The organism is Sphingosinicella xenopeptidilytica (assembly GCF_042676985.1).
Lineage (GTDB): Bacteria > Pseudomonadota > Alphaproteobacteria > Sphingomonadales > Sphingomonadaceae > Sphingosinicella > Sphingosinicella xenopeptidilytica.
The window spans coordinates 333,991-391,661 of sequence record NZ_JBHTIK010000005.1 but is presented as its reverse complement, the minus strand read 5'-3'; the positions used below and the strand labels follow the sequence as shown (position 1 = coordinate 391,661).

The 57,671-nt window shown below is 66.2% G+C and carries 40 protein-coding genes and 1 other RNA gene (2 of these 41 only partly in view); 22 read left to right on the top strand and 19 right to left on the bottom strand.

The window, feature by feature from the left end; all coding sequences use genetic code 11:
- Positions 1-3,100, bottom strand: partial view of a PAS-domain containing protein gene (locus ACFQ00_RS09825; protein WP_381489681.1) — the 5' portion only. 242 nt of this gene lie to the left of the window's left edge; 3,100 of the gene's 3,342 nt are visible here — the first part of the coding sequence; its start codon is at positions 3,098-3,100; its stop codon lies off the left edge, out of view.
- Positions 3,101-3,176: 76 nt separating this feature from the next.
- Here ACFQ00_RS09825 and ACFQ00_RS09820 point away from each other — a divergent pair, with 76 nt between their 5' ends.
- Complete coding sequence (locus tag ACFQ00_RS09820) at positions 3,177-3,608, top strand: DUF488 domain-containing protein (RefSeq protein ID WP_381489678.1); 432 nt, start codon at positions 3,177-3,179, stop codon at positions 3,606-3,608.
- Between the two features lie 18 nt (positions 3,609-3,626).
- Here ACFQ00_RS09820 and ACFQ00_RS09815 read toward each other — a convergent pair whose 3' ends face one another.
- A complete protein-coding gene (locus ACFQ00_RS09815; protein WP_381489675.1) occupies positions 3,627-4,691 on the bottom strand; it encodes a tyrosine-type recombinase/integrase in 1,065 nt (354 codons plus the stop codon).
- Between the two features lie 69 nt (positions 4,692-4,760).
- Between ACFQ00_RS09815 and ACFQ00_RS09810 the strand changes: the two genes are divergently transcribed.
- The 8 genes from ACFQ00_RS09810 to ACFQ00_RS09775 all read left to right on the top strand — a co-directional run bounded on the left by ACFQ00_RS09810 (position 4,761) and on the right by ACFQ00_RS09775 (position 28,698).
- Positions 4,761-6,059 (top strand): EAL domain-containing protein, encoded by a 1,299-nt coding sequence (locus tag ACFQ00_RS09810; protein ID WP_381489672.1) that lies wholly within the window; start codon positions 4,761-4,763, stop codon positions 6,057-6,059.
- A 143-nt stretch (positions 6,060-6,202) separates the two neighbouring features.
- Entirely contained in the window at positions 6,203-6,985 is a 783-nt protein-coding gene (locus tag ACFQ00_RS09805; protein ID WP_381489669.1) for a SapC family protein, read from the top strand.
- Positions 6,978-8,684: a ShlB/FhaC/HecB family hemolysin secretion/activation protein gene (locus tag ACFQ00_RS09800; RefSeq protein ID WP_381489667.1), complete on the top strand. Its 1,707-nt coding sequence runs from the start codon at positions 6,978-6,980 to the stop codon at positions 8,682-8,684. The genes ACFQ00_RS09805 and ACFQ00_RS09800 overlap by 8 nt, the downstream gene beginning before the upstream one ends.
- Before the next feature lie 20 nt (positions 8,685-8,704).
- Positions 8,705-9,205 carry an invasion associated locus B family protein gene (locus ACFQ00_RS09795; protein WP_381489664.1) on the top strand — a complete coding sequence of 167 codons (501 nt, stop codon included), beginning with the start codon at positions 8,705-8,707 and terminating at the stop codon, positions 9,203-9,205.
- Between the two features lie 29 nt (positions 9,206-9,234).
- Positions 9,235-24,186 (top strand): YDG domain-containing protein, encoded by a 14,952-nt coding sequence (locus ACFQ00_RS09790; RefSeq protein ID WP_381489662.1) that lies wholly within the window; start codon positions 9,235-9,237, stop codon positions 24,184-24,186.
- Positions 24,187-24,263: 77 nt separating this feature from the next.
- Positions 24,264-26,033 carry an arylsulfatase gene (locus ACFQ00_RS09785; RefSeq protein WP_381489659.1) on the top strand — a complete coding sequence of 590 codons (1,770 nt, stop codon included), beginning with the start codon at positions 24,264-24,266 and terminating at the stop codon, positions 26,031-26,033.
- Entirely contained in the window at positions 26,030-27,052 is a 1,023-nt protein-coding gene (locus ACFQ00_RS09780; protein WP_381489656.1) for a glutathione S-transferase N-terminal domain-containing protein, read from the top strand. Before ACFQ00_RS09785 ends, ACFQ00_RS09780 begins: the two co-directional genes overlap by 4 nt.
- Positions 27,049-28,698 carry a sulfatase gene (locus ACFQ00_RS09775; RefSeq protein WP_381489653.1) on the top strand — a complete coding sequence of 550 codons (1,650 nt, stop codon included), beginning with the start codon at positions 27,049-27,051 and terminating at the stop codon, positions 28,696-28,698. Before ACFQ00_RS09780 ends, ACFQ00_RS09775 begins: the two co-directional genes overlap by 4 nt.
- Here ACFQ00_RS09775 and ACFQ00_RS09770 read toward each other — a convergent pair.
- From ACFQ00_RS09770 to ACFQ00_RS09760, 3 genes are read right to left on the bottom strand one after another with little or no spacing between them, the layout of a single operon-like run.
- Positions 28,683-29,564 carry an SUMF1/EgtB/PvdO family nonheme iron enzyme gene (locus tag ACFQ00_RS09770; RefSeq protein ID WP_381489650.1) on the bottom strand — a complete coding sequence of 294 codons (882 nt, stop codon included), beginning with the start codon at positions 29,562-29,564 and terminating at the stop codon, positions 28,683-28,685. The genes ACFQ00_RS09775 and ACFQ00_RS09770 overlap by 16 nt on opposite strands.
- Positions 29,561-30,175, bottom strand: a complete 615-nt coding sequence (locus ACFQ00_RS09765) for a TetR/AcrR family transcriptional regulator (protein ID WP_381489647.1) — start codon at positions 30,173-30,175, stop codon at positions 29,561-29,563. The genes ACFQ00_RS09770 and ACFQ00_RS09765 overlap by 4 nt, the downstream gene beginning before the upstream one ends.
- Positions 30,172-30,798, bottom strand: coding sequence for a class I SAM-dependent methyltransferase (locus tag ACFQ00_RS09760; protein ID WP_381489644.1), 627 nt, complete (start codon positions 30,796-30,798; stop codon positions 30,172-30,174). The genes ACFQ00_RS09765 and ACFQ00_RS09760 overlap by 4 nt, the downstream gene beginning before the upstream one ends.
- 151 nt (positions 30,799-30,949) lie before the next feature.
- Here ACFQ00_RS09760 and nhaA point away from each other — a divergent pair, with 151 nt between their 5' ends.
- Positions 30,950-32,137, top strand: a complete 1,188-nt coding sequence (nhaA, locus tag ACFQ00_RS09755) for a Na+/H+ antiporter NhaA (RefSeq protein WP_381489641.1) — start codon at positions 30,950-30,952, stop codon at positions 32,135-32,137.
- Here nhaA and tesB read toward each other — a convergent pair.
- The 4 genes from tesB to ACFQ00_RS09735 all read right to left on the bottom strand — a co-directional run bounded on the left by tesB (position 32,134) and on the right by ACFQ00_RS09735 (position 36,494).
- The gene (gene tesB, locus ACFQ00_RS09750; protein WP_381489636.1) at positions 32,134-33,000 is read right to left on the bottom strand and encodes an acyl-CoA thioesterase II; all 867 of its coding nucleotides are present in this window, start codon (positions 32,998-33,000) and stop codon (positions 32,134-32,136) included. The two genes, nhaA and tesB, sit on opposite strands and share 4 nt — an antisense overlap.
- Positions 33,000-33,422 carry a methylmalonyl-CoA epimerase gene (gene mce / locus ACFQ00_RS09745; protein ID WP_381489633.1) on the bottom strand — a complete coding sequence of 141 codons (423 nt, stop codon included), beginning with the start codon at positions 33,420-33,422 and terminating at the stop codon, positions 33,000-33,002. Before mce ends, tesB begins: the two co-directional genes overlap by 1 nt.
- Before the next feature lie 74 nt (positions 33,423-33,496).
- Positions 33,497-35,584 carry a TonB-dependent receptor gene (locus tag ACFQ00_RS09740; RefSeq protein WP_381489629.1) on the bottom strand — a complete coding sequence of 696 codons (2,088 nt, stop codon included), beginning with the start codon at positions 35,582-35,584 and terminating at the stop codon, positions 33,497-33,499.
- 64 nt (positions 35,585-35,648) lie between these two features.
- Complete coding sequence (locus tag ACFQ00_RS09735; protein ID WP_381489626.1) at positions 35,649-36,494, bottom strand: HpcH/HpaI aldolase/citrate lyase family protein; 846 nt, start codon at positions 36,492-36,494, stop codon at positions 35,649-35,651.
- A 77-nt stretch (positions 36,495-36,571) separates the two neighbouring features.
- Here ACFQ00_RS09735 and ACFQ00_RS09730 point away from each other — a divergent pair, with 77 nt between their 5' ends.
- On the top strand, positions 36,572-37,549 hold the full coding sequence (locus ACFQ00_RS09730) for an SPFH domain-containing protein (RefSeq protein WP_381489623.1): 978 nt from the start codon (positions 36,572-36,574) through the stop codon (positions 37,547-37,549).
- A 10-nt stretch (positions 37,550-37,559) separates the two neighbouring features.
- Positions 37,560-38,006 carry an NfeD family protein gene (locus ACFQ00_RS09725; protein ID WP_381489620.1) on the top strand — a complete coding sequence of 149 codons (447 nt, stop codon included), beginning with the start codon at positions 37,560-37,562 and terminating at the stop codon, positions 38,004-38,006.
- Here ACFQ00_RS09725 and ACFQ00_RS09720 read toward each other — a convergent pair.
- A complete protein-coding gene (locus tag ACFQ00_RS09720; protein WP_381489617.1) occupies positions 38,003-38,614 on the bottom strand; it encodes a TetR/AcrR family transcriptional regulator in 612 nt (203 codons plus the stop codon). The two genes, ACFQ00_RS09725 and ACFQ00_RS09720, sit on opposite strands and share 4 nt — an antisense overlap.
- Before the next feature lie 90 nt (positions 38,615-38,704).
- Between ACFQ00_RS09720 and ACFQ00_RS09715 the strand changes: the two genes are divergently transcribed.
- Positions 38,705-39,181, top strand: coding sequence for a hypothetical protein (locus tag ACFQ00_RS09715; RefSeq protein ID WP_381489614.1), 477 nt, complete (start codon positions 38,705-38,707; stop codon positions 39,179-39,181).
- 109 nt (positions 39,182-39,290) lie between these two features.
- On the opposite strand, the gene rnpB is transcribed toward ACFQ00_RS09715, so the two are convergent.
- Positions 39,291-39,667: RNase P RNA component class A (rnpB, locus tag ACFQ00_RS09710), an RNA gene on the bottom strand.
- Between the two features lie 94 nt (positions 39,668-39,761).
- Between rnpB and ACFQ00_RS09705 the strand changes: the two genes are divergently transcribed.
- Genes ACFQ00_RS09705 through ACFQ00_RS09690 form a run of 4 tightly spaced genes read left to right on the top strand, consistent with a single transcriptional unit; the run spans position 39,762 to position 41,509 of the window.
- Positions 39,762-40,088, top strand: coding sequence for an ArsR/SmtB family transcription factor (locus ACFQ00_RS09705; protein WP_381489611.1), 327 nt, complete (start codon positions 39,762-39,764; stop codon positions 40,086-40,088).
- 25 nt (positions 40,089-40,113) lie between these two features.
- Positions 40,114-40,521: a VOC family protein gene (locus ACFQ00_RS09700; RefSeq protein ID WP_381489609.1), complete on the top strand. Its 408-nt coding sequence runs from the start codon at positions 40,114-40,116 to the stop codon at positions 40,519-40,521.
- Positions 40,518-41,042, top strand: coding sequence for an SRPBCC family protein (locus ACFQ00_RS09695; RefSeq protein WP_381489606.1), 525 nt, complete (start codon positions 40,518-40,520; stop codon positions 41,040-41,042). Before ACFQ00_RS09700 ends, ACFQ00_RS09695 begins: the two co-directional genes overlap by 4 nt.
- A gap of 17 nt (positions 41,043-41,059) precedes the next feature.
- Positions 41,060-41,509 carry an SRPBCC family protein gene (locus ACFQ00_RS09690; RefSeq protein ID WP_381489604.1) on the top strand — a complete coding sequence of 150 codons (450 nt, stop codon included), beginning with the start codon at positions 41,060-41,062 and terminating at the stop codon, positions 41,507-41,509.
- A 3-nt stretch (positions 41,510-41,512) separates the two neighbouring features.
- Here the strand turns inward: ACFQ00_RS09690 and ACFQ00_RS09685 are convergent, their stop codons facing one another.
- Positions 41,513-42,208, bottom strand: coding sequence for a winged helix-turn-helix transcriptional regulator (locus ACFQ00_RS09685; protein WP_381489601.1), 696 nt, complete (start codon positions 42,206-42,208; stop codon positions 41,513-41,515).
- A gap of 150 nt (positions 42,209-42,358) precedes the next feature.
- On the opposite strand from ACFQ00_RS09685, the gene ACFQ00_RS09680 reads away from it, so the two are divergent.
- The gene (locus ACFQ00_RS09680; RefSeq protein WP_381489598.1) at positions 42,359-43,501 is read left to right on the top strand and encodes an acyl-CoA dehydrogenase family protein; all 1,143 of its coding nucleotides are present in this window, start codon (positions 42,359-42,361) and stop codon (positions 43,499-43,501) included.
- Here the strand turns inward: ACFQ00_RS09680 and ACFQ00_RS09675 are convergent.
- The 3 genes from ACFQ00_RS09675 to ACFQ00_RS09665 all read right to left on the bottom strand — a co-directional run bounded on the left by ACFQ00_RS09675 (position 43,461) and on the right by ACFQ00_RS09665 (position 47,427).
- Positions 43,461-44,825 (bottom strand): PepSY-associated TM helix domain-containing protein, encoded by a 1,365-nt coding sequence (locus ACFQ00_RS09675; protein ID WP_381489595.1) that lies wholly within the window; start codon positions 44,823-44,825, stop codon positions 43,461-43,463. The two genes, ACFQ00_RS09680 and ACFQ00_RS09675, sit on opposite strands and share 41 nt — an antisense overlap.
- A gap of 17 nt (positions 44,826-44,842) precedes the next feature.
- Entirely contained in the window at positions 44,843-46,885 is a 2,043-nt protein-coding gene (locus ACFQ00_RS09670) for a TonB-dependent receptor (RefSeq protein ID WP_381489592.1), read from the bottom strand.
- 146 nt (positions 46,886-47,031) lie between these two features.
- Positions 47,032-47,427 (bottom strand): hypothetical protein, encoded by a 396-nt coding sequence (locus ACFQ00_RS09665; RefSeq protein ID WP_381489589.1) that lies wholly within the window; start codon positions 47,425-47,427, stop codon positions 47,032-47,034.
- A gap of 188 nt (positions 47,428-47,615) precedes the next feature.
- Here ACFQ00_RS09665 and ACFQ00_RS09660 point away from each other — a divergent pair, with 188 nt between their 5' ends.
- A complete protein-coding gene (locus tag ACFQ00_RS09660; protein WP_374597745.1) occupies positions 47,616-47,729 on the top strand; it encodes an entericidin A/B family lipoprotein in 114 nt (37 codons plus the stop codon).
- Between the two features lie 8 nt (positions 47,730-47,737).
- On the opposite strand, the gene ACFQ00_RS09655 is transcribed toward ACFQ00_RS09660, so the two are convergent.
- On the bottom strand, positions 47,738-48,190 hold the full coding sequence (locus ACFQ00_RS09655) for an Lrp/AsnC family transcriptional regulator (RefSeq protein WP_381489586.1): 453 nt from the start codon (positions 48,188-48,190) through the stop codon (positions 47,738-47,740).
- A gap of 135 nt (positions 48,191-48,325) precedes the next feature.
- On the opposite strand from ACFQ00_RS09655, the gene ACFQ00_RS09650 reads away from it, so the two are divergent.
- From ACFQ00_RS09650 to ACFQ00_RS09640, 3 genes are read left to right on the top strand one after another with little or no spacing between them, the layout of a single operon-like run.
- Complete coding sequence (locus ACFQ00_RS09650) at positions 48,326-49,513, top strand: amino acid aminotransferase (protein WP_381489582.1); 1,188 nt, start codon at positions 48,326-48,328, stop codon at positions 49,511-49,513.
- Between the two features lie 14 nt (positions 49,514-49,527).
- Positions 49,528-51,609, top strand: a complete 2,082-nt coding sequence (locus ACFQ00_RS09645; RefSeq protein WP_381489578.1) for an alpha-ketoacid dehydrogenase subunit alpha/beta — start codon at positions 49,528-49,530, stop codon at positions 51,607-51,609.
- 11 nt (positions 51,610-51,620) lie between these two features.
- Positions 51,621-52,826 carry a dihydrolipoamide acetyltransferase family protein gene (locus tag ACFQ00_RS09640; RefSeq protein WP_381489575.1) on the top strand — a complete coding sequence of 402 codons (1,206 nt, stop codon included), beginning with the start codon at positions 51,621-51,623 and terminating at the stop codon, positions 52,824-52,826.
- Positions 52,827-52,832: 6 nt separating this feature from the next.
- Here ACFQ00_RS09640 and ACFQ00_RS09635 read toward each other — a convergent pair whose 3' ends face one another.
- The 3 genes in view from ACFQ00_RS09635 to ACFQ00_RS09625 are tightly spaced (at most 47 nt apart) and all read right to left on the bottom strand, a layout consistent with a single transcriptional unit that may run on beyond the window.
- Positions 52,833-54,323 (bottom strand): ATP-binding protein, encoded by a 1,491-nt coding sequence (locus tag ACFQ00_RS09635; protein WP_381489572.1) that lies wholly within the window; start codon positions 54,321-54,323, stop codon positions 52,833-52,835.
- 47 nt (positions 54,324-54,370) lie between these two features.
- On the bottom strand, positions 54,371-55,768 hold the full coding sequence (locus ACFQ00_RS09630; RefSeq protein WP_381489569.1) for an efflux transporter outer membrane subunit: 1,398 nt from the start codon (positions 55,766-55,768) through the stop codon (positions 54,371-54,373).
- Positions 55,761-57,671, bottom strand: partial view of a multidrug efflux RND transporter permease subunit gene (locus ACFQ00_RS09625; protein ID WP_381489567.1) — the 3' portion only. It continues 1,254 nt past the right edge of the window; only the last 1,911 of its 3,165 coding nucleotides appear in the window; the start codon falls outside the window, past its right edge; it ends in the stop codon at positions 55,761-55,763. Before ACFQ00_RS09625 ends, ACFQ00_RS09630 begins: the two co-directional genes overlap by 8 nt.

Genomic DNA, 57,671 nt, shown 5'->3' with positions numbered 1-57,671 from the left:
CCTCCTGAGCAAGCGCAGCCGCCGGATCGTTCGCAGTCGTCACGCGGTGCCCCCGGCTGGTGCCGAGTACGGTCATCGCCTCGCAGACGGCAAGATCGTCATCGACGACGAGCAGGTGCAGCGGCGTTGCTTCCATTACGGACACCACCTTGCCATCGTGATGCGCTGGCGGCTCCGCTTCGGCGCGATCGAAGGTCACGCTGAAGCGGCTGCCCTTGCCTTGCACGGATGCGAGCGCGACGGTGGCACCGAGGCGGCGGGCCGCGCGGTCGACGATGGCGAGGCCGAGGCCGACGCCCGCCTCGCCGCCGGTGCCGAGGCGTTCGAATTCGCGGAAGATCACATCCTGCTTGTCTTCGGGGATGCCGGCGCCGGTATCGACGACATCGATGCGGACGCGCCCGCCCCTCAGCCGCGCGCCGACGACGATGCCGCCGCGTGCTGTGTAGCGGACAGCGTTTGAGAGGAGGTTCTGAACGATCGAGCGGAGCAGGGTGCGGTCTGTTTCGAGGGTCGCATCGATACCACTGATACGGAGCGTCAGTCCTTTTTCGGCGGCCATTGGCTGGAATGTCGCCGCCACCTCGTGGAGCAGGGGTTTCAGTTGGAAGACGGTGATCGTCGGTTCGAAACCGCCTGCGTCCAGCTTGGAGATATCGAGCAGTGTGCGCAGGAGTTGCTCGGCGGCGTCGATCGACTGGTCGATGCGATCGACGAGCACGTGGCTGCTGCCGCTCACCTCGCGGTCGAGCGCCGCCGCGAAGAGGCGGGCGGCGTGGAGCGGTTGCAGGAGATCGTGGCTCGCGGCAGCGAGGAAGCGTGTTTTCTCGCGCGTGGCGCGCGCGAGCGCGACATTGGCTTCGGAAAGCTCGGCGGTGCGCTGCACGACGCGGATTTCGAGTTCGGCCCGCGACTGCTCGAGCGCCGCGCGCGCCTCCGCCTCCGCAGTCGTATCGGTGAAGCACATCACGTAGCCGCCGCGCGGCATCGGGCCGCCGACGGTCTTGATGACGCGACCATCCGGCCGGACGCGCTCGAAACTGTGGCGGTGCCCCCGCCGCATGTGATCGAGGCGGCGCTGCACGTGATCGTCGACCTCACCGGGCCCGCATTCGCCGCGCAGCGCATTGTGGCGGATGAGATCGGCGACCGGCGCGCCGACGCGCACCATGCCCGGCGGATAATCGAAGAGATCGAGGTAGCGGCTGTTCCACGCGACGAGATTGAGATCGCTATCGACCACGCTGACGCCCGGATCGATGTGCTCGAGCGTGGCCGCGAGCAGATCCTTCGAAAACTGCAGGCTGCCACTGCTCTCGTCGAGCATCAGCGCGACGTCGCTCGCCGTGAATGTCGCCCCCGAGAGCGCGGACCCGACAAGCGAACGCGCGGACGGAGCGCCGACGACGCCGGCAATCATGCGCTCGGCCAGCTGCGCGGCCCCGCGCCCGACGGGAACACCTGCGGGCGCATCGCCGAATGCCGCTGCGGTGCGCTCACTGCCCACGAAGCGCTCGACGAGACGGGCGAGCCCCGCGAGATCGGATACGCGCGCGACGCCATCCCCGAAATCGAACGACACGCGCGCCGAGCGAATGCGCCGCGCCGCCACGATCGCATGGACGGCGATGTTGAGCCCGAGACTCCAAAGCGTGCCGTGGACGAGCGGGCTGAGCCCATCGATGCCGAGCAGCGCGGTGGGATCGGCAAGGGTGCCGGCGAGGGGTGCGATCCCGTCCACCCCGACGACAGCGGGGATGAAAAGCGTATAGGCCCAGAGCAGGAGGCCGGTCGAAAGGCCCGCCTTCGCCGCGGTCGCGTCGCGCCCCGCGCGGCTGACGGCGAGCACGAGGCTTGGCGCGAACTGCGCCATCGCCGCGAACGCGATCAGCCCGATCGCGGCGAGCCGCTCCCCCGCCGGAATGATCTGCGTGTAGGCGAGCGCACCCGCCATCACCGAGACGATGACGACGCGCCGGATCGTGAGCATCACACGGCCGAGATTCACCTCGTTCGCCCAGCGCGGGCTGCGCAGCAGAAGCGGCGCGATGAGATCGTTTGAAACCATCGTGGAGAGCGCGACGGATTCGACGATCGCCATGCCCGTCGCCGCCGAGAAGCCGCCGATGAACACGAGGATGGCGAGCGCATCCGCTCCCGCCGCGAGCGGCATTTCAAGCACGAGCAGATCGGCGCTGGCATCCCTGGGAACGAGCGCGGTGCCGGCGAGCGCGATCGGGATGACGACAAGCGACGTGATGGCGAGATAGGCGACGAACGGCAGGCGCGAGCGGCCGACATCCTGAACTGAGGCCGCCTCGATCACCCCGATGTAGAACTGGCGGGGCAGGCAGACGATCGCTGTCATCGACAGCAGCGTGATAACGAAGAAGTCGATGCCGATGCTTGCGGGCGCGAACGTCTCGCCGAGGGCTGCAATCCCCGCCTCGCGCACCGGAGCATCAAGACCCATGAAGATCACCGCCGCGAACACGCCCGCCGCAACGAGCGCGGTGAGCTTCACCAGCGATTCCACGCCGACCGCGAAGAGCACGCCGTCGTTGCGCCCTGCCGCCTCGTAGCGCCGCGTGCCGAACAGCATCGCGAACAGCGCCAGCATCGCGGCCGTTAGACCCATGACAAGGCCCGGATTGCTGCTGCCGGTGAACTCGGCGAAGCTGGTGCCGACCGAACGAAGCTGCAGCGCGAGATACGGGATCGTGCCGAGCAGTGCGAGCAGCGTGACGAGCGCCGCGACCGTACGGCTCTTGCCGAAGCGCGAGCCGATGAAATCGGCGATGGACGTGGCGCCTTCCCGCTGCACCGTTGCCACGAGCCGTTCGAGGAAACGCCAGCCGAACAGATAGACGAGGATCGGCCCCAGATAGATCGGCAGATACAGCCAGCCGTCCGCCACCGCGCTGCCGACCGCGCCGTAGAACGTCCAGCTCGTGCAATAGACCGCGAGCGCCAGCGTATAGGCCGGAATCCGATAGCGCGGCTTCAGCCAGCGGCCGCGCCGGTTTTCCGCCCAGTAGGCGAGCACGAAAAGCGCGGACACGTAGACCGCCGCGATCGCGAACAGAACCAGCCCGTCCATATGGGCGAAGCCTCCCCGGAATTGAACGGAATTTGAGAGGATTCACAGGGCAATGCAAGCAATGCTATGAAGCGCCATGCGCATCTTCACCATCGGCTACGAAGGAACGACGCAGGAGGCCTTTATCGCGACACTGCGCGAGGCCGGCGTCTCCGTGGTTGCCGATGTCCGCGCCGTGCCGCTATCGCGCCGTCTGGGCTTTTCGAAGAACGTGCTCGCCGCCAGTCTTCGCGAGGCCGGGATCGATTATGTCGGGCTGAAAGCGCTCGGCACGCCGCCCGCAGGCCGGGAGGCCGCGCGGAAAGGCAATCACGCCGGGCTCGCCGCCGTCTACGAAGGCCAGCTCCGCGAACCCGAGGCCATTGTTCAGGCAGAACAGCTGATCGAACTTGCCGCAGAGAAGCCGACCGCGCTGCTCTGCTTCGAGCGCGACCCGGCGTGCTGCCACCGCACGCTCCTTATCGATGCCGTCATGCCCGATGCGGACGTAACGCATCTGTTCGCCTGATGCGAGACGCTGAATTCCCTATTCGGACCCGACCCGCCGCCCGGAAAGTCGATCTGCGACAATTGTACGATTGCACAATTTCCGGTCGGACGGCACAGGGTCCGCAACCAGGCCGAATGGCCGCAAAACCGCCATCCGCGACAATAACGAGCGGAGACGGAAAACCCCATGGGACGCGAGGTAAGTCGATGAAAAACAGTGAAAATTCGTGTTACAAAATAACCAATATCGTAACAGATGGCAATAAATTAAACGCGCCGCGGATCTGAGCGTCCACGGCGGTCTCGCCGCGGCACGCACCCGAACCCCTCCCGAACGCTTTCCTGCTGATACATTTTCCGCCGAATTTGCGGATTCAAGCCTTTCATCGGACTCGATTTTATTTTCGCGCGGCGCGCGTCCGCCACCGGACGTCGCCGCAGCCCCGCCTCGCCCTTCAAGCCACATGCGCGCTGCGATCTGTCGCTCCTCCGGCCCGGAGGCGCTGGCGTAGATCGCCGTGGTCTTCATGTCGGCATGACCGAGCCAGCGCTGCACCAGATTGAGCGGAACCCCCGACTGGATGGCGCGGACGCCGAAGCCGTGGCGTAGTCCACGCGGCGTTGCATAGTCTCCGGTAAGTCCCGCCTCGACCATCACTTCGCAAACACGGCGATACGCAGTCATACGTGACCATGTCCAAAGATCAGAATCCGAATTTGATTTAACCTTGTTCCACTTTTTCACGGACGACAGGAACTCTTCCGAAAGAGGAACCTCCCGATAGATAGATTTACCCCGCTTCTTCAGGCATTTTATGATCAACGTTCCAGCCTGAAAATCTATGCTATCACTGTTAACGGCCAAAGCTTCCGATATTCGACACCCCGTTTCCGCCATCAACCAACAAAAAATATAAACATCTTTACTCTTTTGTTTCGCAAATCTAACAAAATCCATAGTTTCAGATTCCGTAAGATACTTTCTTTTTCCATTAGTATTATACATATTCCAGGACATTTTCGCTTTACCATTACATTGTTTTTTTGAATTTTCTTCTTCTGATATGGAATATTCATCCCCAATACTCAGGCGTCCAGCCACCTCTGATACCGTTTTGGTTATTTCGTCTCAAATCGAGGCGAAAAGAATTTGGCGGAATGTATGGCGGACATGGCGGCAAGGTTCACGACAATCGCGGCGGAAGCCGCGCACCCGGACGACTCCGTGGCCAGCGTATTCCACTGCGCCCCGATCCTCATCGTGCTCAGAATCGACAATATCCGGTCGATCGCGAAAGCCTACGGCGAAGCCGCCGCACTGGCGGCACAACAGCATCTTGAAGCGGCCGTGGCCGGGCTCGCGACGACGCATATCGCCGATCGCGCGCTCGGCCGACTCGATGCGGCGCTCGTGGTGCCCGGCAGCCCGGAACACTTCACCCAGCAGTTGCGTAGCGTACTTGCCCGTTCGCCGATCCGGCATCTGGACATCTCCATTTTCCTGACCGTGTCCAGTGCCTGGTCGGCGGCGACATTCTCGAGCGGGGCAGACATAAGCCCCGCCGGGTTTGCCGCGCTTCACGATGCCCTCGGCGCCCCTCCGCCCGCGTGCCCGGACACCGCGCGCTATCGCCGCGACATGGCGACCGCCGCGCAGGTGTTCACGGCGGTGGCGGAGGGGCGCCTGTTTCCCGCGTGGCAGGCGGTGAGCGGCGAGGACGACATCCTCTATCACGAATGCCTGCTGCGTCTCGTCGGCGACGATACGCCCGCCGTGAGCGATGCGATCACAGCGCTGGAACGCACCGGCCTCGTGCGCGCGTTCGACCAGATCATGGTGTCGCTGGTGCTCGACGAGCTGGAGGCCGATCCCGCCGTCCGGCTCGCGGTCAATGTTTCGGCGGCGAGCGCACTCCTCGATTCCTGGTGGGACGAAGCGCTTGCCAGGCTGCGATCGAACCCCGCCGCCGCGCGCCGCCTCATCGTGGAGATCACCGAGACGGCGGCGTTCGCATCCATTTCCAGTGCCGCACGCTTCACGTCCGCGCTGCGGGAACTCGGCTGCCGGATCGCGATCGACGATTTCGGCATGGGCTTCAGCTCCGTGCGGAGCGTGCTTGCCCTGTCGCCCGACTATGTGAAGGTCGATGCCTTCTTCCTGCACCGCGCGGGCCAATCGGCACGCTGCCGCAGCGCGCTTGCGCACATGATCGGGCTTGCCGGTACGCTTGCCGCCGGGGTCATCGTCGAAGGCGTCGAGACGGAGGCCGACAGCCGCCTCGTCGCGTCGCTCGGCGCGGATTGGCAGCAAGGCCACTACATCCACTTCCCCTCCACGCTGCGTCCATGGATCGCGCGCCGCAATGCGCCCGCCGCAGCGAACGGATTTGCATCCACAATGACCGCATCTGAAGCAGCGGCGTTTCTCCCCGCAAATTCGCCGCAGCGATCGATCGGATTGTCCGGATGATCGCCGCGCAATCGTTGCGGAAACGGTCCGAAGCACCGGAACGGTTCCATCCCCGGTTCGATTCCGGGGATGCCGTGTTTATGCGTTCTTTCGCGAAGTCGAACGGCAGTCGCACAAAACAATAACAATGCTGCTGGTGAAAAATGTCTCCGTTGCTCTACGAAGACCCCGTCCTTCTCCGGGGAGATCTCCACAAACACGCTGCGCTCCTCGCGAGCGAGAGTTATCAATTCGCGGCGAGCATCGTCGCGGTGCCGCTGAACATATCGGAGTTCGCGCTCGCCGCGCGCTGCTACCCGATCGTGTTCGCAGACACCGAGGCGATGCTTCCGCTTGCGGTGACCGGGCTCAGCGGGCTCTCCAATCTGTTCGTGGACGGCGAAGGCCGCTGGTCGGACGGCAGCTATGTGCCGGCCTATGTGCGCCGCTATCCGTTCCTGCCGGTGACCACGCCGGGCAGCGACGCGCTGATGCTGGCGATCGATCGGCCGCGGCTTGTCGAACGCAGCGGCACGGTGCCGGAGGACGAGCCGGACCGGCTGTTCGACGGCGACAAGGCCTCTCCGCTCGCCGCGCGCGCGCTCGATTTTTGCGAGCGCTATCATCGCGATCACCTGCGCACGACAGCGTTCGTGACTGCTCTGCGGGAGCGCGATCTCCTCGAAACCCGGCGTGCGGATATCCGCCTTCCCGACCAGTCGCAATTCCGGGTCGACGGGTTTCGGATGATCGACCGCACGAAGCTGCGCGCGCTGCCCGACGATTGCCTTGGAGACTGGTTCCGCAAGGGCTGGCTCGATCTCGCCGCGCTTGCCGAAGCCTCGCAGGTGAACTGGCAGACGCTGCTCGATCGCCACGCCGCACGCGCTGCCGCCACGGCGGAGGTGCCACCACGTCGGTCAACCAGAAAGCGTGCCGATGCGTGACGCACTCCCGGCAGCTGCCGCGCTTGCCGTCCTGCTCTGCGCCGCGCACACGGCGGAGGCGCAGGTGACCCCCGCGGACATTCCGCGCACGGCAGAGCCGCGGCCGCAGACGCCCGACCCGATTCCGGAAGCGCGCGCGACCGCCCCCGCGCCGACGCCCCTGCTCCGGCAGCAGGTCGCGCCGGAAGCCGCCGCCGAAACACGCTTCACGTTCCAAACGCTCGTCATCGACGGCGCTTCGGCGATTCCCGAATCCGAACTCCGCGCCCTGTGGCGGGCGAAGCCGGGTGATGAGAGTCCTGTCAGCGCGATCTTCGAATTCGCCGACGCCGTGACCCGGCTCTATTCGGCGCAGGGCTATCTCCTCTCCTTCGCATTGGTGCCCGAGCAGGCGCTCTCGGAAGGCACCGTGCGCATCCAGGTGATCGAGGGGCACGTCTCCGCGATCCGCGTGAAGCGGAACGGCACGGTGCGCGAAATCCGCAGCGTGATGGACGCAGCGGGCGAACCGCTCGCCGTGCGCACAGCGGCGCGCATTCTGGAATCGCGCCCGCTGAAGGCGGAAGATCTGGAACGCGCGCTGCTGCTGATGAACGACCTGCCCGGCCTTGCCGCGACATCGCAGCTCGCACCATCGCCCGATACGCCGGGGACGTCGCTGCTCACGATCGACCTCTCGCACCGCGCGGTGCGCGCCGACGCCAGCTACACCAACATGATGTCGGGCGTGCTCGGCCGCGACATGCTGGGTGGCGGACTGCGTTTCAGCGGCGACAGCGGCGAGGTGCGTATGCGCGGCTGGGCGAGCCCCGATGGGGAACGCTACCGGTCATTCACCGGCGAAGCGACCAAGTGGCTCGGCCCCAATGGCCTGCGCATCGACGGCCGCGCCAGCTTTTCGTGGAGCCGCCCGATCGGCGAACTCCTCGAAGCGATCCGCTATCGCGGCGAGACGCAGAACGTCGATCTCGGCATGACCATACCGATCCGCCGCAGCCGCGCGAACAACATCGGCCTCACCATCGCCGGACATGTCATCGATTCCGATTCAACCGTGCTCGGCACCGCATTCACGCGCGACCGTATCCGTACCGGCACAGTCGATCTCGATCTCGACTGGGCCGATACTGGCGGCGGCATCAATCTCGTTCGTGCGGGCGCGATCAAGGGCTTTCCCGGGCTGGGCGCCACGGCGGACGACGACCCGCTGCGCACGCGGATGAACGGTTCGGCGTCCTTCCTCAATTTCACGCTCTATGCGCAGCGCTATCAGCCGGTGGCGCAGGTTGCGGGCGGCGATTTTGGTCTCGTCGCGAAGGGCTCCGGGCAATGGGCGGCGACCGATGCGCTGCTGAGCGCGGCGGAATGCAGCTATGGCGGCGCGGGGTTCGGGCGCAGTTACGACAGCGGTACGGTGAGCGCCGATCACTGCGTGATGGGCGGGCTCGAAGCGCGCTGGCGGCGGGCGGTCGGCAAGGTCGGCGTCGGTGCGCACGCGTTCGTCGACGGCGGCATCGGCTGGCAGAAGGGCCGTCTCGATACAGGCGAGGCGAGGCGCCATTCCGCGTCCTCCGCGGGCGGCGGGCTCTCGTTCCAGCTTGGCCCGCGCCTCACCGCGCTGGCGGAGGCCGCGCGCGGCCTTTCGGGGCCAACCGAGCGCAAATGGCGCGCCAATGTCTCGATCTCCCTGTCGTTATGACCCTGAGCAAGGACAGCCTCATGATCGCCCTGCTTCTCGCACTTGCCGCCGCCGCGCCCGAAACGCCGAAGAGCAATGTCCACGGAGACTGGGTCGTGCAATGCACGAAGGCAGCAGATGTGCCGCCGTGCGAGATCGCGCAGGCCGCGACATCGAAGAGCACGGGCGAGCAGATCATGCGCATCGCCTTCGCCTATCGCGGCAGCGGCGAACGCTACGCCGTGCAGCTTCGCCTGCCACTCGGCATCCGCCTCTCGCAACCGCCGCTGCTGCGCCTCGACGAGACCATCGACCTCGAAGGCTATGGCTTCACGCGCTGCGACGCGGGCGGGTGCTACATCGAGCGCCTGCTCGGCACCCCGGAGATCACGCGCCTGCGCGCGGCGAAGACGGGCGTGCTCGCCGTGCTCGGCAGCGACGGCAAGCCGATGGTGCTCCCGCTTTCCTTCAACGGTTTCGCCGAGGCGCTCGACGCATCGGCAATTCAGAACACAGCGTGGGCGAAGGCCGCCAACCGCTGAAAGACCAATAACAACAAAAGGCGTTCCCGATGGCCCCGCGTTCCGTATTCGACAAGCGCCGCATCATTCTTGCGGGCACCAGCCTTGCCGCACTCGCGCTTGCGGGCGCGGCGCACGCCGGCCCCTCCGGCGGCACGGTGAACGCCGGGAACGCATCGATCGCGGGCGACGGCACCGGCCACGTGACAGTGACGCAGACGAGCGACCGCGCGATCCTCGACTGGAACAGCTTTTCGATCGGCACGGGCGAAAGCACGCGCTTCATCCAGCCCGGCAGCACGTCGGTCGCCGTGAACCGCGTGACGGGCGCGGACCCCTCCTCGATCCTCGGCAGCCTCACCGCGAACGGCCGCGTCGTCCTCATCAACCGGAACGGTATCGCCTTCGGCAAGGATGCGACCGTGGACGTCGGCGGACTCGTCGCGACGACAGCGGACATCGACCGACAGGCCTTCATGGCGACGGGATCGCTCAATTTCTCCGGTGGTAGCCTGCCCGGCGCATCGATCGTCAACGAAGGGCGCATCACGGTACGCGACGCGGGGCTCGCCGCGCTGGTCGCGCCGAGCGTCCGCAACAGCGGCACGATCATCGCCAACCTCGGCCGCGTCGCGCTCGGCGCAAGCACCGCCTTCACGGTCGATTTCTACGGCGACGGACTGGTATCGTTCGCGCCGGACGGCATCGTCGCGGCCACCATCGGCGACGGCGGCACTGCACTTGTCGACAACAGCGGCGTCATCGAAGCGAGCGGCGGCAAGGTGCTGCTGAGTGCCGCTACCGCGCGTGACGTGGTCAACGCTTCGGTGAACGTGTCGGGCGTCGTGCGCGCGGATGGCATCAGCCGCAAGGGCGGCAGCATCGTGCTTTCCGGGTCGGGCAGCGTCACCGCGACCGGCCGCCTCAGCGCCGACAGTGAAAAGCAGGGCGGCGGCGCAATCGCGATCAGCGGCAGCAGCGTTTCCCTGGGCGGATTGATCTCCGCCAGCGGCACAGACGGCGGCGCGATCACGGTCGAGGCGGACGGTCTGCTATCGCTTGCGGAAAACATTGCCACAACCGGCCGTCTCGGCGACGGCGGCACGATCCGCCTCGATGCCGGGCGCATCATCGAGACCGCGACGAGCCGCAACGACGCCTCGGGCGCGGTAAACGGCGGCGCGATCCGCGTCGTCACCGAGGGCGGGCTCGCCACGTCGGGCACCTATGCGGCGGACGGCGTTTACGGGCGCGGCGGACGGATCGATCTCAGCGGCGCCAGCGTCTCGCTGCTTTCCACGCACCTCAGCGCGCGCGGTCGGCTTGCAGGCGGGCTCGTGCGCATCGGCGGCGCGTTTCAGGGCGGCAAGACGCCCGATGCGGCGCAGGCTTATCATTCGACGTTCCTCGGTCGCTGGGGCAGTCTCGAAGCCCTACCGAGCGCGGACACGCTTTTCGTCGGCAACGCCACCGCGATCGACGTCTCGTCCTCACGCGGCGACGGCGGCACGGCGGTGTTCTGGTCGGACACGCGAACGACCTTCCTCGGCGCGGTCGATGCGCGCGGCGGGCGCGGCGGTTCGGTAGAAATCTCCTCGGCGGGCGATCTTCGGCAGGCCGCGCTCGACCGGGTATTCACGGGTGCGGGCGGGCATCTGCTGCTCGATCCGAAGAACATCGTGATCGGCACGGTCGACGACGTCGAAAGCTGGCAGTACGCCGCGATCCTCGGCGCCGTCTATGCGAACGACAGCAATCCGGACACCTTCGCCGATGCCATCGGCGCGAGCATCGACACCAGCGATGCGTTCGGCGTTTCGGTCGCGATGAACGCAGCGGGAGACCGCATGGCGATCGGCGCCAGCGGCGATGACGGGGCCGGCAATGTCGTGCTCAACATGGGCGCGGTCTACCTGTTCAGCTTCGCCGACAGTTCCTTTTCCGGCGGCACGCTGAAAGGCATCATCGGCAAGGGCTACACGGGCGGCGGCAACATCGATGTCGGCCTGTCCGGGGCGGACGCCTTCGGTACGTCCGTGGCCCTGAATGCGGCGGGCGACCGCCTTGCCGTCGGCGCGGTCGGCGACGACGGTTTCGGTGAAAGCACCAGCGCGGCGGGCGCTGTCTATCTGTTCACGTTCGCGGATTCGAATTTCTCGGGCGGTACGCATGTCGGCACCATCGGCAAGGACTATGCCGGAGCAGGCGACTTCAATCTCGCACCACTGGAGACCGATGACAGCTTCGGACGTTCCGTCAGCCTCAACGCCGCCGGAAATCGGCTTGCGGTCGGAACCTGGACCGACAACGGCTTCGCGAACGGTGCGGCGGATTCGGGTGCCGTGTATCTGCTGAGCTTCGCGGACACCGCATTCGGCGGCGCCAGCCACGCCGGGACGATCGGCAACGGATATATCGGTGCGGGCGATGTTTCCCTGTCCGGTGTTGCGGCGGGCGATCTTCTCGGCGTTTCCGTCGCGCTCAATGCAACGGGCGACCGGCTCGCCATCGGCGCGGCGGGCGATGACGGCGCCGGCAACGCCGCGGACGCTTCGGGCGCGATCCATCTGATCAGCTTCACCGACACGAACTTCTCCGGCGGCACGCTCTCGGGGACTGTCGGCAAGGGCTACGTGGGTGGCGGCGACACCAACATCTCAGCGCTCGGCGCAGGAGATTCGTTCGGCTATTCGGTCGCCCTGAATGCCGCGGGCAATCGGCTTGCCGCGGGCGCGCTCGGCGACGCCGGGAACGGCGACACCACGGCGGGCGCCGGTGCGGTCTATCTGCTCAGCTTTTCCGACGGGAATTTCTCCGGCGGCGCGCAGACGGCCATTGTCGGCAAGGGATACACCGGCGGAAAGAACATCGGCATCCCCGAGATCGAGGGCTCCGACGCCTTCGGCTTTTCGGTGGCGCTGAACGGCGTGGGCGACCGACTCGCGATCGGCACATACGGCGACGATGGCGGCAACAACGCCAGCACGGGAGCAGGCGCAGTCTATCTCCTCGGCTTCAGCGACGGCAATTTTTCGAACGGGGCGGTGCGCGGCGTGCTCGGCCGCGATTCCTGGCATACCGGCGACATCGATATTCCCGCGCTCGACAGCGGCGACAGTTTTGGCGTTTCCGTCGCGCTCAACGGCGTCGGCGATCGCATGGCGGTGGGCGCCTGGGCGGACTCGGGATTCGGCAACGTCACATCGGGTTCCGGCGCGGTCTACCTGTTCAGCTTCGACGATGCGAATTTCTCGGGCGGCACGCTCTCGGGCATCATCGGCAAAGGCTACACGGGCGGCAAGAACGTCGACATGCCCGGCCTTGAAATGAACGATTGGTTCGGCAGCGGCGTCGCGCTCAATGACAGCGGCGATCGGCTGGCGGTCGGCGCGCTCGGGGATGACGGCGGCAGCACGACGAACACCGGCGCGGTCTATCTCTTCACCTTCTCCGACGATGACTTCTCGGACGGCACCCACGTCGCGACCGTGGGCAAGGGATACGGCGTCGACGTTTCCGGCCTTGCCATGAACGATCAGTTCGGGATTTCGGTCGCGCTGAACGCGGCAGGCGACCGGCTCGCCGTGGGCGCCATCGGCGACAAGGGCGCCAACGACGATCTGACCTCGGCGGGCGCGGCCTATCTGATCCGCTTCAACGACAGCAACTTCACCGGCGGTGCGGTGGCCGGTGTGATCGGCGCCGACTACGCGGGCACGAACGATATCGACGTGACGCAGCTCGGCGCCTCCGATCAATTCGGCGTTTCCGTGGCGCTGAACGGCGCCGGTGACCGGCTCGCCGTCGGCGCCATCGGCGACGGTGGCAGCGGCGATGTCGCCAGTGCGTCGGGTGCCGTGCACCTGTTCAGCTTCACCGACGACGACTTCACCGGAGGCAGCCACACCGGCACGATCGGCAAGGGATACACGGGCGGCGCCAACGTCAACGTCGGCGCGCTCGAAGCGGCCGACCAGTTCGGACGCGGCATCTCGCTCAATGATGCGGGCGACCGTCTTGCCGTCGGCGCCTTCGGAGACGGCGGCAATGCGAACAGCGCCGCCGGTTCGGGCGCCGTCTATCTGCTGAGTTTCACGGACGGCAATTTTTCGGGCGGCAGCCTGACGACCACGCTCGGCAAGAATTATTCGGGCAGCGACAAGATCAATGTCATCTCGCTCGACAACAGCGACCAGTTCGGTGTGTCGGTCGCGCTGAATGGCGCGGGCGACCGGCTCGCCGTCGGCGCGACCGGCGACGGCGGTGCGAGCAACCGCACGGCCGTGTCGGGCGCGGTCTATTTGTTCCGCTTCGAGGATACGAATTTCTACGGCGGCAATCTCGTCGGCATGGTCGGCGACGGTTATGTGCGGACACACGATATCGCGCTCAACGCCGCGCCCGACACCGGCGAGCAGTTCGGCATGGCGGTGGCACTGAACGGCGCCGGAGACCGGCTTGCCGTCGGCGCCTATGCCGACAACGGCGCGGGCAATGCCGCGGCGGCATCCGGTGCCGTCTATCTCTTCAGCTTCAGCGACGACCAGTATTCGGACGGCGCGCTCGAGGCGATCGTCGGCAAGGGCTATGTCGGCGGCAAGAACGTGAACGTTGCGCAGCTCGACGCGGCCGATGGTTTCGGCTTCTCCGTATCGCTGAACGACGACGGCGACCGCATGGCGGTCGGCGCGTGGGCGGACGCCGGGCTCGGCAACACGACCGGCGGTGCGGGCGCGGTATACCTGTTCAGCTTTTCGGACGACAGCTTCGCGGACGGCGCGCACGTCGGCACCATCGGCAAGGGCTATACGGGCACGGGCAACATCGATCTGACGCCGCTCGCCGCGGCCGACAGGTTCGGCACGTCGGTGGCCTTGAACGCGGCGGGCGACCGGCTCGCGGCGGGCGCCTATCTCGATGACGGCGTCAGTGGCGGCGCCAACGACGATTACGGCGCGGTCTATCTCTTCCGTTTCACCGATACCGATTTCGGCGGCGGCACGCATTCCGGTACGATCGGCAAGGGTTATGTCGGCGTGGGCGACGTCAACGTCGCCTCGCTCGATACCAGCGACTTTTTCGGCGTCTCGGCCGCTCTGAACGGTGCCGGCGACAGGCTCGCGGCGGGCGCCACCGGCGACAATGGTTCGGGCAACAGCACCACGGACGCCGGCGCGGTGCACCTGTTCACGTTCACGAACGGCGATTTCGGCGGCGGTGCGCTCGCGGGTACGATCGGCAAGGGCTACAGCGGCGGCAAGAGCCGCGATCTTGCCGCGCTGGAGGCCAGCGACCAGTTCGGCCGTTCCGTCGCCCTGAACGGCGACGGCGACTATCTCGTCGCAGGCGCGAACTACGACGACGGCGCCGGCAACGCTGTCGAGAACGCGGGCGCGCTCTACCTGCTCACCTTCTCCGACACGAGCTTCACCGGGGGCGTGCACAAGGGCACCATCGGCAGCGGCTACGCGGGGACATTCGATACCTCGCTCACGCTCGGCACCGGCGACAATCTCGGCGTCTCGGCGGCGCTCAGCGCGAATGGATTTCGCCTCGCGGCGGGCGCGAACGGCGACGACGGCGCCAGCAACAGCATCAGCAACAGCGGCGCCGTTTATCTGTTCACGACCGACCTCGCGGCGGCGGGCGGCCTCTCCTATGCCGACGATCCGGACGCGACCGTCAACATCTCCGCGACTTCGCTCGCGGCGCTGCTCGCGGCGGGCACCAACCTGACGCTGCAGGCTTCGAACGACATCACCGTCTCGGCCGCAGTAACGGTGAACAACGCACTCGGAGACGGCGGCGATCTGACGCTGCAGGCCGGGCGCAGCGTACTCCTCAATGCAAGCATCACCACCGACAATGGCGATCTCACGCTCATCGCCAACGATACGCTCGCGAACGGCGTGGTGGATGCCCATCGCGACAGCGGAGCCGCCGCCATCACTATGGGCGTGGGCACGGCGATCGCCGCCGGTACCGGCACCGTCACCATCGATCTGCGCAACGGCGCGGGCAAGACCAACGCTGCGGCGGGCGACATTACGCTGCGCGCGATCACGGCAGGTGCGCTCACCGTCACGAGCGCCGCCACCGCGGGCGATATTCTGCTGAACGGCAACATCACGACCGGCGGCGCGCAGGATTACACATCCGAGCGCGATATCAAGCTCGCGGCAAGCACGACGCTCACCGTCACGGGCGCCGCGACGCTGAGCATGGACGCGGCGCGGCAGGTTTCGCTCACCACCGGCGCGAAGGTCGAGAACACATATGCCGGCGGGCTGACGCCGTTCGCGGCGATCGACATCACGGCCAATCGCCGCGCGACCGCCGACGCCGGAACGCTGAGCGGCATCGACCTGAGCGGCGCGATCATCCGCACGGCCGCGGGCGCGGCGGGCAGCATCGCGCTTTCAGCGCGCGGCGGCGCGGCCGACGGGCGCGGCATCAACATGCTCGGCGGATCGACGATCGAATCGCTGGGATCGGGCGCGATCACGCTTCACGGCACCAGCGGCACGGGCTCGGGCGGCACCACCTACGGCGTCTTCCTCCATCAGTCGTCGCAGATCGTCGGCACCAACGGCGACATCGAGATTACCGGCGAGGCCGTGGGCAGCGGCGTGGCGCCGGGCCTCTACGTGTTCAGCGGATCGCAGGTGCGTACAACCGGCACGGGCGACATCGCGCTCATCGGCTCCGCCGTGGCGGGCGGCCAAGGCGTGTGGATCGCATCGAGCTCGGCGGGCGTGCACACGATCTCGGGCGACATCAGCATCACCGCGACGAGCGGCGACGGCGGACAACCGGATTTCACGATCGGTTCGGGCGGCACGCTCGGCAGCGCGAACACGAACGACATCACCATCAATGCGGATACGATCGGTTTCACGGGCACGGTTTCCGGAAACGGCATCCTGACGATCCAGTCGCGCACCGACGGGCGAACCATCGGCCTCGGCAGCGGTGCCGGCGACCTCGCGATCGACGCCGCCTCGCTCGCCAACATCCAGAACGGCTTTTCCGAAATCGTCATCGGCAATGCGGATGCGGGCGCCATCACGGTCGGAAGCGGTCTGTCGGCCTTCGTCGACAACCTGCGCCTCCAAAGCGCCGGGGCGCTTGCCATCGACGGCACGCTCAGCACGGGCAGCAACCGCCTGACGCTCGACGTTGCCGGCGGTGGAACGCAGAGTGCGGCGCTGACCGCCGGCCAGCTCCTGCTGCTGGGCACGGCCAGCAACTACACCTTCAATCATGCAGGCAATACGATCGGCACGCTCGCCGCGAGCATCGGATCGGGATCGATCTCGCTGACCAACGGTAGCGGCACCAGCTTCAGCGTGGGCGCGATCGGCAGTACAGAGGGCATCGCAGCCGCCTGCATCGCGCTCGTCAGCAGCCCAACGAACGGCGACATCACCTTCACCCGAGGCGTTACGACGACGGGCGCGCAGAGCTATAATTCCGCACGCGACATCAAGGTAAGCACCGGAAACGTTACACTTTCGGCGTCTGGCGAAGTGCCGATCACGTTGACTGCCGCGCGGCAGATCGTCCTCTCGGGCACAAGCCGGATCGAGAACACGAACACGACAGCGACAGGCAAGTTCGACGCGATCATCCTGAACGCCAACCTCGCAGACAGTGCGGCCGAGGCGAACCTCCACGGCATCTACGGCGACAACACGAAAATCATGGCCAGCGGCTATGGCAACATAAAGCTCGCGGGACGCGGCATCGCCTCCAGCAACAATGCGCAGACGGCGCGTGCCGGCATCACGTTTTCCGGTTCGACGATCCAGTCCGAACACGGCGACCTCAGCGTCACCGGGCATGGCGGCGGCGGCACCGCCGACCGGGCCATGTCCGGCGTCGTGCTGCAATGGGGCAGCAAGTTCGCCACCGTGGGCGGCGGCAACATAGACATCAAGGCCTATGGCAGCGATGCGGAGGGTGCATCGAGCGCGGCAGCGTTCGATCTGAATACCGGGATCGTCGAGGCGACCGGAAGCGGCAGCCTTACCATCCTGGGCGACGGCGGAGACGGCAACGGCCTTCATGGCGTCCGCCTGAACACCGTCAGCCGCTTCCAGACCGCTTCCGGCGCGATTTCGATCACGGGGCTCGGCGGCAACGGTTCGACGGCAGCGCACGGCGTGAACATCACGGGCGGCACTGTCTCGTCCGGCGGCGAACTCACGATCGACGGAACGGGTGGCGACGAAACCGGACACGGCATTGCGATCCAGGGGCCCGTTTCAGCGCTGGGCAGCGCCAGCATCTCGATGACCGGCCACGCATCGGGAACGAGCAGCAACAACAGCGGCATTCTCGTCACCACCGGCGGCAGCATCACCTCTGCAACGGGTGACATCACGCTGACCGCGACCGCCGACGGCACCGCCGGCAACTTCCCGGCGCTCTACGTGCTGGGCGGTGCAACCACCGCGATCCAGTCCACTGCGGGCGGCGACATCACCCTCCAGGGCACGCGCAGAAACGGCATCGGCGAGGGCGTCTGGATCGGGAGCGGCGGCGGCAGGGTGCAGACGACGAGCGGCGACATCTCGATCACCGGCGTGACCGAAAACAGCACCGGAAGCAACAGCTACGACGGCGCCCGCATCGCGGCGAGCGGGCAGGTTTCCACCAGCGCCGGCGGCGATATTCTGCTGACGGGCACGGCCGCGGGTAGCGGCAACGATGTCGGCCTGTTCGGAACGGGTGTGCTCGGCGTTACGGCAACCGGCGATATCACCATAACCGGAGACACGATCGGCATAGCCGTCACGTCCAGCGTTGCCGGAAGCGGCGTTCTGACGATCCAGACGCGCACGGCCGGGCGCACGATCGGCATCGGCACCGGCGCGGGCGGTGATCTTACGCTGAGCGCCAGCGCGCTCGGCCGTCTCCAGAATGGCTTCAGCGAAATCGTTATCGGCAATTCCACGGCCGGTGCGATCTCCGTGGGAACAGGCCTGTCCGCTTTCACGGACAACCTGCGCCTTGTCGGCAGCCAGACGCTCGCCGTGGACGGCGTGCTCAATACCGGCGGCAATCGCCTGACACTGGATATCGCTGGTGCGACCACCCAAAGCGCCGGAATCACGGCCACCCAACTCCTCTTGCTGAACGATACCGGTGCTTACACGCTGACGAACACAGGAAACGACATCGGCACACTCGCCGCCGACACGGATGTGATCGAGCTGACGCACGGCGGCGCAGGCGCGCTTACAATCGGTGCAATCGGCCCTGTATCCGGAATTACGGCGACACGCGTCTCCCTTACCGCGACGCAGGCGACCAGCAGCCTGAACTTCAATCAGGACGTGACGACGAGCGGCGCGCAGACCTATTCGGCGACACTCGGCAACATCACGGTGAACAGCGGTGCCGATCTGCTCGTTACCGGCAAGGCAACGCTTGCCCTGACGGCGGGTGCGCGCATCCTGCTTTCCGGTGGCACGCTCGCGAACAGCTACACAGCGGACAGCGACGCGTTCGAAGCGATCACGCTGAAGGCGAACGAAGCCGGCACGGGCACAGGCTCGGGCGATGCAGCGATCAAGCTGGCCGGGGGCGCCGGCATCTCCACGGCAGCGGGAGGCGGCGGCAACATCAGCCTGCTCGGCAAAGGCGGCGCAAGCATCAGCCACGGCATATTCGTGGATGGCAGCACCATCGAATCGCTGGGCGCCGGAACGCTCACGCTGACCGGAACGGGCGGCACCGCCGCAAGCGGCACGAACATCGGCATCTACCTGAAGGGCACGGCCACCGACGTCGTCAGCAATTCCGGCGCCATGCTCATCTCGGGAACCGGCGGCGCCTCCACCGGGCCGCAGAATTACGGCGTGCATATCCACGACGGCGCCACCATCGCGTCCACGGGCACGGGAGACGACGCGGCGGCGATCGAGATTATCGGCGCGGCGGGCGGCACCGGAAGCGGCGCGACCAACATTGGCGTCTACGTGGCGGATACCGGCGCGGCGATCACCAGCATCGACGGCGATATCAGCGTGACCGGCACCGGCGCGGTGGCATCGACATCGAACAACAACATCGGTGTGCGCCTTATCAATGACGCACGAATCGAATCGACCGGAACCACTGCCAACGCGGCGAAGATCACGGTCATCGGCAACGCCGGCGGCACCGGCGCGCTTTCAGCGAACAATCAGGGCGTCAGCCTGCAGGGCGCGGCCGCGACGATCACAAGCGCGTTCGGCGACATCGCGATCACCGGGACAGGATCGGAGACGGCAGGGAGCGCCAACAATCACGGCATCCATATTCTGGAAGGCGCGCACATCGCATCGACGGGCACAACGCCCGGCGCGGCGAAGATCACGCTTTCCGGACAGGGCGGCGGCGATGCCGCATCGGCGACCACGAACACAAACATCGGAATCTATCTTTCGAGCCCCAATACTTACATCGAGAGCATCGTCGGCGACATCACGATGACCGGCACGGGCGGCGCTGGATCGGACGGCGTGGATGCGCATCACTACGGCATCCAGCTCGGGCTCGGCACGCAGGTGAGGTCCACCGGCAGCGATGCCAATGCCGCCGATATCATCGTTTCGGGAACGGGTGGCAGCGGCACCGGAAACAAGCGCAACGGCGTGTATCTGAACGCTGTCGAGGCCCTGAAAAGCGACGCCGGCAATATCTCCATCACCGCACGGGGCGGTGTGAGCGCAGGCGGCACGGGCAACGACGGGCTTTACGTTTCCGGCGTGGGCACAAAGGTTCAAAGCGGCAGCGGCACAATCGTTGTCGATGCGGCGAAAGGTGGCGGCACCGGCAAGGACCTCAACAACCTGACCGGCAGCACGGCGGTACAGTCCACAACCGGCCGCTGGATCATTTACCTGACCCATCCGGATAACAGCACCTTGAACAATCTCGCCAGCGGCAATCTGCCGATCTGGGGGAAGACACAGTTGACGCTGACTCCAGGCTCAGTCGGTTCCGGCAACCGCTACGTCTTCGCCAATCAGCCTACGCTCACAGTTTCAACGAGCTTCTCCGACAGCAAGACCTATGGAACCGAATATACATTCCCGACACCGACGCGCGGCATCAATTACAGCATTTCCGGTATCGTATCCGCATCCAGCTATCAAAGCGTGTGGACGCAGGAGACACTGAGCGATCTCGGCATTTCCGGCGTCCCCGAATTCAGTTCGAGCGGCGCCGCAGCGGCCGCGAATGTCGCCGGATCACCCTATGCCATCAGCATAGCCAACGGCACGCTTGCAAGCAGCGCCGGCTATGCGTTCGGTACCCCCTCCTCCACCGGTACGCTGACCGTGACGCCGAAAACATTGACGATCACCGGCGTGACCGCGGCGGGGAAGGATTACGACGGCGATGACGACGCCGACCTTTCCGGCGGCGCGCTGGACGGGGTGGTCGGCAGCGACGATGTCGAATTCACCGCGGGCGCGGGCGCGTTCGCGAGCAAAAATGTCGGAACATGGGTGGTGACCGCCACGGGCTACACCCTCTCCGGCAGCGACGCCGCGAACTATGAACTCACCCAACCCACCATCGCCAATGCGACGATCTCGGCAAAGGTTCTCACGCTGACCGGCGTGACTGCTGCGGGCAAGGATTATGACGGCGATGCCGATGCCGACCTCTCCGGCGGGTCTCTGGTCGGTATCGTCGGCAGCGAGGATGTCGAATTCTCGGGAGGAAGCGGTACATTCGCGAGCAAAAATGTCGGGACGTGGACGATCACGGCAACCGGCTATGCGCTCACCGGTGACGATGCAGACAACTACACGCTGACGCAGCCGACGATCGCCAATGCGGCGATCTCGGCAAAAGCTCTCACGCTGACCGGCGTGACCGCTGCGGGCAAGGATTATGACGGCGATGCCGATGCAGACCTCTCCGGTGGGTCGCTGGTCGGTATCGTCGGCAGCGAGGATGTCGAATTCGCCGAGGGTTCGGGGCTGTTTTCCAGCAAGAACGTGGGCACATGGAGTGTTACTGCGTCGGGCTATATGCTCACCGGTGATGACGCCGGCAATTACACGCTCACACAGCCCGCTGTCGCGACCGCAACGATTTCGGCAAAGGCTCTCACGCTTTCCGGCGTCACTGCGGCGGGCAAGGACTATGACGGCGACACCGACGCCGATCTTTCCGGCGGCGCGCTCTTCGGCGTGGTGGGAAGCGAAGACGTTTCGTTCGTCTCGGGCTCCGGCGTATTCGGAAGCCGCAATGCCGGAACCTGGTCGGTTACAGCTACCGGTTATGCGCTGTCGGGTGACGACGCCGGAAACTATACGCTGACGCAGCCGACGGTCGCGAACGCGACGATCGTCCCGAAAGCCATCACGCTTTCCGGGGTAAGCGCCGCGGGCAAGGAATACGACGGGAACAGCAATGCGGACCTTTCGGGCGGAATGCTTGTCGGCACCGTCGGCAGCGATGATGTGTCGTTCGCGTCCGGTAGCGGCGTGTTTGCGAGCAGGAATGCCGGCACGTGGAACGTCACCGCGTCGGGCTACACGCTCACCGGCGACGATGCCGGTAACTACACGCTGACGCAACCGGCAGTGACCGATGCGACGATTACCGCAAAGTCACTCAGCCTGTCCGGTGTCATCGCCGCGGGCAAGACTTACGACGGCGTTGCGGACGCCGTGCTTTCGGGAGGTGCCCTCGTCGGCACGGTTAGCGGCGACGATGTCGCATTCTCGGCGGGTTCGGGGCTGTTCGCGAGCAAAAACGCGGGGACGTGGAGCGTCGCCGCATCGGGCTACACACTCATCGGCGCCGACGCCGGGAATTATACGCTGACGCAGCCGACGATCGCCAATGCGACGATCTCGCCGCGTACGCTGAATGCGGGCGTCACGGCGGACGGCAAGATCTATGATGGGACGCGCGACGCCGCCCTCACCTTCTCCACTGGCGACATCGTGACCGGGGATTCGGTGACATTCGCCTACGACGCGCAATTCGCCGACAAGGTGGCCGGGACGGGCAAGGCCGTCAGCCTGACCGGCAGTGTGACGCTCACGGGAACGGATGCCGCGAACTACACGCTTGCGCTCGATCCGGGTGACGTGTCCGCGCTCGCAGCGGATATTACGGCACGAACACTGACGGTGAGCGGCGTCGGCGCACTCGACAAGATCTACGACGGCGGCACATCGGCCGGACTTTCGTTCGCGACTGCCGACATTCTCTCCGGCGACACGGTGACGTTCGATTACACGGCGAACTTCGCGGACAAGAATGCCGGCGTGGGCAAGGGCGTGACCGCCTCCGACGTTTCGCTCTCGGGCGCGGATGGCGGAAACTATGTTCTTGTCCTCGATGGCGCATTGCTCGCTGAGCTCACGGCCGACATCGACCGGAAGACGCTGACTCTGGATACCGCCGCAGCGGTGGACAAGACGTACGACGGCAACCGAAACGTGACACTCGACTTCACGACGGGCGACCTGGTTGCCGGCGACGACATCGGTTTCCTCTACGAGGCACTCGCGGCGGACGGAAATGCCGGAACCGGCAAGGCCGTGACGGTCACCGGGGACACTATGTCCCTCAGCGGTGCCGATGCGGACAACTACGATATCGGCTTCGATCCCGCTTTGCTCTCGGGCCTTGCGATCGACATCGCCGCAAGGACGCTGAACATCACCGCCGTTGCGGCGCTCGACAAGGTTTACGACGGAACAACGACGGCCGCGCTGACGATCACCGCGACAGGACTTGTCGGCGGCGATGATGCGGCGTTCGGCTACGATGCGCGCTTTGCGGACAAGAACGTAGGCGCCGGAAAACCCGTCACGGTGGTGGATGGCATCAGCCTGAGCGGCGCGGATGCGGACAATTATGTCGTCGTGCTCGATCCCGCGCTGCTCGGCAGCCTTTCGGCGGACATCACCGCGAAAACGCTCAGCATCACGGACGTGCTTGCGCTTGCGAAAACTTACAACGGTTCGCGCGATGCCGACCTCGCCTTCGTCACCGACGACATCGTCAGCGGCGACACGGTCGGCTTCGGTTACGAGGCGCTGTTCGGCGACAAGAATGCCGGCGCGGGCAAGGCGATCGGCGTCACCGGCGGCGCGGTGGTGCTGACCGGCGCGGACGCGGGCAATTACGCGCTCAGCCTCGATGCCGCGCTGCTGCTCGGCCTCAGCGCGGATATCGCCCGGAAGACATTGACGGTCACCGATATCGCGGCCGTCGGAAAGACCTACGACGGCACGCGCAACGTACCGCTCGATTTCACGACCGCGGATATTCTTTCGGGCGACAATGTCGCGTTCGACTACGAGGCGCTGGCTGCCGATCGCAACGCCGGAAACGGCAAGAGCGTGACCGTGGGCGGGGTTTCGCTGTCGGGCGAGGATGCGGGCAATTATGATCTCGCTCTGGACGACGGCCTGCTCGGCGGCCTCACCACGAACGTTTCCGCGAAGGCGCTGACGGTGGTTGTCGACGACCAGTCCCGTGCGCGCTTCCAGCCCAATCCGACGTTCACCTATCACCTTGTCGGCCTCGCCGAGGGTGACAATGCGTCTGTGGTGAGCGGCGTGACGTTCTTTACGGCTGCGGTGGGTGACTCGCTCGTCGGGCACTATGCGATCGAGGCGTCGGGGGGATTTGCGTCGAACTACGTGCTCGCTTACACGCCCGGCACGCTTACCGTGACCGGCCACCTGATCGCGCCCTACGATCAGGACCGCATCCAGCACGTGCCCGGCAGCCTCAGCGGCAGCGACGGTTTCGGCGGCCTCGTTTCGATCGCACCGGCACCCACGCTGCACATGCTCTCCGGCTACGCGGACATGGGGGTCGGCGAAGCGGCGGCACCGGATGGCCGCGGACCGTTCTGCTCCGATCCGGGGAACCGCACACGCGGGCAGCGCCTGCTTCCGTACCTCCAGCTCAACATGAGCGGCCGCACGCTCTACTGCCTGGGCAGTCCCTCACGTTTTGCGCAATAGACGCCTTAAATTGACAGTCCTAGTGTCATATTGTTGAGTGACAGCGGGACACGAGGGGCTGTCCAAGGGGGGTGTCGATGCGGCTGGGCGGGCTGCGGTGCTGGCTTTGGGTGGGCTTCGCCGTCATGGCGGCCTATGCGCCCGCCCGCGCGCAGCATCCGCAACCGCGCCCCAACTTCGTGCTCATCCTTGTCGACGATGCGGCGCTGATGGACTTCGGCGCCTATGGCGGCGAGGCGCGCACACCCAATATCGACCGGCTCGCGGGTGCGGGCACGCTGTTCACCCACTACCGCACCTCGCCGCTCTGCGCGCCGTCGCGGGCGATGCTGCTTACCGGCATCGACAACCACCGGAACGGCGTCGCCACCATTCCCGAGGTGCTGCCGCCGGAGCACGCGGGGAAGCCGGGCTACGGCCTCCGGCTCGAACCCGATGCGATCACGGTCGCGGAGCGGCTGCGGCGCGCGGGTTACCGCACCTACATGACCGGCAAGTGGCACCTCGGCAGCGGCAAAGGGGAACTGCCGCCGTCGCACGGCTTCCAGAAGTCGTTCGCACTCGATGCTTCCGGTGCCGATAACTGGGAGCAGAAGCCCTACATGCCGTATTACGATACGGCACCGTGGTTCGAGGACGGCAAGCCGGCGACGCTGCCCGCCGACTTCTATTCATCCGAATTCATCGTCGACCGGATGATCGACTATCTGGCGGATCAAGGCGGGAATGATCCGTTCTTTGCCTATTTGGCGTTTCAGGCGGTGCATATCCCCGTGCAGGCACCCCGCACCTACACAGCGCATTACGAGAGGGTCTACGACAAGGGCTGGGACAACATCCGCGAGGCGCGCTGGCAGCGCGCGCAGGCGATGGGTCTGATTCCCGAAGGCGCACCGCTAGCCGCCAAGCCCACCGGATTGCGAGAATGGAACACACTTCCCGATCCCGAGCGTCGCCTGCTGGCGAAGAGCATGGCGGTGAATGCGGGCATGATCGAGGCGATGGACCATCATATCGGCCGCCTGATCGCCTATCTCGAAAAGCGCGGCGTGCTTCAGAATACCGTGTTCGTCGTGACCTCCGACAACGGGCCGGAACCGAACGAACCGGTCAGCCAGCGCGGTTTCCCGCTCTGGATGCGGATGAACGGCTACAACCAGAATCTGGACCGGCTGGGCGAGAAAGGCTCGTTCGTCTCGATCGGCCCGGAGTGGGCAACCGCCGCGGCAGCGCCGCACAGCCTTTTCAAATTCTACGCATCCGAAGGTGGGCTGCGCGTGCCGTTCATCGTGTCCGGCCCGGGCATCGTGCCACAACCGCGTGTTTCCGCCGCCGCCTTCGTCACCGATGTTGCGCCGACGCTGCTCGACATCGCGGGTATAGAGGGTAGCGGCGGCAAGGCCATGACGGGGCGCAGCCTGAGGCCCGTGCTGAGCGGCACGGCGGATCATGTCTACTCGCCGGACACGCCGATCGGCATGGAGGTTTCCGGAAACGCGGCGCTCTATCGCGGCGACTTCAAGCTCGTGCGCAACCTGCCGCCGCACGGCGATGGTACGTGGAAGCTTTACGATCTCAGCCGTGACCCCGGCGAAACACGCGATCTCAGCGCGGCCGAACCGGCGCGGGTCCAATCGATGCTCGCCGACTACCAAGCTTATGCGAAATCCATGGGCGTGCTGGATATCCCGGAAGGCTACGATCCGTTCCGGCAGATCACGCTCAACACGCGCATCAAGATCCTGAAGCATCACGGATGGGCGCTCGGCGGCATCCTGCTTGCGATCGTGGCCGTTATCGCCGTTGCCGCACGGCTTTTCAGGAAACGCAAACGGAGGTCCGCTTGACCGAACCGCTCCGGCTGCTGGGCGCCCCGGGCTCGCCCTATACGCGCAAGATGATCGCGCTGCTCCGGTACAGGCGCATACCCCACGCGATCCTCTGGGGCAGCCACATGCAGCCGCCCGAAGGCCTTCCGGCGCCGAAGGTGAAGCTGCTGCCAACGGTGTATTTCCCTTTGGCCGACGGTACGCTGGAGCCTGCCGTGGATTCCTCGCCGATCATCCGGCGGCTGGAAGCGGAGCATAAGGGACGCGAGGCGATTCCCGCCGATCCGGTTCTGGCGTTCCTCAATCACCTGATCGAGGACTATGCGGACGAATGGCTGACCAAGGCCATGTTCCATTACCGATGGGCGTTCGCAGAGGATGCCGCGAATGCCGCGCCGCTGCTGGTGTTCTGGATGGCCCCGACAATGCACGCGGAAACCGCCGCACAGACGGCGGATATGTTCGCCGACCGGCAGATCAGCCGACTTTACGTGGTCGGTTCGAACGACACGACCGGGGAAACGATCGAACACAGCTATCGGCGTTTCCTTGCCGTTCTCGATGCGCTGATCGCGGGGCGCGGCTATGTGCTCGGCGCGCGGCCGTCTTCTGCCGATTTCGCCATCCACGGACAGCTCGCGCAGCTTGCCGTGATCGAGCCGACCTCCGCCGCGATTGCCGCGCAGACCGCGCCGCGCGTGCGCGCGTGGCTCGACCGTGTCGAGGATCTCTCCGGTGTCGAGCCGACCACCGCCGACTGGTTTTCGCGCGACGAGATGACCATGCTGCGCCCGCTGCTAAGCGAGATCGGGCGGGTGTACGCGCCATTTCTGATCGCGAACGCGAAAGCGGTGATGGCGGGCGCCGAGATCGTGCAGACGGAAATCGATGGACGCGCGTGGACGCAGCCGGTCTTCCCCTATCAGGCGAAATGTCTGCAGTGGATACGCGAGGCCTTCGCAGCACTTGGGACGGATGATCAGGCGGCGGTGCGGACGCTCCTCGATCGCACCGGATGCGAAGCGCTTCTGCCATGAAAAAACGTTCGGCCCTTGTCGGTGCAGCGGTACTGCTCGTCGTACTCGGTGGGGCAGCGTGGCTGAACCGCAAGGAGGTGATCCTGTGGCTCGTCACCACGCTCGCCAAGGACCGCGACATCGCGCCCTACAGCCCCGTCGCGTGGAATGAGGGTCCGGCGGCGGCACCCGCGGGAGACCGCCCACCCAACATCGTCTTCATCCTCACCGACGACCTTGGCATCAACGACATCTCGGCGTTCGGCGGCGGTGTCGCGGGCGGACGCGTGCCGACGCCGAACATCGACCGGCTGGCGAAGGAAGGCGCGCTGTTCGCGCAGGCCTATGCCGGGACGGCGAGTTGCGCGCCCTCGCGCGCGATGATCCTGACCGGCCGCTACCCGACGCGCACCGGATTCGAATTCACGCCGACGCCGGACGGCATGGGGCGGATGGTGGCGATGTTCTCGGACAATGAGCGCTCCGGTCTGCCGCCCGTCGACTGGAACCGCGACGCTGACGACAAGGTGCCGAGCTTCGACGAACAGGGCCTGCCGGGTTCGGAAATTACCATCGCCGAAATCCTGAAAGGCGCGGGTTATCACACGGTCCACATCGGCAAGTGGCACCTCGGCAGCGGCAAGGAATTCGGCGCGAACGCGCAGGGCTTCGACGAAAGCCTGCTGATGGCGAGCGGGCTCCATCTGCCGGAGGACGATTCCAGCGTCGTCAACGCGAAGCTCGATTTCGATCCGATCGACCGGTTCCTGTGGGCGCGGATGCAATATGCCGCCTCGTTCAACGAAGGCCCGCTGTTCGCGCCCGGCGGCTACCTTGCCGATTACTGGACCGACGAGGCCGTGAAGGTGATCCGCGCCAACCGCAACCGGCCATTCTTCCTCTATCTCGCGCACTGGGGCGTGCACACGCCGCTGCAGGCGACGCGCGCCGATTATGAGGCGGTGGGCGATATCAAGCCGCATCGGCTGCGCGTCTATGCCGCGATGGTCCGCTCGCTCGACCGGAGCGTCGGCCGCGTGCTCGCGACGCTGAAGGACGAAGGCCTCGACGAGAATACGATCGTGGTGTTTTCGAGCGACAACGGCGGCGCGGGCTATGTCGGCCTGCCCGACATCAATGCGCCCTATCGCGGCTGGAAGCTGACGATGTTCGAGGGCGGCATCCGCGTACCGCTGTTCATGCGCTGGCCCGCCCGCATCGCGCCTGGCACGCGCATCCAAAAGCCCGCCGGGCATATCGATCTGATGCCGACCTTCGCCGCAGCGGCGGGCGCGCCGCTCCCCGTCGGTGTCGCCATCGACGGCGTCAACCTGCTCGCGCCCGAAACCCCGGCGCGCACCGACGACGCGCTGTTCTGGCAGAGCGCCTACTACCGCGTGGTGCGGCAGGGCGACTGGAAGCTGCAGGTGACGGAACGGCCCAAGAAGACGTGGCTGTTCGACCTTGCCGCCGATCCCACCGAAAAGGTCAATCTCGCCGACGGCGAACCGGCGCGGGTCGCGGCGATGACGGCGCTGCTCGATGCGCACCGCAAGGCCGGGCGGGCGCCGCTCTATCCGCATACGGTCGAGGCACCGGTTGCGATCGACAAGACGCTCGCCGAGCGCGCCCGTCCCCGGGATGAATTTATCTACTGGCCCAACTGAGACGGTGCGTCTTTGACGATGCGGAAGCCGACGTGGCTTGCGGAGAAGTGAGCCTCCTGCGACTGGCGGGCGGCGGGGCGGTAGCGGCGGCAGAAGTTTTCCGAGCAGAGATAGGAGCCGCCCTTGATCGTCTGCGCGCCTTCGCCCCAAGGCGTGTCGGTGATCTCCCAGACGTTGCCGATCATGTCGTAAAGGCCGATGCGGCTCGGCGGAAAGCAGCCGACGGGGGCGCGGCCGGCGAAGCCGTCGGCGGCTTTCTGTTCCTCGGGAAACAGGCCCTGCCAGGTGTTGGCGACCGGCCGCGCACCGGGTGCATAGGCGCCCGCTTCCTGATCGCCGCCCTTCGGCAGGCCGAGCGATGCGGCATATTCCCACTCGACCTCGCTCGGCAGGCGCCCGCCCGCCCACGCCGCATAGGCGGCCGCATCGGCGGGGGAGACGTGCACGACGGGATCGCGGCCATGCCCGGCGATGTCCGAGCCCGGCCCTTCCGGCGTTCGCCACGTCGCGCCCTGCACCAGCTTCCACGGCCGACTCTCGCCGCCTTCGGGCGCCGTGAACACCGCCGATCCGCCATCGGCATCACCCGCCGTGCGTTCGGCATCGGTGAGATAGCCGGTGGCCTTCACGAACGCCGCGAACTGATCGTTCGTGACCTCGTGCGCCTGAATGCGGAACGCGCCGACATGCAGCGACAGCTCGGGCCGCTCCTCGGGGTAGCGCGGCGCGGCGCCCTTGATGAAGCGCCCCTCGGGCACATCAACGAAAACGCCGAGCCTGTCCGCGGGAATCCCGCACGCAGCATTCTCTCCGCGCACGCCGCACGCCGACAGCAGTGCGAACGCGAGAACCGCAGCGCGCCTCACAGGCCGAGCAGCCGTTCGACAGCAAGCCGTATCGCTGCCTCGGCGTCTTCGGGCGCGAGGTTCTGATCCTGCCGCAGGCGCTGCCACGACTGGAACCCCGTGACCATTTCAAGCGCCGCGAACAACGCAGGGTTCGACCGGATTTCGGCGGGCAGGATCGCCTGCAGGGCCGCACGCTCCATCGCGAGAAAACGCTGGTGCGCATCCATCAGATATTCGGACTGGAACCGGCGCGCGTGCGCCGCGATCTTGAACGGCATCAGCCGCTCGTAGATGCGCGCCCGGCGCGTCACGACCTCGCCCGCCCTGCCCTGCCAGTCCCGCGCTTCGAACTGCGTCATCACCATCGGCAGGATTTCCGCTTCGATTTGCGCGTTCAGTTCACGGTAGAGGCTGTCTATCTCCTCGAAATGTCGAAAAACGGTCCGGATCGAGACGCCCGCTGCCTCGGCGACGGCCGCGGCGCCCGGGTCCATGTCTCCGCCCTCGATCACAGCGCGCATCGCGGCGACGATCTGCGCGCGGCTGCGTTCGCTCCGCAGTCGGCGGCCGTCTACGGCTTCCTCGCCGCGCGGCACCAGCCGGGTGACGTTCGCCACGCTTTCCGTCATGACAGCACCGCCGCGCCCCAGCTTGCGAAGCCAGCAAAGCGCGGTGTCGACGGCAGATACATGGTTTCAAGACGGTCGACACGAAAGCCGCTGTTCGCCAACATCGCGGCCGGCTGGCGCGTCAGGTGGCAGCCACCGAAAAGACGCTTCCATACAGGCTCGATCCGCTGCTGCCAGCGCGCAACGTCCGCATCGGGCGCGAGGCCGTGCTCGGAAAACAGCACACGCCCGCCCGGCTTCAGCACGCGGCGCACTTCCCTGAGCGCGCTCCCCCAATCCGGGATTGTGCAGAGCACGAAGGTGACCACCGCCGTATCGATGCTCGCATCTTCAAGTGAAAGCCGCTCGGCGCCCGTTTCGTGGAACTGCACGCGGTCGGCAATGGCAGTATCCCGCGCCGTCTCACGTGCACGGGCGACCATGCCGGGTGCGGGCTCCACCGCGTGGAGCCGCGTGATGCGCGCCGGATCGTAGAAGGCGAAGTTCGTTCCCGAACCGCAGCCAAGCTCGAGCACCGCCCCCGTGGCTTCCGGCACGACCTTCGCGCGCTGTCGCATGACCGGCTTCGACGTGCAGGCGCACGATACGATCGCCGGCACGGCATAACGTTCCCAAAGCCCCATTCGCGCGCCTCCCTTTTCGATAGTCGGACACAGTGCGGGTGCGGGCAAGCACCATATTTCGGCAGGCCGGGCGGGCGGTTTTGGGTTTCCGCCCCAATCCTCCTCCTGTAACCCGGTATCGGGGGCGTGGCGAACGGAGCGGCGAGGTGGGATGATCGACGGTTTGCGCAATGTGATCGAACGGCCCCGTTCCGCACTTCGCGAGTTCCTGCGCACCGAATCCGCCGGCGGCATCGTGCTGATGGTGGCAGCGGTCGCCGCGCTCGTGGTTGCCAATTCACCCTTCGCCGACGCCTATTTCGCAGCCCTGAAAACCTATGTCGGCCCGCTTTCGCTCGGCCACTGGATCAACGACGGGCTAATGGCGATCTTCTTCCTCCTCGTGGGGCTGGAAGTGAAGCGCGAGCTGCTGGACGGCCAGCTTTCCACATGGGATCGCCGCATATTGCCCGGGGCGGCGGCGGCCGGCGGCATGATCGTGCCGGCGCTCATCTTCGCGGCGTTCAATATCGGGGATGCAGAAACAATCCGCGGCTGGGCGATCCCGTCCGCCACCGACATCGCCTTCGCGCTCGGCGTGCTCACGCTGCTCGGCCCGCGCGTTCCCGTGTCGCTCAAGGTGTTCCTGACCGCTGTCGCGATCATCGACGACCTTGGCGCCATCGTCATCATCGCGCTGTTTTATACCGCCGAACTCAATCTCACCGCGCTCGGCGCTGCTGTTCTGCTCATCGCGGTGCTTTACGGTTTCAACCGCTTCGGTATCCGATCGCTGTGGCCTTACATAATCGTCGGCGCGGGTGTGTGGGCAGCGATGCTGCTCTCGGGCGTCCATGCGACGCTTGCGGGCGTCGCCGTGGCGCTCACGATCCCGCTGACGCCGGCGCCCGGCCATGTCGACGACGAACATTCACCGCTGCACCGGCTGGAACACGCGATTGCCGGCTGGGTCGCGTTCGCGATCGTGCCGATCTTCGGCTTCGCCAATGCCGGGCTTTCGTTCACGAATGTAACGACCGAGATGCTGGTGAGCCCCATCGTCATCGGCATCGCGCTCGGTCTCTTCATCGGCAAGCAGATCGGCGTGTTCGGCGTGATCCATGCCCTGAAGGCGCTGCGCCTCGCCGACTATCCGGTGCACGCATCCGCACTCCAAGTCTATGGCGTCGCGCTGCTCTGCGGCATCGGCTTCACGATGAGCCTGTTCATCGGCGGGCTTTCCTATGCCTCCGACATCTATCTCGACGAGGTGAAGCTCGGCGTGCTCGGGGGCTCGCTACTGTCAGGTATCCTCGGTGCGGCGGTATTGTCGGTCGCGCGTCGCGAACAATCCACCTAGAGGTCACGCTTCCGGATCAACCCCTCCTGCGTCACCGAGGCGACGAGAACGCCGGAGCGGTCGTAGATGAGGCCACGATTGAAACCGCGCGCGCCGGACGAGCGCGGACTGTCCTGCACGTAGAGCAGCCAGTCGTCGACGCGGAACGGCGCGTGGAACCAGAGCGCGTGATCGAGGCTGGCGATCTGCATCGCTTCGTCCCACCAGGCAATATTGTGCGGCCGTTCGCTCGTCGAGAGCAGCGTCATGTCGGACGCGTAGGCCAACATGCAGCGGTGCAGCGCGGCATCGTCCGGCACCGGGGCGATCGCCTTGAACCAGATGTTCTGCTGAGGCGGCCTCGCTCCGCTGCCCGGCAACGACGGGTCGACACGGCGGAACTCGATCGGGCGCTCCTGCAGGAACCGCGCGAGCGCCGCCTCGGGAATCTGATCCGCGGACTGCCGCCGCCACTCCATATCGCTGATCAGCGCCTCCGGGCCCGGCACATCGGGCATGTCGAACTGATGCTCTAGCCCCTTTTCCTCGACCTGGAACGACGCCGCGAGGTTGAAGATCGGGCGGCCGTGCTGGATGGCGATCACCCGCCGGGTCGAGAAGCTCTTGCCATCGCGGTCGCGCTCGACCTGATAGACGACCGGCACACTATGGTCGCCTTCGCGCATGAAATAGGCGTGGAGGCTGTGCGGCGGGCGGTCGTCCGCCACCGTGCGGCTCGCCGCGACGAGCGCCTGCGCGATCACCTGACCGCCGAACAACCGGCGGAAGCCCTCGCCCGTGTTGCGGCCGCGGAACAGATTTTCCTCGATCCGTTCCAGATCGAGCGCGGACACGAGATCCGCGACCATCTCCTCCGGGCGCATCAGTGCGCGTCCTTCGGCGTTTCCATCAGTTCGAAAAGAACGCCGCCCATATCCTTGGGATGAATGAAGATCACCGGCGTGCCGTGCGCACCGATGCGCGGCTCGCCGGTGCCGAGCACGGTGGCGCCCTTCGCGCGCATGTCGTCGCGCGCGGCGATGATGTCCGGCACCTCGAAGCAGACATGATGCTGCCCGCCCGCCGGGTTTTTCTTCAGGAAGCCGTGGATCGGCGAGTCCTCGCCGTAAGGCTCGATCAGCTCGATCTGGCTGTTCGGCGTATCGACGAAGCAGACCCACACGCCCTGCGCGGGAAGCGCGAACTTTTCGTGGATCTTCGTCGCGCCCAGAAAATCGCGGTAGACGGCCACGGCCTTGTCGATCGACGGGGTTGCGATACCGACATGGTTCAAGCGTCCGATCATCTGGGCCTCCTTCGCCGCATGTTGCATCTGCGAAGAAGGCCCTTACCGCCGTAGCCGCGCAGGACGCAAGCCAGCTAGAAACTCAGGCTGAGCGTGGCACGCACGTCGCGGCCCGCGAGCGGCACATAGTCCTTGGTGAAGCTCGCATGACGGCGCGCATCGACATCGAAGAGGTTGTTCGCCGAAAGCTGGAGCGTCGCGGGGCTATCCACACCGAGGACACGCCACGAGACGGAGGCATTCACCAGCGTGTGCGAGCCCGTGGGCGTTTCGAAGGCGGCGACGCGCGTCTGCTTGTCGCTCCATTCAACCTCGATGCGGCCGTTCACAAGGTCCGACTGCGCCTCGATGCCGCCGAGCAGCCGAAGCGGCGGGATGCGCGGCGCGGGGCCGACCGAATCGATCTTCGCGCGCACATAATCGGCAACACCATCCGCCACGATGCGGAAGTCGCCCGCATCGAACAGCGGCGCGGAGAGTTCCGCTTCGAAGCCATAGTAGGTCGCGTCGGCCTGCGCGTACTGGAAGACCGGAAGCTCGTCTTCCTCCAGCCCCGTGTCCCCTTCGTAGATGTAGTTCTTGAACCAGCTCGCGAAGGCGCCGAGCGAGAAGGCGACGCCGCCGGTCTCGCCACGCAGGAAGGTTTCGAGGCCCCAGCTCTTTTCCTTGGTGAGCATCGGATCGCCGACCTCGAACGCCTGCGTCGCGATGTGCGGGCCGTTCGAGAACAGCTCCTCGGCGGACGGTGCGCGCACGGCGCGCGAGCCGTTGATGCCGATGCTGATGCCGTCGATCAGTTCATAGCGTGCGCCAAGTGCGGCGGAAAAGGCATTGAAATGACGGGTGATGCCGACCGCATTCGAGCTGACGTTCGTGCGCTCGTAGCGACCCGAGGCTTCGACGCCGAGCGCGCCGAAGTTCAGCTCCTGCACCGTAAACAGGCCGAACTGTTCGGTCTCGTTCGGCGGCAGGAAAGCTTCCTCACCGACAGCCGAGAAGTCGCGGATGTAGAACTGGCCGCCGAACGCGCCGTTCCATGCGCCGCGCTTCGCCTGCACGAGCTCGACGCGGCCTTCGACGCCCTGATTGTCGAACACGGTGCCGACTTCGTTGCCCTCGAACTCGGTGTGCGTGTAGTCCGCATAACCCACGCGGACGCGGAGCTTTTCGAGGAAGCCCTCGCCGAGCTCGACCTCGCCGCGAACGTCCGCGCGCCACTGCTTGAGGCCGATGCTGACATCGCCGTGTTCGTGGCCCTCCTCGCCTTCACCCTCACCCTCGTGCGCGTGGAGCGCGGGGCGTTCGGGAACGCCGTAGTTCGAATCGAAGTAGCCGACCGAGAAACCGAGCGATCCGCCATCGGTGATGATCGCAAGACCGCCGCCCGCCGTTTTCGTGCGCGTGAAACTGTTCGGCAGGCGTCCGCGCACGCCGGCAGCCTCGGCGGCCTCTTCGTCGCCTTCCGCGGCGTGTTCGAGCGCGTGCGCGCGAAGCTCGGGGGCGAGCGCGTAGCCGCCGATCCTGAGATTGTTGGTGTCGCGCCAGCTGCCGTCGATGTGGGCGACGATCGTGTCGGTGAGTGCGGCGTCGATACCGGCGGCGACGCTGACTTCGTCCGCCGCACTCGCGACGCTGCCGATTGCGTCGACATGCACGCCGTGCTCGGGAACCGCGCGCGGGATGCGCTTGTCGAGTACGTTGACGACGCCGCCGATCGCCGACGAGCCATAGAGAAGCGAGGCGGGTCCGCGGATGATCTCGACGCGCTGCGCGGTGATCGGATCGATGGTGACGGCATGGTCGGCGGACGTGTTCGACACGTCGATGGAGCCGATGCCGTCGGTCAGCACGCGGATGCGCTCGCCCTGCATACCGCGCAGAACGGGCCGGGAGGCGCCGGGCGAGAAGCTCGTCGCCGAAACGCCAGGCTGACGCGCGATCACTTCGCCGATCTGCGGCTGCAGCGATTGCCGGAGCTCGCCCTCGGTCATCACCGACGTGCCCGAGAGCAGATCGGCGCGTGAGCGGGCGTAAGGCGCGGTCACCACGATGTCGTCACCGATCGTGTGCAGGTCGTCGCTCTTCGGCGCCTCCGCGGTTTGCGCAAACGCCGGAAGCGCGAAAACCTGAACCGCACACGCGGCAAGAAGCATCGAACGCATAACCACGAACTCCCTTTTTTCTTTGATGGGAGCCCGTTTAGAATGTGATGTTATATCTTGTCAATCAATGAGACGTGATGCTTTCAGCGAACGCGATCAGTTCGCGCGCCTGCGCCGCATGGAGCACTTCGACGATCTTGCCGTCGAGCGTCGCGACGCCCTTCCCGTCTGCTTTCGCCGCCTCGAACGCCGCGACGATACGGTGCGCCTGCTCGACCTCGGCGGCGGACGGCGAGAATACGCGGTTCGCGGTTTCGATCTGCGTGGGGTGGATGAGCGTCTTGCCATCGAAGCCGAGCGCCCGGCCCTGCAGCGTCACCGCCTCCAAGCCCTCCATATCCTTGATGTCGGGGTACATCGCGTCGAACGCCATGATCCCGGCCGCGCGAGCCGCGATGACGACGCGCTGCAGGGCATATTGAATCTCGGCGCGAACCGGGCCGACGCGGCAGCCGAGATCCTTTTCGAGATCAGCAGCGCCCACCACGAGCGCGGCAACGCCGGGCGTATCGGCGATCGCATCGACCGCCTGCACGCCACGCGGCGTTTCGATCATCGCCCATACCGGCACACCGCCCGCGAGCCGAACCGCCTCCTCCGCTTCGGCAGCGCTATTCACCTTGGGCACGACGACGGCCGCGGGCTTTGCCGCCTTCACGGCGAGAAAGTCTGCCTCGTACCAGTTCGTGCCGATGCCGTTCACGCGGATCGCGACGGCGCGGCGGCCCCACCCGCCCGACTTCACGGCTTCGACGGCGGCAGCACGGGCGGCCGGCTTCGCATCGGGCGCGACGGCGTCTTCGAGGTCGAGGATCACCACGTCGGCATCCAGCGTCCGTGCCTTCTCGATGGCGCGCGCATTTGCGGCGGGAAGGTAGAGCACGCTGCGATGGGCACGAAAATCGGTCATGGCGTTAAGATTCCCTGTGGAATTCGTGCTATGGCGTTCCAATATCGCTGTGAGCAACCGATTTATGGGGGAGAGATATGGGCGGCGGGATTTTCGTGATTTTCCTGGCGGCGCTCGCCGTCATCTTCGTGTGGACGGCCGTCGTCATCGTGCGGCAGGGCTATGAATACACGATCGAGCGCTTCGGGCGCTTCACGCAGGTCGCGAAGCCCGGCTTCACGCTGATCCTGCCGTTCATCGAACGGGTGGGACGCAAGATCAACATGATGGAGCAGGTCCTTGAGATTCCGGGTCAGGAGATCATCACCAAGGACAACGCGATGGTCTCCGTGGACGGCATCGTGTTCTTCCAGGTGCTCGATGCCGCCAAGGCCGCCTACGAAGTCTCCGACCTCTACGTGGCGATCCTGAACCTCACCACCACGAACCTGCGCACCGTCATGGGCTCGATGGACCTCGACGAGACGCTGTCGCACCGCGACCAGATCAATGCCCGGCTGCTGAACGTCGTCGACGATGCGACGACCTCTTGGGGTGTGAAGATCACCCGCGTCGAGGTAAAAGACATCAAGCCGCCGCAGGACATCGTGAACTCGATGGCGCGCCAGATGAAGGCGGAACGCGAGAAGCGTGCCGCGATCCTCGAGGCCGAGGGCCTGCGCGCGTCCGAGATCCTGAAGGCGGAAGGCCAGAAGCAGTCGCAGATCCTGGAAGCCGAAGGCCGCCGCGAAGCCGCCTTCCGCGACGCCGAGGCGCGCGAGCGCGAAGCGGAGGCCGAGGCGAAGGCAACCGAGATGGTCTCGAACGCCATCGCCAGCGGCAACGCGCAGGCGATCAACTACTTCGTTGCGCAGAAATACGTGGACGCCATGCAGGCGTTCGCGAATTCGCCCAATGCCAAGACGATCTTCATGCCGCTGGAAGCAACGAGCCTCGTCGGCACGATCGGCGGCATCGGCGAACTGGTGAAGGCCGTGAAGGGCGACGGCGATACGCCGCCGCCGCCAGCACCTGCGCCGCGTCCGCGCCGTCCGGGTCCGTTCGAGCAGGTTTGAGGAGGCCGCGATGCCGGATTTCCAGAACTTCGAAATGACCTACTGGGTGTGGTTCGCAGCCGCCGCGGGGCTGGCGATCATGGAGATCGTGGCGCCCGGCATCTTCATGATCTGGTTGGCGATGGCCGCCGCCGCGACCGGCCTTGCAACGTTCGCATTCGGCTTCGGATGGGAACTGCAACTCGCGGTGTTCGCGATCCTCTCGGTCGTCGCCGTGTTCCTTGGCCGCAATTTCCTGAAGCGCAACCCGGTGGAAACCAGCGACACCGGCCTCAATCGACGCGGCGAGCGGCTGGTCGGCCAGCTCGTGAAGGTGGTGGAACCCATCGCCGACGGACGCGGGCACGTGCAGGTCGGCGACTCGCCTTGGCTTGCAACGGGGCCGGATGCCGCCGCAGGCAGCATGGTCCGCATCACCGGCGTTGACGGTGCAACGCTGAAGGTCGAGCCCGCCTAGACCGCTCCTTCCGCGAGCGGCTTTCCCCCGCGCACGGCAAGGTCTTTCAGCAAGACCTCGATTGCCCAGCCGCAGACCCGCGCGATCTGATCGCCGCCAAGATCCCAATGGTCGCGCATCTCGAGCCACGGCGTCGTGTGCAGCACCTGGAACAGCGCCGTGGCCAGCACGCGATCCTCGGGCGGTAGATCCTTGACGGCGTCCGCGGCGACAGAAGTGTAGCTCTTCCGTCTCCGGTCTTTCTGGGCAAGCCGCACGGCGCGCCCCTGCGGGGTCGACCGCACGACCGTGGCAAGACCCGCGATCGCATCGAACCCGCGGTACACGACGGGAAGGGACGCGATCATCTCGTCCATCGTCCCCGGAAATTTCACGCCCGGACCGGCCAGCGCAACGACACGGTCCCACAGCGGCTGCATGAGCGCGGCCTGATCGGGGAAGTAGCGATAAACCGTTCTGCGACCGACCCCGGCCCGTTCGGCGACGCGGTCGTGGTTGATATCCCCACCCTCGCTCAGAAGCCCGATCAGACTATCCAGAATCCGGTTACGGACCTCTTCCTTGCGGCGCCCGCGCGCGGCGACCTGCTCTTCCTTTTTACCAGTCATCCACCGCGTCTATCGAATGGCACAAAAAGTGTCAAAATTTGATTGACACTTTTTGTGCCACGATCCATTGCGCCGCCAAAGGAGACTTCAATGCTGTTCCACATGTCCATCGCAGCGCACGCCCCCCAACATGTCGCGGAGGTTCTCGCCGAATTGATCGGCGGCACGGCGCTGCCCTTCCCGCCCGTGACCGACGGCGCCTGGATCGCCCTGTGCGACGACGCCAGCCGTACCGCGATCGAAGTTTATCCGTTCGGCACCGTGCTTCGGCAGGCCGATGGAGATGCGGATGCCTTCGGCGATCCCGGCGGGCACGATCGTTTCACCGCGACCCATGGCGCCGTCGGCACGGATCTCGGCCTCGAAGACGTGCTCGCCATTGCGCGGCGCGAAGGCTGGCCCGCGAAATACCGCAAGCGCGGAGGCATGTTCGGCGTGGTCGAGCTCTGGATCGAGGATCGCCAGATGTTCGAACTGCTGACGCCCGACATGCAGGAAGAGTACCGTCAGTCGCTATCGGTTCAGAACTGGCAGGATCAGATCGCCGCAGGCCGACCCGCAGGCTGACGACACCCCTTTTCGAATGCCCCGAGACCCGGGGCATGGGGCCGGTCGTCATACCCCTCCCCCGCCGGCGATCGGCCCCGAAGGGCATTGTTCAAAACCGCAGAAGAAAACGGTCAGAGGATCTGTAAGCCGGGTTCTGTACCGCCCCGAAGGACAGCGACGACCATTCCTCTAGGACGACGCTTGCGCGCCGCCTCAAGCAACCTACCCGGGCGGTCCGGCCGGATAAGCCATGCGCCGCCCCTATTCGGTTTTGCTCCCGGTGGGGTTTGCCGTGCCGCTTCCGTTGCCGGTCGCGCGGTGCGCTCTTACCGCACCCTTTCACCCTTGCCTTCCGGCCGAAGCCGTTTGGCGGTCTGCTCTCTGTGGCACTTTCCCTGGGGTCGCCCCCGCCGGGCGTTACCCGGCACCGTCTATCCGTGGAGCCCGGACTTTCCTCCCCGCCGTTCTTTCGAACCCTGGCGCGGCGGCCGTCCGACCCTCTGACCGCCTGCGGAAATAGGGCGGCTTCCGTGCGTTGACAAGAACAACGCGTCATCATATTTTACCAATATGTTAATTAACCGATTCGCGAAATAATATGGATCACCTCAGCCAGACCTTCTCCGCGCTTGCCGACCCCACCCGCCGCGCCATCCTCGCGCATCTGTCGCTGGGCGAAGCGAGTGTGAAGGAACTCTCCCAGCCGTTCGCGATCAGTGCTCCCGCGATCACGCGGCACCTGAAGGTGCTGGAGAGCGCGGGCCTGATCTCGCGTGGACGAGAGGCGCAGTGGCGCCCGGCGAAGCTGGAAGCCGCGCCGCTGAAAGACGCCATGGACTGGGTCGCGCAGTACCGGGCGCACTGGGAAGCCCGGCTCGACCGGCTCGAAGCCTATCTTCAGGATATTCAGAAACCGGCCCCTTGAGGCCCCGCTTGGGAAGGACCGTTCCATGCAGATCGTCCCCTATCTTTCGTTCGGCGGCAAATGTCGCGACGCCTTCGCCTTCTACCAGAGCGTTCTGGGCGGCGAGATCACGCACATGATCGCCGCGCGCGGCACGCCCGCCGAACCGCACGTCGCGCCGGAGAACGTCGACGACATCATGCACGCGCGCCTCATCGGTGAGGGCTTCGCGCTGATGGGCGGCGATGCGCCCCCATCGATGTATCAGACACCGGCGGGCTTTTCCGTCTCGCTGCAGTTCGACAACACCGACGAAGGCAAGCGGGTGTTCGACGCGCTCGCCGAGGGCGGCGCGATCATCATGCCGTTCGACGCGACGTTCTGGGCGGCCGGATTTGGCATGTGCCACGACCGGTTCGGCACGCCGTGGATGGTGAACTGCGAAATCGCATGACCGATCATCCGAAGATCGAGGCCGCAAAGGCCGACCGGCAGCTGATCCTGAAACGCTGGTTCGCCGCGCCCCGCGCGCTGGTGTTCCGCGCGTGGACCGATCCGGCGATGATGGCCGAGTGGTGGGGACCACGCGGTTTCACCACGACGGTGGAGGCCGACGCCCGCCCCGGCGGCAACTATGCGATCACCATGCAGGGACCGGACGGCACACGCTATCCGATGCACGGGCAGTTCCTCGAAATCGTGCCCGACGAGCGCGTGGTGATGCTCGACATGTTCGAAGAGCATCCGCCGGAATGGTTCGCCGAACTCATCCGGCTGCGCGGCACGGACGCCGACTGCCCGACGCAGATGCGCCTCATCGTGACGTTCGCGGACGAACGCGGCGGCACGTTACTCACCATGGTCGCCGAATTCGCCTCCGACCTCGACCGCGATGCCTTCGCTGCACTCGGTATGGCCGAGGGCATGGGCGAAAGCTTCGACAGGCTGGATGAACTGCTGGCCGCAAGCGCCTGACAAGACGGAGACATGGGATGACCAAAACCGAACACGCCAGCTTCACGATCGACCGCGTGCTGGCCGCGCCGCCCGCGCTCGTCTGGAGCGCGTGGGCGACGCGCGAGGGCAAGGACCGCTGGTTCGCCACGAGCGACGGTTTGACGCTCGAAAAGCGCGCGTTCGATTTCCGCGTCGGCGGCACCGAGATCGCGACCGGCCGCTGGACGAACGGCACCGTCTCCGAGTTCGAAGCGACATATGCGGACATCGTGCCGGAAAAGCGCATCGTCTACAGTTACGTGATGCACATCAACGGCACGAAGATTTCGGTGTCGCTCGCCACCGTGGAGTTCAGCACCGAAGGTGCCGGCACGCGGCTCAGGATCACCGAACAGGGCGCCTTCCTCGACGGCTACGACGACAACGGCAGCCGCGAGGCGGGCACGCGCGAACTGGTCGAGACGCTGGCGCGGTCTCTCGCCTGATGCTCAGGCCGCCTCCCGTGCCTTCGCGAACGGGCTGAGGCCGAGCCAAATGTGCATGTTCGCGGTGAGGCGGCGATCGCCGGTGAGGTGGAGGCGGTCCTCCTCCACCGCGGCAGCGACGGTGTCGTGGCCCATCCAGATCGCAGTCATCGTGCGCAGGTCCGTGGACACGTAGAGATCGACATCGAAACCGGGATCGACCGAGCAGAGATCGATTTCGGCGCCCGGTTCGATCATCAGCCACCATGCGCGCCGGTCGGCGGGCAGCTCGGGATAACGGAACTGGACGACCGTCCGCTGCTCTGGGAGCGGGCGCGGATCGAGGTTGCGCCGCATGTCCCACATCAGGAGCGGCGCATCGAGCCGCTGCAGCGAAAGTTCGCTGTCCACCCAGCGCTGGCCCCACAGGCCGAACGCCTCGACGAGCGGTTCCAGCTCCTTGCCCGCCTCCGTCAGCCGGTAGTCGAATGCGCCGCCATCGCGCGGGGAGGGCTGGCGGTGTATGATGCCCGCCGCCTCCAGTTCCTTCAGTCGCTGCGAAAGCAGCGCGGGCGACATGCGGGGGAGGCCGCGACGCAGATCGTTGAAGCGCGAGGAGCCGGCGATGAGCTCGCGCAGGAGCACAACGGTCCAGCGCGTGCAGAGGATTTCCGCCGCCATCGCGACGGGGCAGAACTGGCCGTAGGTGGTCTGTGCCATGGTCGGGTTCCTTTGCGGGGCATTTTACCGCGAAGGGACCGCAAGTGACGAGTTCAGATTTTGTACCGGGGTGATTCAGATGCTGAACTGGCCGCACCCCGGCAAAACCGCGATCAGTTGCGTCAACACCCGATTGAGGAGATGACGGACATGTCGGCAACACCGGTTCTGAAAATGCAAACCCCGCGTAACTGGGCAGCGATCGGCGCGGAAATCGCCGCAGCCGTGGGCGCGGACGCCGCCGTCCACGACGCGGATGCGCGTTTCGTTGCGGAAAACTACGCGAAACTGCGCGATTCCGGCCTGATCGCAGCGGCCGTTCCCGCAGAGCTTGGCGGCGGCGGCATCGATTACCGCACGCTGTGCGGCATCATCCGCCAGATCGGCACGCGCTGTGGATCGACCGCGCTCGCCTTCTCGATGCACGCGCATCTGGTGGCAACCGCCGCCTGGCGCTGGACGCACCAGCAGGCGCCCACGGACGGCCTGCTGCGGCGCGTCGCGGCGGAAAACCTCGTGCTCGTATCGAGCGGCGGTTCGGACTGGCTGAAAAGCGCGGGCACCGCCACCAAGGTGGACGGCGGCTTCCGGATCGATGCACGCAAGATCTTCTCGAGCGGCTGCCCGGCGGGCGACCTGCTGATGACGAGCGCGGTTTACGACGATCCCGAGGCGGGCGCGACGGTGCTGCACTTCGCCGTGCCCTTCAAGGCCGAGGGCGTCAGCATCCTCGATACGTGGCACGTGATGGGGATGCGCGGTACGGGATCGAACGATGTGGAGCTGAAAAGCGTGTTCGTGCCGGATGCCGCCATCTCGGGCCGGCGGCCGCAGGGCGCATGGCATCCGCTGTTCCACACGATCAGCATGATCGCTTTCCCGCTCATCTATTCCGCCTATGTGGGCGTTGCCGAAGGCGCGCGCGACGCGGCGCTGGCGATGGCAAGATCGAAGCCCGCGAATGCCGGACTCATCGGCCTTGCCGGCGAGCTGCAGACGGCGTTCTGGACAGCGGAAACGGCACACGCCGCGATGATCGCCACGGCAGAAACCGCAATGCCGGGGCCGGAAACCACGAATGCGATCATGACCGGACGCACGGTTACCGGACAAAACGCGATCCGCACCGCCGAGCTGGCACTGGAAGTTGCGGGCGGGGCGGCATTCTACAAGAGCGCCGGGATCGAACGCGCCTTCCGCGACGTGCAGGGCGCGCGCTTCCATCCCCTGCAGGGTCCGGCGCAGCGCGATTTCAGCGGGCGGCTGGCACTGGGGCTCGATATCGACGGCTGAGCCACCGGCCGCCGAGCACGAGCAGAAGCGAGGCGCCGACAAGCGGGAAGAGCACGGCAAGCGCCGCGATCATTCCGACGACGACAGGCGGTAGCCGATCATCCGCATGGGTGATCGGCGGCGCCAGTTCGCCTTCGGGGCGCCTGCGCCACCAGAGGACGATCCCCGCGACGACACCGCCGACAAGGACAAGACACACCGCGAGGTTCGCAAGCTGGTTGGCAAGGCCGTATTCGCGGCCGACGTGGAGCGAAACGCCCCACTCCACCGCCTTTGCGACCGGGCTGTAGTTTTCCCATCCGATGTCGCCGAGGACCGCGCCCGTGCCGGGATCGACGTGGATCGTGCGCTGGCCCGCCGCCTTGTCCGGCACATAGCTGATCGTGAAGACACCGCCTGGCGCGGACGGGTAGAAGATACGCGCGCCGCCGCCGAAACGCTCGCGGTGGAGGCGCGGAAGCAGCTTTTCGATCTCGGCGATACCGACACCGTGGCCGCCCGAGCCGTGCGGCATCGGCATCTGGCGGATCGTCCACGGCAGCTTCGCGGCATCGGGATCGTGCATGGCGTGTTCGTCGGGAGCGCCGCCGGGGACCACCGTGGGCGGCGCCTTGAAGTTCGGCGAGGGCGCGACGAACGGCACGCTTTGCCCGATGCGCGCGAACTGCTGCCCCCAGAAGGCGGACCACGGTAGCCCGGTGAGCACCAGAAGCGCCACGAGCAGCGCATTCAGCGTAGCGGGAATGGCGTGAAGATCACGCCAGAACCGCCGCCCGGTCGCCGACAGCCGCGGCACCAGCACGCCGCGCAGCTTCCAGCGGCGCGGCCACCAGAGCCAGACGCCGGTCGCGAGCATCACCAGCGTCCAGCAGGCGACGAGTTCGACGATATGGCTGCCGATCTCTCCGCCCATCAGGTTACCATGGAGATCGCGCACAATCACCGTCGGCTGCAGGGCCGGGTCCGCCGTGCCGGTCACGATGCCGCGATACGGATCGAGATACACGTCCTGCACCGTGCCGCCCGGAAGCCGGACGTTCCAGACGGCAGCCTCGTCTGCATTGTGGGGGAGGCGCACCCTGCCGATGACGGCGCCGGGAACCGCCCGCAGCACCGCAGCCTCCTGCGCGGCGAGCGGGAGCGTTGCCCCGCCCGCAGCAACCGCCTGCATGTCGCGGTTCCACCAGCCGTCGATTTCCCGGTCGAACAGGTAGATCGCGCCCGTCAGCGTCAGCACGATGAGCAGCGGCGCCGAGAACAGCCCGGCGTAGAAGTGCCAGCGCCACACCGATCGGTAGGCGCCGGTTCCCCTTGTCCTCTCCATGGTCCGCCCCTCCCCTGTCAGAAGCCGACGCCGACGCGGATGCTGAACGTGCGCGGATCGCCCGGGTTGACCGCGAAGCCGTTGCCCGACGCGGTGTAATACCGCTTGTCGAACAGATTGCTGAGGGTCGCGTCAATCGTGAAGCGGCCCGCGCGCAGCCCGGCGCCAAGGTCCGCGATCGTGTAGGCGGGCAGGCTGACGCTGCTGCCGTTCACCAGAAGGCGGCTGCCGACGCGGCTCAACGCCGCGCGGAGCGTGAGCGGCGTGCCGGGGACGGCAACCGCTGTGCGCGCCGTGATCGTGTGCCGCGGCACGTCGCCGAGCCGCAGGCCTTCGTCGCCATCGTTGCTGCGCGTGATCTTCGAATCGAGCAGCGCGTAGCCCGCCGAAAGCGTCCACCACGGCGCCGGCTGCCATTCCCCTTCAAGCTCGACCCCCTGCACGCGCTGCGCGCCGAGGTTGACGCTGAAATCGGGATTATCGAGATCGACGGTGAGCGCGTTCACGCGCTTGATGCGAAACGCCGCGAGGCTCGCCCGGAAATCGCCGTGACGGAAACGGAGACCGGCTTCGAGCTGGTTCGATTCCTCGGGCTTCAGCGGCTTTCCGTCCGCCGCGCGCGCACCGGCGCTGCTTTCGACATCAAAGCCGGTGTTGTAGCCGGCGAAGACCGAGAGTGCCTCGCTGACGCGGTAGGTGGAGCCGATCTGCCAGATCGTCGATTCAGTCGGCGTGCGATCGGCGGCAACACCGCCCCAGTCGCCGCTCGACGCCTTCACCCAGCTGTGCCTGACGGCGCCGACAACATCCCAGCGATCGGTGAGCGAGACCTGATCCTGCAGGTAAACCGCGTGGCCATCAATATTGTAGAAGCTGTCGAACGCGAAGCTCGTGGCGGGTGCAATCGTGTCGTAGTGGTAGACCGGCGCCGTCACATCGATCGGCGTGACGTTATCCAGCGAATATTGCGTGAAGCGGCCCCGTTCGCGGTCGTATTCGTAGCCGAAGAGCAGCTTGTGCGTGACCGGGCCGGTCTTCAGCGTTCCGGCAAGATCGAGCTGCGCGATCGTGTAGGCATCGTCTTCCCGCCCGATGCGGCCGTTGCGGCCGATGAGCGTGGAGGTGACCGGGGCGCGCAGCCGGATTTGCAGGAACGCGGAGTTGAATTCCTGATACTGGATGCGCGGCGTGAGCGTCCAGCCGTCCGCCAGTTTCACATCCACCCACGCCTGCACCAGCGGCGCATCGGCGGTGAGACGGTCGACCGCCGGCTCGCCGAGGTTGAGCCCGCGCCGCAGCCGTTCGCCGCCGTTCGGCGCCACGGTGCCGACGACCGGAAGCCCCGGATAACGGCCCGTCTTGCGCTCGGTGTATTCAGCGACGAGATTCGCACTGAAACCCTCGCCGGCATAGTGCACGCTGAGGCCGCCGTTCAGGCGGTCCATATCCTGGAAATCGACGAACGTGTTCGAGCGCTCAACCTCACCCGTAGCGCGGATCGAGAGTCCGGGCGCGACACCGCCCGTCATGTCGAACGCAACCAGCTTCTGGTCGAAGCTGCCGAAGGTGGCGGAGAAATGCGCGGCAGGCTCCGCCTGCGGCCGTTTCGTGACGATGCTGACGATACCGCCGACCGCCGACTGGCCATAGAGCACGCCGGAAGGCCCCTTCAGCACCTCAACGCGCTCGATGTTGGAAAGCGCGGAGGCATCCACGTCCTCGTAGTAACGCTGGCGCATCCCGTTGCGCATCTGATCGGCGAGGAAACCGCGGACCTTGAGCGTGAACGACTGGTAGGCGCTGACGCGCGACGAGCCTGCGTTAGCGCTCGGCACCCCGCGCAGCAGGTCGCCGATCGAGCGGGCGCCGCTTTCGACAATGTCTTCCGCGGTGACAATCTGCACGCTCTGCGGCAGGCGATCGATGGGGATGCCCGATTTTTCGCCGAAATCGCCTGAAAACTTCGTGCCGGTGACGACGATCTCGGCATCGATCGCATCCTCGGCAAATGCGGATGTGGCGGCGGTGGTGGCGAGCAGGGCTGCAAACAGAACTTTCACGATACGTCCTCCTGTCGGCCGGGCGCGCACACGGCGCAGGCTCCGGCAGAATTGTGCGGGATATTCAGACAGGACGGCCCCGATCGGCGCGCACAGCGGCGCGCGCGATCAGCGGCGGCAAGGACTGGACGATGCGCCGCGGGCCGTCAGGCGCGCGCGGGCGGACCGATCGCAGGGGGCGGCGGTGCCGCAAGGCGGTGGACCGTGAGGTCCGCAATGGCACGGCTGAATGTCCGCCCCGCATCGATCGCAACGAAGACCGCGAGCACGGGCGCGGCGGCCAGTGTGCCACCGCCCATGCCAGCGAACGCGCAGGGCGCGTCCATACCGGAAGAGTCGTGCTTCGCCGGTGCATGATCGCCGCCAAGATCGAGAAGCATCTCGACCGGCCCGTTTCCGGTGCAAAGCGTGACGAGAACGCCGTTCGCGGTCGCAACGGGCATATAGCCCGACGGGACGAGGATGCGGGCGAACAGCACGAGGAACAGCGCGGCCGCAACCGCGCCTTCCCGCATCCAGCCTTTCCGCAGTCCCCCGATCATGTCCGGTCCCATAGGAACATCGCTGTGGCTTGTCACCGACGAATCGGGACACGGACATGAGGCGCCGTGCCGCAGGCCTTCACCATCCGTAAATTCCCTGTTCACGTCGGGCGCGACAATTGCCTAGAAAACAACGGGCAGAAAATCGGGATCACGGGATCCCGGCCGGACAGGGTTTTGGAGGCAAGATGCGTTACATCATGGTCGCTGCGGTGCTGCTGCTGACGGCGTGCAATACGATCGGCGGCATCGGCAAGGATCTGGAGTCGGCGGGCGGAGCTGTTGCAGACGCGGCGAAGTAGCCGGGCTGTTACACCGGCACGGCGGTCGTATACTTGATGCGCTTGAGCGCGAAATGCGAGGCGGTGGACGCCACCGCCGCGTGGTTCAGGAGCTTGCGCATCAGGAACGCTTCGTAGGCGCCGACGTCCGCCACGACGACGCGGAGCTGATAGTCCCACTCGCCGGACATGGAGAGGCACTCCATGATCTCCTCGCGCGCCATCACCCACGCCTCGAATTCCTCGCGGGCGCCGCGCTCATGCGACTTGATGCGGACCTGACAGACGACATCTAGGCCTTTTCCGATCGCGTCGCGGTTCACGAGCCGCACCACCGGCCCGAGCACACCATCGCTTTCGAGATTGCGGATGCGGCGCCAGCACGAAGCCGCCGACGCGCCTACACGCTCGCCGAGCGCGGCGCTGCTGATGCCGCCGTCTTCCTGCATGATTCGGACGATCTGACGGTCGACCTCATCCATGTGATGCGCTCATTTCAAAAATACCCGTAAATCCGATAAACTGTCTCACAAATAGAGCAAAATATCTGAAGATTGAAAGAAATTTTCGTCGTTTCCCGACTATCCTGTTCAAACGTCGTATTGGGAGATGGCTGAATGAGCGCGCTGGCAGCACAAATCGAAAGTGGATCGGTTCTGGACGGGCTTACCGCCCAGCCCGCCGACCCGCTGCTTGCGCTGATCGGCCTGTTCCGCGACGACCCCCGACCGGGCAAGATCGACATGGGCGTCGGCGTCTATCGCGACGCGGGCGGCAAGACGCCTGTGATGGCGGCGGTGAAGGCGGCAGAAGCCTTCCTGCTGAAGGACCAGCAGACGAAATCGTACCTCGGCCCGGAAGGCGACGCGCGCTTCGCCGAGCTTCTGACCCCGATCGCGTTCGGCGAGATCGACCGTACGCGGCTTTGCGGCGTGCAGACGCCGGGCGGGACCGGCGCACTTCGCCTCGGCGCGGAGCTTCTGGCGCGTGGCCGCGCGGGGACGCGCGTTCTCGTCGGCACGCCGACCTGGCCGAACCATGTGCCGCTGATGGAAGCGGCCGGGCTGCAGATTGTGCCGTTCAAGCACTTCGACGTGGCGACGCAGACTTTGCGCTTCGAAGAGACGCTCGCCGCCATCAAAGCCGCGACGCCCGGCGACGTGATCCTCCTGCACGGCTGCTGCCATAACCCGACTGGCGCCGACTACACGGTGGAGCAGTGGAACATACTCGCCCCCCTGATCGCCGAGCGCGGCCTGCTGCCCTTTGTCGACCTCGCCTATCAGGGGCTTGGAAACGGGCTCGACGCCGATGCATTGGGCCTGCGCGCGGTCGTGGCGCATAATCCGCAAGTGCTCGTCGCCTATAGCTGCGACAAGAATTTCGGCCTCTACCGCGAGCGGGTCGGGGCGCTGTTCGTCGTTTCCGACACTGCGGCGGTGATCCAGTCCAACCTTCTTGCGCTGGCGCGCGCGAACTGGTCGATGCCGCCCGATCACGGCGCGGCGATCGTCCGCACCATCCTCGACAGCCCTGAACTCACCGCCAGCTGGCGCGCGGAACTGGACGCGATGCGGCTGCGCATCCTCAGCGTCCGCGAAGGCGCGGCTGCTCTCGACCCGGCCCTCGCCACCCTGACGCAGCAGACGGGCATGTTCTCGATGCTGCCGCTGAGCCCCGAGCAAATCCGCACGCTGCGCGAAGTTCACGCTGTTTACATGGCGGGATCAGGCCGCATCAACGTCGCCGGACTGACGCCGGACGCGATCCCCGCGTTCGCCGCCGCCGTCGCGGCCGTGCGCTGAAGAGGGAGACGATCATGGCACAGGCAACCGCGCTCAAAGCCCCTCTCCGCAACGCCCCCGACGAGAATGTCGACTGGCGCCGCGTCGCCTATCTGCTCAGCCTCTCGCGCGCGCTCGACGCGATGGAAGAGCAGCGGCTCGTGCCCGAGAAGAAGGTGCTCTACCAATTCTCCGCGCGCGGACACGACATGGCACAGATCCTGCTCGGCAGCCGCCTCGACAACCCGCGCGACGCGACCTGCGGCTATTACCGCTCGCGGCCGCTGCTGCTGGCGCTCGGCGTCGATGTGGCGGATGCGCTCGGCTCCTCGATGGGCCGCGCGGGCGGCTATTCGGACGGGCGCGACATCGGCGTTGTGTTCAACTATCCGAACGCAAACGGCGCCTCGGCGCTCCCCATGTGCGGCGGCGTCGGCGCGCAGTACACGCCGACCGCCGGATGGGCGCAGGCGATCGATTACTACCGCGAGGTGATCAAGGATCCGGCCTATACGGACGCGCTCGCGGTCGTGCTCGGCGGCGACGGGTCGGTCGCTTCGAACGGCTTCTGGGCGGCGCTGACCGTCGCCACGACGCAGAAACTGCCGATGCTGTTTTACATCGAGGACAACGGCTACGGCATTTCGGTCCCCTCCACCTTCCAGACGCCGGGCGGCAACATCGCCGCGAACCTTGCTTCGTGGCAGGACCTGCGCATCATCAACGGCGACGGCACCGAACCCGCAGAGGCGGCGCGGCTGATCGAAGAGGCGGTGAGCTACGTGCGCGACGAGCGCGGGCCTGCGCTCCTCCGCCTCACCGTGCCGCGCCTGCAGGGGCACAGCTTTCAGGACACGCAGACCTACAAGGATGAGGACTTCGTCGCATCCGAATGGGCGCGCGACCCGCTGCCGAAGCTGAAATCGTATCTTGTCCCCGCGCTGCTTTCCGAAAGCGAATGGGCGGCGATCGAGGACGAGGCGAATGCCGACGCCGAAGCTGCGCGCGAGCGCGCCGAGGCGCGGCCCGTGGCGGACCCGGAAACGGTGATGCGCAACGTGTTCTTCGAAGGCGATCTCCAGACCGTTGGCGGCCAGTGGACGCACGGCTACACAGCGCCCGCTTCCACCGATCAGCCGAAGTCCGAAGGCCAGCGTATCAACATGGTGACGGCGATCCGCCGCACGCTGGAACACGAGCTGGAGATCAACGAACGCGTCGTGCTGTTCGGCGAGGATATCGGCCCCAAGGGCGGTGTTCATGCCGTGACGCTGGGGCTGCAGGAGCGCTTCGGCGAGGCGCGCGTGTTCGACACCAGCCTTTCGGAAGAAGGCATTATCGGCCGCGCCGTGGGCATGGCGCTCGCCGGGCTGATGCCCGTGCCGGAAATCCAGTTCCGCAAATATGCCGAGCCCGCCACCGAGCAGATCAACGACTGCGGCACGATGCGCTGGCGCACAAACAACCGCTTCGCCGCACCTATGGTGCTGCGCATTCCCGGCGGCTTCTTCAAGTGCGGCGACCCGTGGCATAGTCAGACGAATGAAGTCGCGTTCATCCACAACCCCGGCTGGAAGGTCGCGGTGCCTTCGAATGCGGAGGATGCCGTGGGCCTGCTGCGCGGCGCGCTGCGCGGCAACGACCCGGTGATCTTCTTCGAGCACCGCGCGATGCTGGACCATGCGTGGGCGCGCCGGCCATATCCTGGCGACGATTTCGTGCTGGAGTTCGGCAAGGCGAAACATACGCGCGAAGGCAGCGACATCACGATCGTGACATGGGGCGCGATGGTGCAGCGCTGCGAAGAGGCGGCTGAGGGCCGCTCCGCCGATGTGATCGACCTGCGCACATTGATGCCGTGGGACAAGGCGGCGGTTTTGGAGTCCGTTCGCCGCACGGGGCGCTGCCTGATCGTGCACGAAGACCTGCAGACGGCGGGCTTCGGCGCGGAGATCGCCGCGGTGGTGGCGGACGAGGCCTTCACGTATCTCGACGCGCCGGTCGCGCGGCTGACGATGCCGGATATCCCGAGCCCGCACAATCCGGTGCTGCTGAACTGGGCGGTGCCCTCGGTCGAGCGCATTCGCGCGAAGATCGACGACCTCATCGGTTTTTGAAGGACAGGTCCATGATCGATATTCTCGTTCCCTACGAACAGGAGGGGACCAAGGCCATCGTGCGGAGCTGGCTCGTCAAGGTCGGCGAGGCGGTGAAGGAGAACGACCCGCTCGTGGAGCTGGAGACCGACAAGGTGACGCAGGAGGTGCCCGCGCCCGCCGACGGCATTCTCGGCGAAATCCTGCTCGATACCGATGCCGAGGCGATACCGGGCGCGCTGCTTGGGCGTCTGCGCCCGGCGGATTCCGCTGCGCCGCCGGCGCCCGAGACCGCCGCGCCCGTCGAAACGCCGAAAGCCGCGCCGACAAACGAACGCCCGGCCCCCGCCAACTGGCTGTCGCCTTCGGTCCGCCGCGCGGTTCAGGAGCATGACGTCGATCCCGCCAACGTCACCGGCACCGGACGCGGCGGGCGCATCACGCGGAATGACGTGGAACGCCACGTGGCGGAGCGCGCCGAAGCACCGGCGCCCGCAGCGCCGAAAGCGTCTTCGCCGCAGCCCCCCGCCAAGAGCGGCGGCGTGACCAGCGTGCCGCACGACCGGATGCGGCTCGCGATCGCGCGCAATATGCTTGGCTCCGTCACCACCGCACCGCATGTGACCGCCGTGTTCGAGTGCGACTTCTCCGCGATCATGGCGCACCGCAAGGCGCACAAGGATGGCTTCGCCGCCTCGGGCGCGAGCCTCACGTTCACCGCCTATTTCATCGCCGCGTGCGTGGAGGCGATGCGCGCCGCGCCCGCGATCAACAGCCGCTGGTTCGACGACCGGCTGGACATCTACGACGACATCAACATCGGCGTCGGCACGGCGCTTGGCGACAAGGGTTTGATCGTGCCGGTGGTGCACGGCGCGCAGGCGCTGTCGCTGCTCGGCATTGCGCAGCGCCTCACTGATCTCGTTTCCCGCGCGCGAGATGGCAAACTCTCCGGCGGTGACGTTTCAGGCGGCACGTTCACGATTTCGAACCACGGCGTTTCAGGCTCGCTGCTCGCCACGCCCATCATCATCAGCCAGCCGCAATCGGCGATCCTCGGCATCGGTAAAACCGAGAAGCGCGTCGTCGTGCGCGAAGTGGGCGGCGTGGATACGATCCAGATCCGGCCGATGGCCTACGTGTCGCTCACGATCGACCACCGCGTGGTGGACGGACACCAGACGAACACGTGGCTTTCGAAGTTCGTCGAGACGCTGGAGAACTGGCCTACAGCCTGAGCGTTTTCAGCCGCTCGCGAGCCGCCGCCGCGCGGCGCGCGGACCGGATGTCGCCGAAGGGGCCGTCGTGCAGCCGATCTGCGGGATGCTGATCGTGCGGTTGCCGGAGAGGTCGTTGCGGCTGACGATGAGGCCGGTGCTTTCCATATAGCCGAGCAGGCGGCGGACGCGGCCGAGGGAGCTTGTGCCGTAGACGGCGGCGATCGCCGTGTCTTCGGGGCACGGCAGGCGTTCGCGCGCCGCATGGGCGATGAGCAGGAACGCGCCGACCATCTCGGCGGGAAGCGTATCGGCGAGCGCCATCGCGTCGCGCCAGTCTTCATGTTCGGGGTTCGCGATCCCGGCGCGGGCACACGAAAGCCGGCGGCTGAAACCGTCGAGATCGAGCGGCGGTGATGCTAGCCCCGCCATGCGGCAGCGGACCTGAAAATCCTGAAAAAGCACGCTCGGGGTGCGGTGCTCGCTGCCCTCCTCCGCGAGCATGGCATCGAGCACGTCCGCGATGATGGCGCTCACAGCTTCGGGATCGGGCGGCGGGCCTTCGGGCACGGGCGCGGCGGGGCGAAGCTCCTGCGCGACGCGGCGCAGCAGCGTTTCGGCGGGAACCGGCGTGCGCGGCGGCGGCGCAGGGAGCGGCGCATCCTCTGGTACGGGCGCGAAGATAAGACCCCTCACCTCCGCCGCATCGGTGGGAAGCGGCGCCAAAGACGGACCGCTGCCGCGCGCCTGCGTGCGCACAGCGCCGATCTTCACCGGCACCGGCCGCCGCGAAATCGCAGGCCCGAGCGCAAGGAACGATCCCCGATCGAGATCGCGGATCGCTTCGGCCTGCCGCCGCTCCATGCCGAGCAGATCGGCGGCGCGGGCCATATCGATATCGAGAAAGGTGCGGCCCATCAGGAAGTTCGATGCCTCGGCGGCCACGTTCTTGGCGAGCTTAGCGAGGCGCTGCGTGGCGATGACGCCGGCAAGCCCGCGCTTGCGGCCACGGCACATCAGGTTCGTCATCGCGGCAAGCGAGGTGCGGCGGACATCGTCTGAAACGTCGCCTGCGCCGGCGGGCGCGAAGAGCTGCGCTTCGTCGACGACGACGAGCACGGGATACCACTGTTCGCGCGGGGCATCGAACAGGCCCGAAAGGAACGTGGCGGCACAGCGCATTTGCGCCTCTACGTCCAGGTCTTCGAGGTTGAGCACGACCGACGCACGGTGTTCGCGCACGCGCGCCGCGAAATGGCCGACCTCTCTCTCGCCGTAATCCGCCGCCTCGATCACCGAATGGCCGAACGGTTCTGAAAGCGTAACGAAATCACCCTCAGGATCGATCACCACCTGCTGCACGCTTCCCGCGCTTTCTTCGAGCAGACGGCGCAGCAGGTGCGACTTGCCCGAGCCCGAGTTGCCCTGCACGAGCAGGCGGGTTGCAAGCAATTCCTGGAGGTCGATCGGCACGGGCTGCCCGGACCGATCGTTTCCGATATCAATGGTGACCGTCATGCCCTCTCTTTGGGAGAGGACACGCACCGCGTGCAAGCCCTGAAAGTCTAAGAACCGCCGCCTTCGACGAGCCCGCCGCCGAGCGCGACGTAGAGCGCGACGCGATTGTCGAGCACGGCGCGGTTCGCGGTGATCAGCGCCTGCTCGGCATCGAACAGGTTGCGTTCGGCATCCAGCACTTCGAGATAGCCGACGACGCCTTCGCGATACCGCGTGCGGGCGAGCTGCGCGATGTGCCGCTGGGCTTCGGTCGCGCGGAGCTGCGCGAGCATCTGCTCGGCAAGGAAGCGGCGGCCCGCGAGTGCATCGGCCACCTCGCGAAAGGCGATCTGGACGGTCTGCTCGTACTGGGCGACGGCGATGTCCTCGCGCGCCTCGGCGACGGTGAGGTTGCCCTTGCGGCGGCCGAAATCGAAGATCGGCAGATTGAGCGCCGGGCCGACGCTCCAGTTGAAGCTGCCGTTATCGAAAAGCGAATCGAGTTCGCCCGACGCGAAGCCGAGCGTGCCGGTGAGCGAGATGGTCGGGAAGAACGCCGCGCGGGCCGCGCCGATATTGGCGCGAGCGGCGCGGAGTGTTTCTTCCGCGGCGAGGATATCCGGCCGCAGCGTCAGCAGGTCCGACGGCAGACCGGCGGCGAGCCTCGGGAAGCCGTCCTGCTCGGCGAGTGCGAGCGGCGGCGCGGTTTCGGGAAGCGCCCCGCCGACCAGCACGGCGAGGAAGTTCGCATTCCGGCTGCGCGAAAGGCGGAGCCCGGCAAGCTCGGTTTCGGCCTGTGTGAGCAGCGATTCGGCCTGCCGGAAATCGAGCGCGGAGGTGACGCCTGCGTCAAGGCGGCGCTGGGCGATGCGCACGCCGTCTTCACGGCTTTTCACCGTCGCTTCGGCGAGCGTGATGCGCTCCTCGGTCTCACGCAGCGCGAACCACGTTGTCGCAACGTCGCGGACGAGGCTGAGCCGGAACGCGCGTTCGGCCTGCACCGTGGAAAGATATTGCGCCCGCGCCGCTTCTGAAAGGTTGCGGACGCGGCCCCAGAAATCGAGTTCGAACGCCGAAACGCCGACACCGACGGAGAAGCGGTCCTGCTCCGCCACGACGACGCCGGTTGATGTTGTGACCGGCCCCCGGCTCCGCGCCGCATCACCGCTCGCAGCGAGTGTCGGCAGTCTGTCGGCGCGCTGGATGCGGTAGAGCCCGCGCGCTTCTTCGATACGCGCAATCGAGACGGCGAGGTCGCGGTTGCGCTCCAGCGCTGTGCCGATCAACGTACGCAGCGCCGGGTCGGCGAAGAAATCGCGCCAGCCGATGGTTTCCGCGCGCGTTCCATCCGCAGGGTCCGGGGACAGCGGATAGGCGGGCGCGGTCGGCAATGCAGGACGCTCGTGCTTCGGCGCCATCTGGCACGCGGAGACCAGCAGTGCGGAGAGGAACAGAAGCTTACGCATCGGTCGTCTCCACGTGACGCGGCTCGCCGGGTGCGGGCGGCCGCCTGCGGCTGATCCAGCGGCGCACCGCATAATAGAACAGTGGAATGAGGAAGATGCCGATCAGCGTCGCGGTGATCATGCCGCCCATCACGCCGGTGCCGACCGCGCGGCGGCTCGCCGCACCTGCGCCGCTCGCGATGAACAGCGGGAACATGCCGCCGATGAACGCCAGCGAGGTCATGATGATCGGACGCAGGCGGAGCTTCACCGCCTCCATCGTCGCTTCGAGCGGCGACTTGCCTTTGGCCTCTTCCTCGATCGCGAATTCGACGATGAGGATGGCGTTCTTGGCGGCGAGGCCGATGATGGTAACGAGGCCGACGTTGAAATAAATATCCGCCGATAGCCCGCGCATCGCCGTCAGCAGCACCGAGCCGAGCACGCCGAGCGGCACGATGAGCAGCACCGACACCGGTACCGCCCAGCTTTCGTAAAGCGCGGCGAGCAGCAGGTAGACGACGACGAGCGACAGGCCGAGCAGCAGACCGATCTGGCCCGCGGACTGTTTCTCCTCGTAGGAGATGCCCGTCCATTCGTAGGCGAAACCTTCGGGAAGCTGTTCCGCGAAACGCTCCATCTCCGCCATCGCCTCGCCGGTCGAACGGCCGGGCGCGGCGGAACCCGAAATCGTCATCGACGGGTAGCCGTTGTAGCGCTGGAGCTGCTGCGGCCCGGCTGTCCATTCCACCTGCGTGAATGCGCCGAACGGCACCATGTCGCCCGAGGCGCTGCGCACCTTGAGATCGAGCACGTCCTGCGGGGTCATGCGGAAGGGCGCGTCGGCCTGCAGCAGCACCTGCAGCACGCGGCCGTCGCGCGTGAAATCGTTCGCGTAGGCGCTGCCGAACGAGATCGCGAGCGTGTCATTCACGTCCCCGATCGAAAGCCCGAGCGCGCGCGCCTTGATGCGATCGATCAGCACGCGAAGCTGCGGCGATTCCGGCTGACCTTCCGGCCGTACGCCCAACAGCACCGGGCTTTGCGAGGCGAGGCCGAGCAGCTGCCCCTGCGCGGCGATAAGTGCCTTGTGCCCGTGGCCGCCGCGATCCTGCAGCTTGAACGTGAAACCGCCCGCTGTGCCGAGTTCCTGGATCGAGGGCGGATTGAGCGCGAACACCATCGCCTGCTTGATCTGCATGAACGCGCCCATTGCACGGCCGACAATGGCGTCCGCCTTGTTGTCGACGCCCTTGCGCTCGTTCCACGGTTTCAGGTTCACGAAGACGATGGCGTTGCCCTGCCCCTGCCCGAAGAAGCTGAAGCCGCGCACGACGAAGACGTTCTGCACCTGCGGCTGCGTGGCGTAGAATGCCTTGACCTGAACGATCGCCTCTTCGGTGCGCTCGCGCGTCGCGCCCGCGGGTGCCTGAATCGCGGTGATGATGCTGCCCTGATCCTCGGTGGGCAGGAAGCCGCCGGGAAGGCGTGTGAACAGGATCGCGGTAAGACCGAACAGCAGCACGAAGACACCGAGCCAGCGCAGCGGCCGCGACAGCACCTTGCCGACGGTGCGCTGGTAGCGGTCCGTCGAGCGGGCAAACCATGCATTGAACCGGTCGAAGAAACCGCCTGTGATCTGCGCGAAGCGGCCCCGCCGCTCTTTCATCTCGCTGTGCGGCTTCAGGAAGGTGGCGCAAAGCGCCGGCGTCAGCGTCAGCGCGAGCAGCGCGGAGAAGCCGATGGAGATGATCAGTGTCACCGAGAACTGGCGGTAGATCTGCCCGGTGGAACCGGGGAAGAACGCCATCGGAATGAACACCGCCATCAGCACGAGCGTGATGCCGATAATCGCCGAGGTGATCTGGCTCATCGCCTTCACCGTCGCTTCGTAGGGCGAGAGATGCTCCTCCGCCATGATGCG

Bases quoted from the DNA above. Each gene is read 5' to 3' on its own strand.
- ACFQ00_RS09790 (WP_381489662.1), top strand. From the start codon at position 9,235: ATGGCCCCGCGTTCCGTATTCGACAAGCGCCGCATCATTCTTGCGGGC.
- ACFQ00_RS09785 (WP_381489659.1), top strand. From the start codon at position 24,264: ATGCGGCTGGGCGGGCTGCGGTGCTGGCTTTGGGTGGGCTTCGCCGTC.
- ACFQ00_RS09645 (WP_381489578.1), top strand. From the start codon at position 49,528: ATGGCACAGGCAACCGCGCTCAAAGCCCCTCTCCGCAACGCCCCCGAC.
- ACFQ00_RS09740 (WP_381489629.1), bottom strand. From the start codon at position 35,584: ATGCGTTCGATGCTTCTTGCCGCGTGTGCGGTTCAGGTTTTCGCGCTT.
- ACFQ00_RS09650 (WP_381489582.1), top strand. From the start codon at position 48,326: ATGAGCGCGCTGGCAGCACAAATCGAAAGTGGATCGGTTCTGGACGGG.
- ACFQ00_RS09715 (WP_381489614.1), top strand. From the start codon at position 38,705: ATGCTGTTCCACATGTCCATCGCAGCGCACGCCCCCCAACATGTCGCG.
- ACFQ00_RS09680 (WP_381489598.1), top strand. From the start codon at position 42,359: ATGTCGGCAACACCGGTTCTGAAAATGCAAACCCCGCGTAACTGGGCA.
- ACFQ00_RS09800 (WP_381489667.1), top strand. From the start codon at position 6,978: ATGCGTGACGCACTCCCGGCAGCTGCCGCGCTTGCCGTCCTGCTCTGC.
- ACFQ00_RS09665 (WP_381489589.1), bottom strand. From the start codon at position 47,427: ATGATCGGGGGACTGCGGAAAGGCTGGATGCGGGAAGGCGCGGTTGCG.
- ACFQ00_RS09700 (WP_381489609.1), top strand. From the start codon at position 40,114: ATGCAGATCGTCCCCTATCTTTCGTTCGGCGGCAAATGTCGCGACGCC.
- ACFQ00_RS09685 (WP_381489601.1), bottom strand. From the start codon at position 42,208: ATGGCACAGACCACCTACGGCCAGTTCTGCCCCGTCGCGATGGCGGCG.
- ACFQ00_RS09725 (WP_381489620.1), top strand. From the start codon at position 37,560: ATGCCGGATTTCCAGAACTTCGAAATGACCTACTGGGTGTGGTTCGCA.
- ACFQ00_RS09635 (WP_381489572.1), bottom strand. From the start codon at position 54,323: ATGACGGTCACCATTGATATCGGAAACGATCGGTCCGGGCAGCCCGTG.
- ACFQ00_RS09765 (WP_381489647.1), bottom strand. From the start codon at position 30,175: ATGACGGAAAGCGTGGCGAACGTCACCCGGCTGGTGCCGCGCGGCGAG.
- mce (WP_381489633.1), bottom strand. From the start codon at position 33,422: ATGATCGGACGCTTGAACCATGTCGGTATCGCAACCCCGTCGATCGAC.
- ACFQ00_RS09660 (WP_374597745.1), top strand. From the start codon at position 47,616: ATGCGTTACATCATGGTCGCTGCGGTGCTGCTGCTGACGGCGTGCAAT.
- ACFQ00_RS09820 (WP_381489678.1), top strand. From the start codon at position 3,177: ATGCGCATCTTCACCATCGGCTACGAAGGAACGACGCAGGAGGCCTTT.
- ACFQ00_RS09810 (WP_381489672.1), top strand. From the start codon at position 4,761: ATGGCGGCAAGGTTCACGACAATCGCGGCGGAAGCCGCGCACCCGGAC.
- ACFQ00_RS09760 (WP_381489644.1), bottom strand. From the start codon at position 30,798: ATGGGGCTTTGGGAACGTTATGCCGTGCCGGCGATCGTATCGTGCGCC.
- ACFQ00_RS09695 (WP_381489606.1), top strand. From the start codon at position 40,518: ATGACCGATCATCCGAAGATCGAGGCCGCAAAGGCCGACCGGCAGCTG.
- ACFQ00_RS09720 (WP_381489617.1), bottom strand. From the start codon at position 38,614: ATGACTGGTAAAAAGGAAGAGCAGGTCGCCGCGCGCGGGCGCCGCAAG.
- ACFQ00_RS09675 (WP_381489595.1), bottom strand. From the start codon at position 44,825: ATGGAGAGGACAAGGGGAACCGGCGCCTACCGATCGGTGTGGCGCTGG.
- tesB (WP_381489636.1), bottom strand. From the start codon at position 33,000: ATGCGCCCGGAGGAGATGGTCGCGGATCTCGTGTCCGCGCTCGATCTG.
- ACFQ00_RS09730 (WP_381489623.1), top strand. From the start codon at position 36,572: ATGGGCGGCGGGATTTTCGTGATTTTCCTGGCGGCGCTCGCCGTCATC.
- ACFQ00_RS09655 (WP_381489586.1), bottom strand. From the start codon at position 48,190: ATGGATGAGGTCGACCGTCAGATCGTCCGAATCATGCAGGAAGACGGC.
- ACFQ00_RS09640 (WP_381489575.1), top strand. From the start codon at position 51,621: ATGATCGATATTCTCGTTCCCTACGAACAGGAGGGGACCAAGGCCATC.
- nhaA (WP_381489641.1), top strand. From the start codon at position 30,950: ATGATCGACGGTTTGCGCAATGTGATCGAACGGCCCCGTTCCGCACTT.
- ACFQ00_RS09630 (WP_381489569.1), bottom strand. From the start codon at position 55,768: ATGCGTAAGCTTCTGTTCCTCTCCGCACTGCTGGTCTCCGCGTGCCAG.
- ACFQ00_RS09775 (WP_381489653.1), top strand. From the start codon at position 27,049: ATGAAAAAACGTTCGGCCCTTGTCGGTGCAGCGGTACTGCTCGTCGTA.
- ACFQ00_RS09690 (WP_381489604.1), top strand. From the start codon at position 41,060: ATGACCAAAACCGAACACGCCAGCTTCACGATCGACCGCGTGCTGGCC.
- ACFQ00_RS09735 (WP_381489626.1), bottom strand. From the start codon at position 36,494: ATGACCGATTTTCGTGCCCATCGCAGCGTGCTCTACCTTCCCGCCGCA.
- ACFQ00_RS09805 (WP_381489669.1), top strand. From the start codon at position 6,203: ATGTCTCCGTTGCTCTACGAAGACCCCGTCCTTCTCCGGGGAGATCTC.
- ACFQ00_RS09705 (WP_381489611.1), top strand. From the start codon at position 39,762: ATGGATCACCTCAGCCAGACCTTCTCCGCGCTTGCCGACCCCACCCGC.
- ACFQ00_RS09795 (WP_381489664.1), top strand. From the start codon at position 8,705: ATGATCGCCCTGCTTCTCGCACTTGCCGCCGCCGCGCCCGAAACGCCG.